Raw genomic sequence first — 53,351 nt, forward strand, 5'->3', positions numbered from 1 at the left:
CAGGGGCTCCCCCCCCCCCCCCCCCCCCCCCCCCCCCCCCCCCACCCCCCCCCACCCCCCCCCCCCCCCCCCCCCCCCCCCCCCCCCCCCCCCCCCCCCCCCCCCCCCCCCCCCCCCCCCCCCCCCCCCCCCGACACGGCTTTCCTCAGCCGTCCTGCCCCAGGGCGTCGTCGTCCATGGACAGGCCGTCCTGGCCGATGGTGTGGTCGACGGCGCCGAGGGTGTCCTTGACGCTCAGATCGCCGAGCCTGTCGTGGTCGGCGGCGTGGGAGGGGCTGACGGCGGCCACGACGAATCCGGTGGCGAGGGAGGCGATGGCGAGCATGCTGCGCTTCTTCATGCCCTGTTCAACTGCCGAAGGGCGCCGGGGTCACGCAACGGCCCCCGGCCGGCTCTCCGCGAACGCGAGCATGCCCGTTCATGCCTGATGTCCGGCCCCGGTCCACCGCCCCGCGGACGCGGGCCCGCGCAGCGCCCGGGGTCGGACCCACGGCACGGGCGGCGGTCCGTCCGGCGGGCGTGGATCGCGACGCCAACCGACGCCGACCACGGTCACGTGAGCCGCGGGGTTGCCTCACCCGGCGACGGCGACGGCGACGCCCACGGACAACGGCGACGGACCACCGCCACGGCCACGGACCACCGCCACGGCGACCGAACACCGGTCGTCCTGTCGGCAGCGCCCCGTCACACCCCGGCAACCGTCGCGTCCGCCCCCTTCGTCAGCGCTGCCGCAGCCGCGCCCACCAGGCCCGCGTCCGTGCCCATCAGCGCCGGCACCACCGTCAGGCGCTGGACGAAGGACAGCGTGGCGTAGTCGGTCAGGGCCTTGCGCAGCGGAGCGAACAGCAGGTCACCGGCACCGGCCACGCCCCCGCCTATGACCGCGATGTCGATCTCCACCAGCGTCGCGGTCGCGGCGATCCCCGCGGCCAGCGCCTGGGCTGCCCGCTCGAAGGAGGCCACGGCCACCGGGTCACCCGCACGGGCGGCCCCGGCCACCGCGGCGGCGGAGGTGTCCCCGTCGGGGCCCGGCCGCCAGCCGCCCTCCAGGGCGCGGCGGGCGATGTTCGGCCCGCTGGCGATGCGCTCCACGCAGCCGCGAGAGCCGCACGGGCACGGATCGCCGTCCAGGTCGACGCTGATGTGACCGATGTGGCCGGCGTTCCCGGTCGGGCCCGGGTGCAGCCGACCGCCCAGGACCAGACCTCCGCCGACACCCGTCGACACCACCATGCACAGCGCGTTGTCGTGGCCGCGGGCCGCGCCCTGCCAGTGCTCGGCGGCCGTGATGGCCACGCCGTCGCCGATCAGCTCGACGGGCAGGCCGCCCGTCACCGACCGGACCCGCTCGACCAGCGGAAAGTCGCGCCAGCCCGGCACGTTGACCGGGCTCACGGTGCCCTGGGAGGCGTCCACCGGGCCCGCGCTGCCGATGCCTACGGCACGCACCCTCCCCCAGTGGGGAGAACCCGTCAGCTCCGCCACGACGTCCTCGACGGCCCCCATCACGGTGTCCCCGTCCTCCTGCGCGGGCGTCGAGCGCTGCGCGCGCAGCAGGATCCTGCCGTGGCCGTCCACCAGCGCCCCGGCGATCTTGGTGCCGCCGATGTCGAGCGCGGCCACGAGGTCGGTGTGCATCAGTGTCAGATCTCCCAATGCGTGAGTGGTACCGGCCCCGGCGCACGGCGTGCGGTCGCCGCGGGTCCGGGTGCCGGGTACGAGCGGGCATGGAGCGCCCTTGGGGGAAGGCGCGGCCGGAGAGTGCGGTGGACAGTGTCTCCCGCGTCTGACAACGTTGTCCAGGCTCTATGCTCGACGCCACATCCTCATACAACCCCATGGAACCCCGGTAGAGCCCATGGACCGACGCATCTCCGTGGACGACAGGACAGGACAGCGCATCGTGCCCGAGACCGCCCGCCGCACCGGCCGCCCCGCAGACCGCCACAACGGGACCCGCTACGGCACCCGCCCGACCATGAAGGACGTCGCGGCGCGCGCGGGGGTGGGCCTGAAGACGGTGTCCCGCGTGGTCAACGGCGAGCCGGGGGTCACCCCGGACACCGAGCGCCGGGTCCAGGAGGCGATAGAGGCGCTGGGGTTCCGGCGCAACGACAGCGCACGGGTGCTGCGCAAGGGCCGCACCGCGAGCATAGGCCTGGTCCTGGAGGACCTCGCGGACCCCTTCTACGGGCCCCTGAGCCGCGCCGTCGAGGAGGTCGCCCGGGCGCACGGGGCCCTGCTGATCAACGGTTCCAGCGCGGAGGACCCGGACCGGGAGCAGGAGCTGGTGCTGGCGCTGTGCGCGCGCCGGGTGGACGGGCTGGTCATCATCCCGGCGGGTGACGACCACCGCTACCTGGAGCCGGAGATCAAGGCGGGCGTCGCCACGGTGTTCGTGGACCGGCCCGCCGGGCGGATCGACGCGGACGTGGTGCTCTCCGACAGCTTCGGCGGCGCCCGGGACGGGGTCGCCCACCTCATCGCGCACGGCCATCGCCGGATCGGCTTCATCGGCGACATGCCGCGCATCCACACCGCGGCCGAGCGGTTGCGCGGCTACCGGGCCGCCATGGAGGACGCGGGCATACCCGTTCAGGACTCCTGGATGTCCCTGGGCGTCACCGACCCCGAGCGGGTGCGCCGGGCCGCCGAGGAGATGCTCGCGGGTCCCGCCCCCGTCACCGCGATCTTCGCGGGCAACAACCGCGTGACCGTCACCGTCATCCGCGTCCTCGCCGCACACAGCCGTCCGGTCGCCCTGGTCGGCTTCGACGACATCGAACTGGCCGACCTGCTGCAACCGGGTGTCACGGTCGTCGCGCAGGACGCCGCCGCCCTCGGCAGCACGGCCGCGGAGCGTCTGTTCCGCCAGCTCGACGGCACGCTCGTCACCCCGGAACGCATCGAGCTCCCCACCCGGCTGATCACCCGGGGTTCGGGCGAACTGCCGCCCGCCGACTGAGACTTCGGCCCGGGACCGCAGCCGTCACACTACCGCGCCGAAGCCGCAGCGCCCTTACCGCGCCGTGAGCTCCCCGCGCCTGGGCGCCGCGAAGCCCTCCAGGTCGGCCCGGGTCAGGCCGGTGGCCCGCGCGACCTCGGCCGGGTCCAGGGCGCCGCAGTCCAGCCCCCGCAGCAGGTGGCCGCTCAGCGCCTTCGCCGTGGCCGGTTCGTCCAGGACGTCTCCGGCGGTGCGGTCGGCATAGCGGGCGAGGCGTGCCGCGGTCTGCTGGAAACCCTCCCGGTAGAAGGCGAAGACGGCCGCGTACCGGGTGGGAAGGTGGCCCGGGTGCATGTCCCAGCCCTGGTAGTAGGCACGGGCCAGTGCCCGGCGGGTGAGCCCGTAGTGCAGCCGCCAGGCCTTGTGGACCTGTTCGGTGGGGCCGACGGGCAGGACGTTGGTGGAGCCGTCGGAGACCCGCACTCCGGTGCCCGCCGCCGCGACCTGCATGACCGCCTTGGCGTGGTCGGCGGCCGGGTGGTCGCTGGCCTGGTGGGCGGCGGACACGCCGAGGCAGGCGCTGTAGTCGAAGGTGCCGTAGTGCAGTCCGGTGGCGCGGCCCTCGGCGGCGTGGATCATGCGCGCGACGGTGGCGGTGCCGTCGGCGGCGAGGACGGCCTGGCTGGTCTCGATCTGGATCTCGAAGCGAAGGCGCCCCGCGTCGAGTCCGTGCGCCTTCTCGAACGCCTCCAGCAGCCGCACCATGGCGGTGACCTGCTCGGGGTACGTCACCTTGGGCAGCGTGAGCACGAGACCGTCCGGGAGCCCGCCGGCCTCCATCAGACCGGTGAGGAAGACATCGAGCGTGCGGATGCCCCGGTCGCGTACCGGCGCCTCCAGGCACTTCATGCGGATGCCCGTGTACGGGGGCGCCGTTCCCTCCCGGCAGGCCTGGGCGATCAGCCGTGCCGCGCGCGCGGCCGCCTGGTCCTCTTCGGCGTCGGGGCGCGGCCCGTAACCGTCCTCGAAGTCGACGCGCAGGTCTTCGATCGGCTCCCGCTCGAGTTTGGCGCGGACGCGGTCGTGAACCGGCGCCGCGAGTTCGTCGCCGAGACCGAGGACCGAGGCGAACGAGGAGGCGTCCGGGGCGTGTTCGTCGAGGGCGGCGAGGGCCTTCTCGCCCCAGGAACGCACCGTGTCGGCGGCGAAGACGTCACCGGGGACGTAGACCGTGTGAACGGGCTGGCGCGTGCCGGGGTCGCCCGGGTAGCGGCGGGCCAACTCGGCGTCCACCGGGGCGAGGGAGGCACTGATCTCCTCACTGACGGCACCCGCGAGGCTCGTCGACACCCGCTCCTGCCCGCCCTGGCCCATCCCGCACCCTCCCGCATTCCGCAGCACGGAATCAACAATCCGTAGAGCGAAGCTATCCACCGGCCTCACCGCCGGTCAACACCGTCTCGCGCGGAACCCGCCCCTGCAGCGGTGGCCCTCGGACGCACGAAGGCCCCCGTCACCGCGCACCGGCGGTGACGGGGGCCTCGCAGCCGTGGAGTCGCTCAGCCCTTGCGGGTCTTGATCTCCTCGGTGAGCTGCGGGACGACCTCGAACAGGTCGCCCACCACGCCGTAGTCGACCAGGTCGAAGATCGGCGCCTCGGCGTCCTTGTTGATCGCCACGATCGTCTTGGAGGTCTGCATACCGGCGCGGTGCTGGATGGCACCGGAGATCCCGGTCGCGATGTACAGCTGCGGGGAGACGCTCTTGCCGGTCTGGCCGACCTGGTTGGTGTGCGGGTACCAGCCCGCGTCCACCGCCGCACGCGACGCGCCCACGGCCGCGCCGAGGGAGTCGGCGAGGGTCTCGATGAGCGAGAAGTTCTCCGCACCGCCGACACCGCGGCCGCCGGAGACCACGATCGCGGCCTCGGTCAGCTCCGGACGGCCCGTCGACTCGCGCGCCGTACGGCCGGTGACCTTCGTACCGGTCGCCTTCTCGGAGAAGGACACGGCGAGGGCCTCGACCGTGCCCGCGGCCGGGGCGGCCTCCACGGCCGCGCTGTTCGGCTTCACCGTGATGACCGGGGTGCCCTTCGACACGCGGGACTTGGTGGTGAAGGAGGCGGCGAACACGGACTGCGTGGCCACCGGGCCCTCGTCGCCGGCCTCCAGGTCGACGGCGTCGGTGATGATGCCCGAGCCGATGCGCAGCGCCAGACGCGCGGCGATCTCCTTGCCCTCGGCGGAGGACGGGACCAGCACGGCGGCCGGGGACACCTGCTCGTAGGCGGCCTGCAGGGCGTCCACCTTCGGCACGACCAGGTAGTCGGCGTACTCGGAGGCGTCGTGCGTGAGGACCTTGACCGCGCCGTGCTCGGCGAGCGCGGCGGCGGTGTTCTCGGCACCCGCGCCGAGGGCGACGGCGACCGGCTCGCCGATGCGGCGGGCCAGGGTCAGCAGCTCCAGCGTGGGCTTGCGGACGGCACCGTCCACGTGGTCGACGTAGACGAGAACTTCAGCCATGGGAACGGATCTCCTTGCGGAATGCGAAGTCTGAGGGACGGTAAGGCTGGAGGAGCCTTAGATGAACTTCTGGCTCGCGAGGAACTCAGCGAGCTGCTTGCCGCCCTCGCCCTCGTCCTTGACGATCGTGCCCGCGGTGCGCGCCGGGCGCTCGGCTGCGGAGTCGACCGTGGTGTAGGCACCCTCGAGACCGACCTCCTCGGCCTCGATCTCCAGGTCGGACAGGTCCCAGGACTCCACGGGCTTCTTCTTGGCCGCCATGATGCCCTTGAAGGACGGGTAACGGGCCTCGCCCGACTGGTCGGTCACCGACACCACGGCCGGCAGGGACGCCTCGAGCTGCTCGGAGGCGGCGTCGCCGTCCCGGCGGCCCTTGACGGTGCCGTCCTCGACCGACACCTCGGACAGCAGGGTCACCTGCGGCACACCCAGGCGCTCGGCCAGCAGTGCGGGTACGACACCCATGGTGCCGTCGGTGGAGGCCATGCCGGAGACCACCAGGTCGAAGCCGGCCTTCTCGATCGCCTTGGCCAGCACCAGCGAGGTGCCGATGGCGTCCGTGCCGTGCAGGTCGTCGTCCTCCACGTGGATCGCCTTGTCGGCACCCATCGACAGCGCCTTGCGCAGCGCGTCCTTGGCGTCCTCCGGGCCCACCGTCAGGACGGTCACCTCGGCGTCGTCCGCGTTCTCCGCGATCTGCAGCGCCTGCTCGACCGCGTACTCGTCGAGCTCGGAGAGCAGACCGTCCACGTCGTCCCGGTCGACGGTCAGGTCATCGGCGAAGTGCCGGTCGCCAGTGGCGTCGGGCACGTACTTCACAGTGACAACGATCCTCAAGCTCACGCCGGCTCTCCTACTGCATCGACATTTCTGGGCTGCCTTCTTGCAGGCAGCATAGGCGCCTGAAGCGGCCGATCCCGGTCGGGGCGACCCCGCGCTCCGAACGAAATATTACTCGCCAGTACATCGAGTGAATGCCCGCTAAGCAAGCGCTTTGAACTGTGACCTTGACAACGCTGTGTAACCGGACCGGCGGCTCAGTCGCGGAGGCCGTTGAACCGGCCCTGGTGGTACAGGAGCGGGCGTCCGGCACCCGAGGGATCGCCGAGGACGACCTCGGCGACGACGATGCGGTGGTCCCCGGCGGGGACGCGGGCCACCACGCGGCACACCAGCCAGGCGAGCACGTCGTCCAGCAGGGGCACGCCCTCCGGACCCTCGTGCCAGCGGGTCGGCGCCCCGAACCGGTCGGCGCCGCTGGTGGCGAAGGTGCCGGCCAGGTCTTCCTGGTGCTCGCCGAGTATGTGCACGCCGACGTGCTCGGCCACCGAGACGACGGGCCAGCTCGAGGAGCCGACGCCGATGCCGAAGGAGACCAGCGGGGGCTCGGCGGAGACGGAGGCGAGGGAGGTGGCGGTGAAGCCGACCGGCCTGCCGCCGCGCTGGGCGGTGATCACGGCGACTCCGGCCGCGTGCCGCCGGAAGACGGAACGGAGCAGGTCCGGGGAGGCGAGCCGATGGGTGCCGAGGTCGGGCGTGGCCCTCATGCAGTCGTCCTTCTGGGAGAGGTGACGTGGGGTCCGTGGATGCTCAACACGCCGGACAGCAGGCGCTCGCGGTGCGGGCCAGATCCACGTGGACACGCTCGAAGAGAAGGAGTTCCGGGGGCATACGGTCAGGCTGACGATAGGTGGTACGCGCAGTCAAGTGCGTCCCGGCATCCGGGAGGCACGCCACCGTCGTGGGCGCGACCGTCAAACCGCCTCTCCCAGCGCTGCGATGACGTCGGCCTTGCGCGGCAGGCCGGTGGCCCGCCGCACGACGTGTCCGCCGGCGTCGAGGACCAGGACGGTGGGCGTCTTGAGGATGTCGAGTTCACGGACGAGGTCCAGGTGCGCCTCGGCGTCGATCTCGATGTGGGTCACGCCCGGAACCATGTCGGCCACCTCGGTGAGGACCCGGCGCGTGGCCCGGCAGGGGGCGCAGAAGGCGCTGGAGAACTGCACGAGCGTCGCCCGCTCGCCGAGCCCCTGGCCCAACTCCGCCGCACCGAGCCGCTTTCCCTCGTCCCGCCCGCGCACGCGCACTCTCCCACTCCGCCGCCGGTGCAGCACTCCGTACGCGCTCGCCAGCACGAGCACGGCCACACACACCACAAGTCCCGTCATCGTCTGCTCCAGCGTTCACCAGACCGCAAAGATTCCCGGCTCCCCGATCCGATTCTCATGCGGAATGCTTGATTCATGGACATCGATGTGAGGGGGCCCCGCTTCGGGGCGGCCGTGACGACCATTGTGCTGGCCGTGGTCCTGGTCACCGGCAGCACCTGGCTGCTGGCCTGGCAGCTGCTGGCGTTCGCGCTGGGCGCGGCCGGGGGCGTGGCGCGTTCACCGTACGGATGGCTGTTCCGGAGGGTCGTACGCCCGCGGCTCGGGCCGGCGACGGAGTTCGAGGCGCCGCAGCCGCCGCAGTTCGCCCAGGCGGTCGGGCTGGTCTTCGCCGTGGTCGGGCTGGTCGGCTACACCGCGGGTCCGCGGTGGCTGGGGCTGGCCGCGACCGGGGCCGCGCTCGCCGCCGCCTTCCTCAACGCCGCGTTCGGCTACTGCCTGGGGTGCGAGGCGTACCTGCTGATGCGCCGTGCGGCGGTCCGCGGGCACTGACCGCGGATCAGACCCGGTGCTGCGAACGGCTGACGTGACGAGGATCTCGCCGTACACGGGCACCAGGACTGGCCCCGCGTCCGTTCTTCGGGCACGATCTGCGGAAGCCGTAAACCTACGGCTGCGTAACTTCCCGCCGGGAGTCCCTTCCCAGGCAAAGAGAAGGGTCCGTTCCCCTACATGGCTGAGCTCGTCTACCGTCCCGTCATCGGTCTCGCCCGCACGATGTTCAAGGCGTGGGACCTGAAGATCGACTGCGAAGGGTCGGAGAACATTCCGCGCGCGGGCGGTGCGGTGCTGGTGAGCAACCACATCAGCTATCTGGACTTCATCTTCAACGGCCTGGCGGCCCTGCCGCAGAAGCGTCTGGTGCGCTTCATGGCCAAGGAGTCCGTTTTCCGGCACCGCATCTCCGGCCCGCTGATGCGCGCCATGAAGCACATCCCCGTGGACCGCAACCAGGGCGAGACGGCCTATGCGCACGCGCTGGACTCGCTGAAGTCGGGGGAGGTGGTCGGCGTCTTCCCGGAGGCGACCATCTCCCAGTCGTTCACCCTGAAGAGCTTCAAGTCGGGTGCCGTACGCCTGGCCCAGGAGGCGGGCGTGCCGCTGATCCCGATGGCTCTGTGGGGCACGCAGCGGCTGTGGACCAAGGGCCACCCGCGCAACTTCGGGCGCAGTCACACCCCGATCACGATCCGGGTCGGCGAGGCGGTCGAGGCCTCCCGTGAGACCTATGCGGGCGTCCTCACCCGTCAGCTGCGCGAGCGGGTCCAGGAGTTGCTGGAGGCCGCGCAGCGCGCCTACCCCGGGCGCCCCAAGGGCCCGGAGGACGCCTGGTGGATGCCGGCCCACCTCGGCGGCACCGCACCGACCCCCGCCGCCCTGCGCGCGGCCGAGGCGCACTGACGCCCGTCAGGCGGGAGCGTGGACGGTGATCCGCGCCCCGGGGCTGAACTTCTCCAGCAGTTCCGCGAGTTCGGCACCGGCCTGCTCGACGTCGGCCACCGGCATGGGGGCCAGGCTCTCGAGCAGGAAGAGCGCCGAGACGGACTCCTCCGTGAGCCGGGTGCGCGGCCCCTGGCGCCAGTTCCAGCGGCGGCAGGTCACACCGGCCTCGTCGCGCCAGACCACCTCGCCCGCGTCCGGGTGCTCGATCGTCTCCTCCCCCGCCATGACGGTCACGAAGTCCTCGTCGCCGGTGGCGCGTACCAGGCGCATGGCGCCCTGGATGCGGTCGAGGTCCTCCCCGCCGACCGGGATGAGGTGGGCGACGCTGATCGCGTTGTAGAGGTCGACGAGCACGTTGATCCTGGGCAGGCCGGCATCCGACAGGGCGCGCTTGGCGAGGGCCTCGGCGGAGTTGCGGGTGCGGGACGGCTTGGCGCCGAAGGCCGTGTACACCTCGCGCCAGGCGGCCATGTGCGGATCCTCGTGCGGCGCGCGTCCGTCCAGACGGGCGGCGAGCCGGCGGGCGCCGTCGTCGAGCAGGGCGGAAGTGGCCTCGGTGCTGGGTCCGTTGTGGAGTCCGTGGGCCTCGATCGCGACGTGCGTGAAGCCGGGCGCGAGGGCACGAACCTCGTCGGACACGGTCAGGGTGGGAGTCATCGCCTGCCTCAGAGTGCGGTGGGGAGCGTCTTCCAGAGGGCCGGCCGGTCGGGCGCGGACTTCAGTGCCCTCACCACCGCCGGATGAGGTGCAGCATACAGGACTGGATAGTCCATCTCATTGGACTTCGCGTCCGGGATCCAGGCGAGGCGCTCACCACCGAGGGAGAACTGGGCGTCAACACCCGACTTGTTGCCGCGGGGGTCCTGCCGGTGCCAGGCGCCGTTGAACCGCACGGCGACCAGACCGTGTACGGCATGACCGCCGCCGTCGTCGTGTGCGAGCCGCTGGTAGCACAGGGCCGTCGGGATGTCCTCGGCCCGCAGCAACGCCGCCAGCGCGTGGGCCTTGGCGTAACAGATGCCGGTGCGCTGATCCAGCACGTCGGAGGCCCGCCAGGCGACCCGGAGGTCACCGCTGTCGGCGGAGTGCGGGATGGCGTCGCGGACGTATTCATAGGCCGCTCGCGCATAGGCATACGAGTCCTGGACACCCGTGGCGAGGCGCGCGGCGGTCTCCCGCACCAGCGGATGGTCATGGTCGATGACCTCGTCGGCGGCCAAGTACGCGGACAGGTCGGGCGTTTCCTGGATCAGCTCCATGCCCGCAGAGCATAGGAATGCGGCCACCCGAGAGTCAATGGAATTTCGAGTGACCGCATAACTATGCGTCTTGTCGCGTGTCTGCGGCTGCTAGCGGGCCATCTCCTCCTTGAGGGCCGCCACGAACCGGTCCACATCGTCCTCGGTGGTGTCGAAGGAGCACATCCAGCGCACGTCGCCCGCGGCCTCGTTCCAAAAGTAGAAGCGGAAGCGCTTCTGCAGGCGCTCGCTCACGTCGTGCGGCAGGCGCGCGAAGACCGCGTTGGCCTGGACCGGGTGGAGGATCTCCACCCCGTGGACCGCACGCACGCCCTCCGCGAGGCGCTGGGCCATCTCGTTGGCGTGGCGGGCGTTGCGCAGCCAGAGGTCCCTGGCGAGCAGGGCCTCCAACTGCACCGATACGAAGCGCATCTTGGAGGCGAGCTGCATGGACAGCTTGCGCAGGTGCTTCATGCGGCTGACCGCGTCCTGGTTGATGACGACGACGGCCTCGCCGAACAGCGCGCCGTTCTTCGTCCCGCCCAGGGAGAGGATGTCCACTCCGACCGCGTTGGTGAACGTGCGCATCGGCACGTCCAGGGAGGCGGCCGCGTTGGCTATGCGGGAGCCGTCGAGGTGCACCTTCATGCCGTGCGCGTGGGCGTGCTCGCAGATCGCGCGGATCTCGTCGGGCGTGTAGAGGGTGCCCAGTTCGGTGCTCTGGGTGATCGAGACCACCTGCGGCATCGCGCGGTGCTCGTCCTCCCAGCCGTACGCCTGCCGGTCGATCAGCTCGGGCGTGAGCTTGCCGTCCGGCGTCGGCACCGTGAGCAGCTTCAGGCCGCCCACCCGCTCCGGCGCCCCGCACTCGTCGACGTTGATGTGGGCGGTCTCGGCGCAGATCACCGCGCCCCAGCGGTCGGTGACCGCCTGGAGCGCGACGACGTTGGCGCCGGTGCCGTTGAAGACCGGAAAGGCCTCGGCGGTGGCTCCGAAGTGGCCGCGGACGATCCGCTGGAGGTTCTCGGTGTAGGCGTCCTCGCCGTACGCGACCTGGTGCCCGCCGTTGGCCAGAGCCAGGGCGGCGAGCACCTCCGGGTGGGCTCCGGCGTAGTTGTCGCTGGCGAAACCGCGGACCTCCGGGTCGTGATGACGGCGCGCGTCGGTCTTGGGAGGGTTCACGGCTTCTCGGTCAGCCACAGACGGTTTCCGTTCACTTCGGCGGCGGGCTTCTCCCAGACTCCGACGACGGCCTCGGCCAGGTCGTTGACGTCGGTGAAGCCCGCGAACTTCGCGTTGGGGCGTTCGGCGCGCATCGCGTCGTGCACCAGCGCCTTCACCACCAGGATGGCAGCCGCCGACGTCAGCTCGCCCTCCCCCTTCGCCTTGTTGAAGGCGTCGGCCATGGCCAGCGTCCAGGCCTCGGCGGCGGCCTTCGCGGCCGCGTAGGAGGCGTTGCCCGCGGTGGGCTTGCTCGCGCCCGCGGCGCTGATCAGGACGTACCGGCCGCGTTGGCTGCGCTGCAGGGCGTCGAAGAAGGCCAGCGAGGTGTGCTGCACCGTGCGGATGAGCAGCAGTTCGAGCAGGTCCCAGTCGTCGAGCTTGGTCCTGGTGAAGGTCTCGCTGCCGCGCCAGCCGCCGACGAGGTGGACCAGCCCGTCGACCCGGCCGAATTCCTTCTCGACGTGGGCGGCCCAGTCGCGGGTGGACTGCAGGTCGAGCAGGTCCACGGTGTCCCCGGTGACGGTGGCGCCGCCGTACGCGTATCGGGCCGCGTCCACGGCCTCCGCCAGGCGCTCGGGGTCGTTGTCCGAGCCGACGACGGTGGCTCCCGCCTCGGCGAGCCGGAGCAGCGCCGCCCGGCCGGCGGGTCCGCCCGCGCCGGCCACCGCGATCACCGCGCCGCTCAGTGGCCCGTTCCCGTTCCGCATCTTCGCCTCCTGCCGAGCGGCCGTACCGGTTGCGGGGGCGCTCACGCGGCGACCCGCTCGGCCGCCTGAGCCGTGATGCCCTTGGTCGAGGCGATCACGTTCTTGAGCTTCTTCTGCAACGCCTCATAGAACATGCTCAGCGGAAACTCGTCCGGAAGCACGTCGTCCACGAGCTTACGCGGCGGCTGCGTCAGATCCAGGGCATCGGGGCCCTTGGCCCACTTGGAGCCCGGATGCGGGGCGAGGTAGGTGGAGACCAGCTCGTATCCGGCGAACCAGTGCACGAGCTTGGGGCGGTCGATGCCGTCCCGGTACAGCTTCTCGATCTCGGCGCACAGCTGGTTGGTGACCTGCGGGGCGCGCTCCCAGTCGATGGAGAGCCTGTTGTCGGTCCAGCGGACGACGTCGTGCTTGTGCAGGTAGGCGAAGAGCAGCTGACCGCCGAGGCCGTCGTAGTTGCGGACGCGCTCGCCGGTGACCGGGAAGCGGAACATACGGTCGAACAGCACCGCGTACTGGACGTCGCGCGCCTGCGGCACGCCGTCGGCCTGGAGCTTCACGGCCTCCTTGAAGGCGGTGAGGTCACAGCGCAGCTCCTCGAGCCCGTACATCCAGAACGGCTGGCGCTGCTTGATCATGAACGGGTCGAACGGCAGGTCGCCGTGGCTGTGGGTGCGGTCGTGGACCATGTCCCACAGCACGAAGGCCTCTTCGCAGCGCTTCTGGTCGTGGACCATCGCGGCGATGTCCTCGGGCAGCTCCAGGCCCAGGATGTCGACGGCGGACGCGGTCACCCGGCGGAAGCGGGCGGCCTCGCGGTCGCAGAAGATGCCGCCCCAGGAGAACCGTTCCGGCGCCTGGCGCACGGCGATGGTCTCGGGGAAGAGGACGGCGGAGTTCGTGTCGTAGCCGGAGGTGAAGTCCTCGAACTTGATGCCGCAGAACAGCGGGTTGTCGTAGCGGGTGCGCTCCAGCTCGGCCAGCCAGTCCGGCCAGACCATGCGCAGCACGACCGCTTCGAGGTTGCGGTCCGGGTTGCCGTTCTGCGTGTACATCGGGAAGACGACCAGGTGCTGGAGGCCGTCCTCGCGCAGCGCGGCGGGCTGGAAGGCCAGCAGCGAGTCCAGGAAGTCGGGCACCTGGAAGCCCTCGTCGGCCCACCGGCGCAGGTCCTTCACGAGCGCCTCGTGGTAGGCGGCGTCGTGCGGCAGCAGCGGGGAGAGCCGCTCCACGGCCTCCACCACACGCCGCACGGCGGCCTGCACCTCCGCGCGCTCCGGCGCGCCCTCGCCGTCGAAGTCGATCGAACCGTCCTTGGCCTGCCATGGCCGGATCTGCTCCACGGCATCCTTGAGCACGGGCCAAGCCGGGTGGTCCACCACCCTGTCCTGCGGAGGAACCTGCTCCTCCGAACCCACCTGCACAAGAATTTCCGTCATGACCCATCCTTCACGGGAGAACCTCGGGTGACCACACCGTATGCATACGAGCTTTCTCCCAGCAAGAGGGCAGTCGAAAAATCGTCCCGCCGACCCCCCGCCTTCACCGCTCTTTTTCCTGTGTGACACGGGAAAGGCAACGACTTCCACTGAACGTCTGTTCGGTCTCCGTGCGGGGGCCGGACAGGCGACTTCAGGCCATCCGGCGCATGACACCGCAGGGTCAACATGGGCGGGACGCGCCCACCCAGGGGTGACACCGAACCGGCCGCACAGTCCGGTTTCGCGCCGCCCCGTGCGCCCCCGGGGCCCGTCACGAGCGGGTCCGGTGGCCCGCCGGGCCATTAGGCTGCGGCCGAGCCGCGCCGGTCCGGGACCGCCGCGCGGCTGCCCGAGCCGCCGTCGACGGAAGCGAGCCGAACCTTGAACTTCCTCACCATCGGTCACCGCGGAGTGATGGGTGTCGAACCCGAGAACACCCTTCGGTCCTTCGTCGCCGCCGAACGGGCGGGCCTCGATCTGGTCGAGCTCGATCTGCATCTGAGCAAGGACGGGGCCCTCGTGGTCATGCACGATGACCAGGTCGACCGTACGACCGACGGTAAGGGGCCGATCGCGGAGAAGACCCTCGCCGAGCTGCGCGCCCTCGACGCGGGCCGTGGTGAGCGCGTCCCGGTCTTCGAGGAGGTCCTGGACGCGGTGAGGACACCGATCCAGGCGGAGGTCAAGGATGTGGCGGCGGCGCGGGCGCTGGCCGAGGTGATGCACCGCCGGGACCTGGTCGGCCGGGTCGAGGTGTCGTCGTTCCACGACGAGGCGGTCGCGGAGATCGCCCGGCTCGTGCCGGGCGTCCGCACGGCGCTGGTCGCGAGCCGCTATGGCATCGATGTCGTCGAACGGGCCGTCGAGGCCGGCGCGGCGACCGTGTGCCTCGACATCCGCCGGCTGACCCTGGAGGTCGTCGAGCACGCGCGGGAGGCGGGCCTGAGGGTCATCGGCTGGGTGGTCAACACCCCCGAGCACCTGCGCCTCGTCCGCGCGCTGGAGCTGGACGGCGCGATCACCGACCACCCGGAGATCAAGCGCACCGGCCGCTTCACGGCGTGACCCCGCCGCGCGGTCACACCAGCGGCTTGACCAGCAGCTCGAACTGGAGGTCGTCGCGCTGGGGGATGCCGAAGCGCTCGTCGCCGTACGGGAACGGGCTCATCCGCCCCGTACGGCGGTAGCCGCGCCGTTCGTACCAGGCGATGAGGTCGTCCCGGACGGAGATGACGGTCATCTGCATCTCCTTGACACCCCAGGTCTCGCGGGCCGTGCGCTCCGCCTCGGCGATGACCGCCTTGCCGAGGCCGCCGCCCTGCAGTGCGGGACTGACCGCGAACATGCCGAAGTAGGCGTGGTCGCCGCGGTGTTGGAGCTGGCAGCACGCGATGATCGCCCCGTCGCGTTCCACGGTCAGCAGCCGGCTGTCGGGCGACTTGATGACCTCCAGCACGCCTTCGGCGTCGGTCCGCCGGCCCTCGAGGATGTCCGCCTCGGTGGTCCAGCCGACCCGGCTGGCGTCGCCGCGGTACGCCGACTCGACCAGCACGACCAGCGCGTCGACGTCGGCGTCCGTGGCGTCGCGGAAGGTCAGACCGGTCGTGGCGGTGTCAGCGGCGGCGGGGCTGTCCATGGGGAAGCTTCTCCGTTTCCGTGGCGCGGCGTGGGCATCGACGAGGGTATCCCGCCCATTAGGCTCCGTATGTATGGTCCACGTACTGAGCAGCCGCACCCTCCTGCGCCCGACCGACCCGGAGCGCTCCCGGGCCTTCTACGGCGGGAAACTCGGGCTCCCGGTCTACCGGGAGTTCGGCACGGGTCCCGACCGCGGCGTCGTGTACTTCCTCGGCGGCGGCTTCCTCGAGGTGGCGGGCCGCAGTGAGATCCCGCCCTCGCCCGCCCTGAAGCTGTGGCTGCAGGTGCAGGACGTGGCCGCGGCGCACACGGAGCTGGCCGACGCCGGGGTCCCGATCGTACGGCCGCCGGTGAAGGAGCCGTGGGGTCTGGTCGAGATGTGGATCGAGGACCCGGACGGCACCGAGATCGTGCTCGTGGAGATCCCGGCCGACCATCCCCTGCGGTACCGCCCGGGGACCTGATGCCGCATGCCGGCGGCGGGCTTAGCGTGGTGAGGGTGACCGAGGTGGCCGGAGGTGGCCCATGAAGCTCGACGCGCCGGTGACCGGCGGCCCCTGCTGGACTGAGCTGGGCACCAGCGATCTGGACGCCGCCAAGCGGTTCTACACCGGGCTGTTCGGCTGGCGGCCGGAGACCGATCCGCGGCCGGAGGCGGGCGGCTACACGATCGCCCATCTCGGCGACGCGGCGGTCGCGGCGCTCGCCCCGCTGTTCCAGGAGTCGCAGCCGGTCGCCTGGAACGTGACGTTCTCGGTGGCGGACGCGGACGCGGCGGCCGAGGCGGTGCGCGCGGCCGGCGGCACGGTGCTCCTGGGGCCGATGGACGTCTTCGACGCGGGCCGTTTCACCGTCGCCACCGACCCGGGCGGCGCCGTCTTCCAGATGTGGCAGCCGCGGGACTTCACCGGGGCCGGGCTGCTCAACGCGCCGGGCTCGCTCGGCTGGGTGGAGCTGATGACCCGCGCCCGGGAGCGGGTCACCGACTTCTACACGACCGTCTTCGGCTGGAGCGTGAACCCCTCCGAGCAGTACACGCAGTGGGGTATCGGCGGTGCCGACTTCGGCGGCATGGTGACGATGGGCGACCGGTTCCCGCCCGAGGTGCCCTCGCACTGGCTGCCGTACTTCGCGGTGGCGGACGTGGACGCCACGGCCCAGGTCGCGACAGAGTCGGGCGCGGGTGTCCTCATGGAACCGACCTCGGTCCCGGACGGCCCGCGCATCGCCGTCCTGAAGGACCCGCAGGGCGCGGTGTTCGGCATTTACGTCGCCGGTCAGGAGGGCTGATCCCGAGGCCTCCGCTCCTCAGCGGTCGGTCCGGGATCGAGGAGTTGCGGCCGGCGGCGTGACCGTCACCCGGTCGGGGACCGGCGCGTACGCCGAGCGCTGGCGTAGGGGTTGTGGGTGTCGCCGTCGAAGTCGGAAGGTTCCTCGGCGGTGAACGTCAGCGTGTTCGCCGCCTCGGCCGGCGTCACCGGGACGGTGAGGTCCCGGAAGGCGTTGATGGTCAACGGGTTCGACGTCAGGTTCGACCTATCGAACGTTGATCGGATTGCCGGACTGACCGTAGGAGTGCCGCCCGACCGATGTCAACGGGCCGTGATCGCGGAGTTTCCGGTGGGTGCCGTCAGCCGCGTGGCGCGCCCAGCCGGCCTTCCAGTTGGACGAGCAACTCGCCGAGCAGCGCCGCCAGTGCGTGCCGGTCGCCGGTGTCCAGTCCGGACAGCACGGCGGTCTCGTAGGAGAGTTGCTCGGGCAGGACGGCGTCGACCAGGTCGCGGCCGGCCTCCGTCAGGTGGACATGGGCCACGCGGCGGTCACGGGAGTCACCGCGCCGCTCGACCAGGCCGCGCTCGGCGAGCTGCTTGATCCGTTTGGTGACCGCCGCTCCGGAGGAGAACGTCTCCCGGGCGAGCTCTCCGGGCGTCAGCTCGTGTCCCGTGCGGCGCAGCGTGCCGAGGACGTCGAACTCGGGCCGGGTGAGTCCCGCGCGGCGCAGCGGGGCGTCCTCGGCCTGCTGGAGCAGGGCGGCGCAGCGGTTGACCCGGCCGATGATCTCCATGGGCCCGGTGTCGATGTCGGGGCGGACGGCCCGCCACTGGCGCACGACGGCGGCGACGATGTCGCCCGCGGCCGGTGCCGCTCCGGCCGCACCGCCCTGCGCCCACGTCGTCGCTCCGTTCGCTGCCGTCATGTCCGTGCGCCTCCCGAGGTGTGCAGTCCCTGCCGTCGTACCGTCGCGGCGAGCGTACGGTGTCCGGCCTGTTCGGCGCGCAGCACCCGCTCCTCGGGCAGGGCGCGCTGCCACCACTCGCCGGCCGCGGCGTCGGCCGTGGCGCGCAGCTCCACGAGGGTTCCGGCGAGATCGCGGCGCGCGGCCCGAAGGGCTCCGGGCCCGGGGTCCTCGGCGGCCAGGACCCGGGCCGCACGCTCGCGGGCGCGGTCCACGGCAGCGAGGGCCTGGTCGAGGCGGTCGCCGGCGCGCCGGTTGGTGACGACGACGGCGGCGACGAAGCCGACCAGCGCTCCGACGAGGGTGTCCAGGGCCCGGTCGGTGATCAGCCCGGCGGGCTGCTGGTGGCGGGGGAACTCGGTGATGAGCAGGGCCATCGGGGTCACGCAGACGCTGCCGAGCCAGTAGTTGCGGCTGATCAGCGCCTCGGCCCCGAAGTTGAGGACGAGGCCGCACAGCACCAGGGCGAGCTGACTGAGGTGGGCGAGCGGCGCGATGGCCGCGAAGAGCAGGACGCCGACGAGGTTGCCGATCACGCGCTGGATGCCGCGGCGCCAGGTGAGGGTGACGTTGGCCTGGTAGAGCGAGGCGGCGGTGACCAGCGCCCAGTACGGGCGCCCGATGCCGAGCGCGAGGGAGACGTACCCGGCCAGGGCACAGCCGAGGGCGGTGCGCAGGGCGATGGGAGCGAGCGGGCCGAGCCTGCGGCGCAGGGGGCGCGGCGGGCTCGCGAGTTCGGCCTCCACGCCGAGGAGTTCGTCGTCGGTCCCGCCGGGGTCGTCGGGGGTCGGGACGGGCCCGGTGTCCCGCAGGGCGCGCGCCCAGGCCCGCAGCCGCTCCGGGTCGGTGTCGGCGGGCGCGGCCAGGGCGACCTCGGTGCGGACGACGAGCCGTTCCAGGGCGCGCCGGGGCGCGGAGCGGGCACCGGTGGACAGCAGCGACTGCCAGGCGGTGTGCACGGCGGCAGCGGCTGCTGCCCGAGCGGTCGCCGTCCCGGTCTCGGCGAACACGGCGGCGGCGCTCAGGGCGTGGGCGGTGGCGCGGCGCTCGGGGCCGTGCGGCCGCAGCAGCCCGGGGGCCATGCCGACGATCCAGGCCCAGGCGCCCGCCGCGGCGGCGAGGGAGAGGTGGCCGGGGACCTGACCGAGGGTCTGTGGGGCGAACAGGGACGCCGAGCTGACGAAAGCGAAGATCACGTTGCCGGGCGGCCCGATACGGGTCGCGTCGCACAGCGCCTTCTGCACGGCCGCGAGCAGGGCGCCCACGGCCACCAGGACGACGGCGTTCCGGGTGAGGGACGCGGCGAGCAGGGCGACGGCGAGGCCGCCGAGCATGCCGAGGACGACCCGGACGAGGGTCAGTGCGCGGGCCGCGTACGGGCGGTGGTGCGCGTAGAGCGCGCACAGCGAGCCCGCCATGGTGTAGACGGCCAGGTCGAGGCGGCCGAGGGCGAGCAGCGTCAGGTTCGGCGGGGCGACGGCCGTGACCACGCTCAGCGCCGGCTTGAACCAGATCTCCGAGGGCCTGCCGAGGCGCAGATGCCCCGAGAGGGGCAGCGGGCGCACGCGGGAGGTTCGGGGGGCGCGGGGTGTGGCACGGTTCATGACCCATAAGTTTAGCAGATGTTTTATTAGTAAATGATTTGGCGGTCCGCGTCCCGACCTGCGGTGCCGTCCCCGCGCCCCCCTGTACCCCTGTGCGCTTGCGTGCGCACCCTGCGTGACGGGCATGCCCCCGGTGACCGTGCGAGACCGTCGAGCGGGGAGGTGCGCGGTGCACGGACCGGCTTCGCCCGGCTGGCTGCTCGTCGCGCTGTGCGCGGCGACCGGGGCCTACTGCCTGCTGCGGATGCGCAGCGCCGTCGAGGAGCAGCGCCTGGCCGCGGGCGGCGAGGCGCTGATGGGGTTCGGCATGGCGGTGATGGCCGTGCCCCCGGCGGTCGCCGTGCCGCCGCGCGCGGTGTGGATCGCCTACGCCGTCGTCTTCGGCGGGGCGGCCGTGCGGGCCCTGTGGGAGGCCCGGCGCGGCGCCCACCATCTGCACCATCTGATAGGCGCGTGCGCGATGGTCTACATGGCGGCGGCGATGGCCGCATCGCCCGGACACCACGCGCACGGCGGCGTATCGCTGCTCACCGGGGCCCTCCTGCTGTACTTCACGGTCTACGTGCTGTGGTCCGGAGTACGCCTGGTGCCGACGGTGGCGGTGGTCACGGCCGGGGGCGCGCGCGGCACGGGCTGGGGCGACCGGCCCGAACTCGCGCGTGCGTGCCGCCTGTCCATGGCGATCGGGATGCTGGCGATGCTCCTGACCCTGTGACACCGGCGCCGGTCCGAGCCGCCATCAGGGCCGCCTCGGCACAAGGACATACGAAACCGTGGCGTGCGTCACTTTGCCGCCACCGTACGTATCCCGTGGCGCCGCCCGGCTCATAGGCTTCGGCCCATGATGGTCCCCGCGGCACTGCTGCTGCTCGGCGCCCTGACCGCCGTCCTGGCTCCGCGGCTGCTCGCCCGGGCGGACTGGCCGGACCGCGAACCGGTGGTCGCCCTGTGGGTGTGGCAGTGCGTGGTGGCGGCGGTCCTGGTGTGCTGTGTGTTGTCGATGACGCTGAGCGCGGCCGCCGCGTGGGCGGCCGTGCGGGGACATGTGTTCGCTCCCGCCCCGCGCTCGGTCGTGGCCGCGTACGCGTTGAGCACGGGAAGCCCGTGGGCCGCGACGACCGCCGTGGCGCTGGCGTGCGGCGGCGTGTGGAGCGCCGCGATGCTGGTCCGGGAGGTCGCCCGGGCGCGGGCACGCCTTCGGCACAGCCGCGCCGAACTGCTGGTGCGGGCCCCGCTGTTGCCCGGCGAGGAACTGCGCGGCGACCGGCTGGTGGTGCTGGAGGCGGAACGTCCGGACGCCTGGTGGCTGCCCGGGCCTGTGCCCCAACTGGTCGTCACCACCGCCGCGTTGCGCCGGCTCAAGGGCAGCCGGTTGGACGCCGTGCTCGCCCACGAGCAGGGGCACGCCCGGGCCCGGCACCACTGGCTGCTGCACTCCTCGGCCGCCCTGGCCAACGGGTTTCCCCAGGTGCCCGTCTTCGCCGCGTTCCGCGACGAGATGCACCGGCTGGTCGAACTCGCCGCCGACGACATGGCCTCGCGCCGCCACGGCCGCCTCACCACCGCGCTGGCGCTGGTGGAACTCAACCAGGACCGGGGCGTGTTCGGGCCCTGCCCCACCCCGCACGCCCATGTCCCGCAGCGTGTGCACCGCCTCCTGACTCCCCCGGACCGGCTTCCGGCGGCGCAGCGGCTGCGGCTGACGGCGACCGCGGCGCTGGTTCCGGTGGTTCCCGTGCTGGTTGCGTTCGTACCGGGACTGCGCGCACTCGGGTAGACACGGCGGGCGCCCGGCCTTCCCGGCTTGACCCATGGCCGCACGTGTGGGCGAGGATCTCGGTATGCGCCCCGCGTCCGTCGACTCACCGCCCCGCCCTCCGGCGTCGCGGGCCGCGGCGCTCGCCGCCGGCCTCGCCGCCCCGTCGATGCTGCTCCTGGTGCTGGTCGCCGTCTCCTGGCGTCCCCTGATGACGCTGGACGGCGACATCGCGACCACCACGCACCGCTGGGCGGTCGAACACCGGGGGATCACGCACGTGTCCCGTGTCCTCACGGACTGGGTGTGGGACCCCCAGACCATGCGCGTCCTGTGCGCGGCCGCCGTGTTCTGGCTGCTGTGGCGACGCGCAGCGCGGTGGCTCGCCCTGTGGGTGGCGGCCACGTGCGTGCTCGCGGCGCTGGCGCAGAACGTCCTCAAGGCGGCCGTCGGACGCCCCCGCCCGGTGTGGCCGAATCCCGTCGACTCCGCCCACTACGCGGCCTTCCCCTCCGGTCACGCCATGACGGCCACCGTGGTGTGCGGGCTGCTGTTGTGGCTCCTGCACCGCTACGGCGCCGGGCGCCTGCTGTGGCGCACCGCGCTCACGGTGGCCGTGCTCTCGGTGGTGGGCGTCGGGCTGACCCGCGTCTGGCTGGGCGTGCACTGGCCGTCGGACGTGCTGGGCGGCTGGCTGCTGGGGGCTCTGCTGGTCGCGCTCGCGGTGGCGTCGTACGAGCGCTGGTGCCCCGGGGACAAAGAGCCGCTCCGGCGCGAACGGCGTCCTTGACCGTGAGGAGCCTGACGCGAAGGATCGGCGCCATGACGATCAAAGGCGTGCTCTTCGACTTCTCCGGGACCCTCTTCCGCATCGAGTCGGCCGAGTCATGGCTGCGCGCGGTACTCGCGGAGGCCGACGTGGCGCTGCCCGAGGCCGAGTTGCTGCGGATGGCGGGGCAACTGGAGGCCGCGGGCGCGCTGGCGGGCGGTTCCCTCCCCACGGGGCCGCTGCCGGACGACCTGGCCGCGCTGTGGGCGGTCCGGGACCGCAGCGCCGAGGCGCACCGGGCCGCCTACACCGGGCTGTCCCGCCGGGTGGAGTTGCCGGATGCGCGGCTGCACGACGCGCTGTACGACCGCCATATGACGCCCGCCGCCTGGCGGCCCTACCCCGACACGGTGGAGGTGCTGGCGGCACTGCGCGAGCGCGGGGTGGCCGTCGGCGTGGTCAGCAACATCGGCTGGGACCTGCGGCCGGTCTTCCGCGAGCACGGCGCCGACCGGTATGTGGACGCGTACGTGCTGTCGTACGAACACGGCGTCCAGAAGCCGGACACGCGGCTGTTCGCGCTCGCCTGCGACGCGCTCGGCGTCGCCCCGCAGGACACGCTGATGGTCGGCGACGACCGCCGCGCCGACGGCGGCGCGGCCGACCTGGGCTGCGCGGTGCACTTCGTCGAGCACCGCACGGTGACCGAACGCCCGGACGGTCTCCGTCCGGTGCTGGAACTGATCGGCTGAGCCGGGCGCGCCCTCCCCGGCCCTCAGCTCTCGTAGCCCTCGACCTGCGACGCCGGGCGGACCTGTGCCTCGTCCGGGTTCTCACCGAACTCCGCTTTGGCGCGGCGCTGGCGCAGCAGGTCCCAGCACTGGTCCAGGGCGCGTTCCAGCTCGCCGAGGCGCTCCTGCTCCGTCGCGCTGTCGATGCGGCCGGACGACACCGCCTCCCGCAGGGCGCGCTCCTCCTCCACCATCGCCGAAATCCTGCCCAGGATCTGGTCCTGATCCATGTCTGTCCGCCTCCTCGGTGACTGGTGCCCACTCTAGAGACGGTTCACTTGCGGTGCGACACCGGTGGCGGGAGACGTGGAGTGCGCGCCTGCCCTGGACCATCCCCCGCGTGGCCCGGGGCAGGCGCCGTCCTGAACCGGCCTGCGGCGCGGTTCAGGAACGTGCTGAGTATAGTTGGCTGGCAGCCAGTCAACGCAGGAGTCCAGGATGTCGCCGCGCAGCGCCTCGGTCAACGAAGAATTGCGGCGGCGTTCCCGCGAGCGGCTGTTGTACGCGGCCGTCGAACTGGTCAGCGAGCGCGGATACGACGCGACGACGCTCGGCGACATCGCGGATCGCGCCGGCTCCGCGCGGGGCCTCGTGTCGTACTACTTTCCCGGCAAGCGGCAACTCCTGCAGTCGGCCGTGCACCGGCTGATGCACCGCACCCTCGAGGAGGCGCTGGAGCGCGAGCCGCGCACGGAGGACGGCCGGGAGCGGATGGCGCGGGCCATCGACGCGATCCTCGGCCTGACCGTGCATCACCCCGTGCTGATGCGCCATCACATGGCGGGCATCCTGCAGGCCGAGGGATTCGTGCAGTGCCCGGAGCAGCAGCGCCTCGCGGAGCTGCTGCGGGACACGGTCGCCCGGCACGGCGGGGCGGACCCCGACACCGGCTACCCGATGCTGCGGGCCCTGCTGATGGGCGCGGTCTACGCGGCGCTGGTGCCGGGCGTTCCGATGCCGCTGCCGGTCCTGCGGGCCGAGTTGTTCGAGCGGTACGGCCTCGCGTGGGAGATGGGCGCCCCGCCGGCCCCCGAGGGGACCGGCGAGGCGTACGACCCGGATCTGTCGCGGTTCTTCGCGACGGAGAGCCGTCCCCCCTCACACGAGTGACCGGCCGACTCACACGAGTGACCGGCCGAAGCAGTCCGGCTGCGCCCGGGCGTCGAGCTCGCCGAGCCGGATCCGCTGTGCGGGATCGGTGCGGCGGTCGGTCGGCCTATGGACGTCGAAGCCCTCGGCGAGGCCGTCGGCGTGGACGCACCCGACCTTCACCCCGTCCCAGGACGGCCTCTCGGCCGGGGGCCGGGCGGTCGCGCGCGGCCCGCCGCGGTCAGCTCCGGGCATGTCGTGGGGTCAGAAACCCGGCGTCGCGCGCACCGGCGATCAGCTTCAGCGAGCGACGCCGACTGCGCCCTGTCGCACACATGACCGCGTACACCGGGTCGACACCCTTCCCCTGGGCCGTGCGGTACTCCTCGGCGACCCGCCGCCAGCCCTCCAGGCCGTGCGGCCAGGCGGGACGGGGCCGGTCCGCCGGTGCCCCCAGGGGCTCGCAGGGCGACCCGTCGTCCACACCGCACGCCTGCAGCAACGGTTCCTCGATCCAGTCGACGAGGGCCGTCAGATCGCCGAGCGACAGGGGCGGCTGGGCCCGCACCTCCTCGATCGACACGCCGTCGGCCGCCACCACGGCGAGAACGTCGACCCGCCCCCCGTCCGGCAGGTCGAGCCGGACCGCGTACCACGACGTGACACTTCCGTGCTCCCGCACTTCCCACGCGGGACACACGGCCACCGGCACATCCGACCTGGGTCGGTCGGAAAAATCCTGAAAGGACACCTCCAGCACATACGGAACGTAAGTGAATGATCACATACCATGCGGAGAGCCACGCACAGAAGGAGCGCGCACCGCACCCCGTCGGCCCAGCGGCACGCCCCCTCCCCTCCCGCCGTGCGCGGTGCAATGCTGGAGCCACCAGCGATCTCCTCCACGAGGGAGTTCCGCCGTGCTGCATGTCGCCGTCGTCGGCTCGGGTCCGAGCGGGGTCTACACCGCGCAGAGCCTGGTCCAGCAGGATCCACGGGTACGCGTCGACGTACTCGACCGCCTGCCGTGCCCGTACGGGCTGGTGCGGTACGGGGTGGCACCCGACCACGAGAAGATCAAGTCCCTGCAGAACAGTCTGCGCACGGTCCTGGAGCACGAGCGGATCCGTTTCCTGGGCGGCGTCCAGGTGGGCGCGGGCGGGGTGCCGCCCGCCCGGCTGCGGGAGCTGTACCACGCGGTGGTCTACTGCGTGGGCGCCGCGACCGACCGGCATCTCGGCATCCCGGGCGAGGACCTGCCCGGCAGTTGGTCGGCCACCGAGTTCGTGTCCTGGTACAGCGCACACCCGGACTCCGTCGAGGAGGGCTTCCTGCACGACGCGCGGGCGGCCGTGGTGATCGGCGTCGGGAACGTCGCTGTCGACGTGACCCGGATGCTGGCCCGCGAGGTGGCGGACCTGAGCCCCACCGACATGCCGCAGGCGGCGCTCACCGCGCTGGGCGCGGGAAAGGTCGCGGAGATCCACATGGTGGGCCGGCGCGGCCCCTCCCAGGCCCGGTTCACCACCAAGGAGCTGCGCGAGCTGGGCGCCCTGCCGGACACCGACGTGGTCGTGGACGAGTCCGAACTGGCGCTGGACCCGGCGTACGCCGATCCGTCCGGGCTGCCTGCCACCCAGCGGCGCAACGTGGAGGTGCTGCGCGGCTGGGCCGCGGCACCACCGAGCGGTGCGGTGCGGCGGATCCGGCTGCGGTTCTTCCTGCGCCCGGTCGAACTGCTGGCCGAAGGGGGCCGGGTGGGCGCGGTGCGGTTCGAGCGGACCCTGCCCGACGGGCGGGGCGGGGTCACGGGCAGCGGGCGGTACGAGGACATCGAGGCGCAGCTCGTGCTGCGTTCGGTGGGCTACCGCGGAGTGCCGCTGGAGGGGCTGCCGTTCGACTCCGAGACCGGCACCGTGCCGCACCGGGCGGGACGGGTGCTGCGCGAGGGCGAGATCTGCCCCGGTGAGTACGTGGCGGGGTGGATCAAGAGGGGCCCGACGGGCGTCATCGGCACCAACCGCCCCTGCGCCAAGGAGACGGTGACCTCATTGCTCCAGGACGCGGCCGGCCTCGCCGCCCGCGAGGTCGTGGAGGACGCGCTCGCGGCCCTGCGGGCGGACGGAGTGCGGCCGGTCGAGTGGCCGGGATGGCTGGCGATCGAACGGGCGGAGGCGGAGCTCGGGGCGTCGCTGGGCCGGAGAGTGGTGAAGCTCCCGGACTGGCAGTCGCTGATGGCCGCCGCGCACGACACGATCCCGCAACACCTCTGAAATCAACAAACTGTTCAAGCGGCCTACCTTCTCCCCCATGCCCACCGTGCACCCCGTGGACGAAGTCCCCCCGATACGCCGACTCTGCGCCTACGCCCTCCAGCACGTCCTCGCCATGTACGCCGGCACCGTGGCGGTACCGCTGATCGTCGGCGGCGCCATGAAACTGTCGGCCGCCGACCTGGCCTACCTCATCACCGCCGACCTGCTGGTGTGCGGCGTCGCGACCCTCATCCAGTGCGTCGGCTTCTGGCGCTTCGGCGCACGGCTGCCGATCATGCAGGGCTGCACCTTCGCCGCCGTGTCCCCGATGGTGCTCATCGGGACGACGGGCGGCGGACTCTCCGCCGTCTACGGCTCGGTGATCGTCGCAGGCCTCGCGATCGTGCTGCTGGCGCCCGTGTTCGGCAGACTCCTGCGCTTCCTCCCACCCCTCGTCACGGGCACCGTCATCCTGATCATCGGCCTGTCGCTGCTGCCGGTGGCCGGCACCTGGGCCGCCGGTGGCCAGGGTTCGAAGGACTTCGGGAAGCCGGGGAACCTGGCCCTCGCGGCCTTCGTCCTGCTGGTGGTGCTCGCGGTGCAGCGCTTCGCGCCGGCGTTCCTGAGCCGGATCGCGGTGCTGATCGGCATCGTGGTGGGGCTGGCGGTCGCGGTGCCGTTCGGCTTCACGGACTTCGGCGGGGTGGGCGGCGCCGACTGGGTCGGGATCAGCACGCCGTTCCACTTCGGTACGCCCGTCTTCCACGCCTCGGCGATCGCGTCCATGCTGGTGGTCGCGGTGGTGACGATGACCGAGACCACCGGTGACCTGATCGCGGTCGGTGAGATGACCGGTCGCAGGGCGGAACCGCGCTCCCTCGCCGACGGCCTGCGGGCCGACGGACTCTCCACCATCCTCGGCGGCGTGTTCAACACCTTCCCGTACACGGCGTACGCCCAGAACGTCGGCCTGGTCGGCATGACCCGGGTGCGCAGCCGCTGGGTCGTGGCCGCGTCCGGCGGCATGCTCGTACTGCTGGGTCTGCTGCCCAAGCTGGGCGCGGTGGTCGCGGCGATTCCGGCGCCGGTGCTCGGCGGGGCGGGCCTGGTGATGTTCGGGACGGTCGCCGCGAGCGGGCTGCGGACGCTGGCCGGTGTGGACTTCCGGGGCAACCACAACCTGACGGTGGTGGCCGTCTCGGTGGCGGTCGGCATGCTGCCGGTCGGGGTGCCGGCGGTCTACGAGAGGTTCCCCGCCTGGTTCCAGACGGTGATGAACAGCGGGATCAGCGCCGGATGCCTGACCGCGATCGTGTTGAACCTGCTCTTCAACCACCTGCCCTCGAAGGCCGGTTCAGCCGTCCCCGAGGCGGGCGGCCTGACGCGCGGCGGCGGCGAGCAGGGCGTCTAGGAGCCCTGGGAAGAGATCCTCCAGTTCGTCCCTGCGCAGGCCGTTCATCTTGGCCGTGCCCCGGTAGACCTGCCGGATCACCCCGCTCTCGCGCAGCACCCGGAAGTGGTGCGTGGTGGTGGACTTGGTGACGGGCAGGTCGAAGTGCGAACAGGAGAGCTCGTCGCTGCCGGCGGCGAGCTCCCGCACGATCCGCAGCCGCATGGGGTCGGACAACGCGTGCAGCACCGCCTCCAGACGGATCTCCTCACGCGCCGGGTGCGGAAGGTCACGGCTGCCGAGAGCGGGGGCGGCGGGGGTCACAACGGCTCCAGTTCGTCCGGGGGCCATCCGGCGCGGCGTCCGGTTGATCCCTTCCATCGTACGAGAACCATCGTAGTTTGACATCTGACGTACTACGACGTCTATCGTACGAGTGTCGTTGTCGGCACCGCACCGAATGGAGTCCGCCGTGAGCGCGCTCTTCGAACCCTTCACCCTGCGCGATGTGACGGTCCCGAACCGCCTCTGGATGCCTCCGATGTGCCAGTACTCGGCGGCACCCGAGGGGCCCGCCACGGGCGCCCCCGCCGACTGGCACTTCGCGCACTACGCGGCGCGCGCGGCCGGCGGCACGGGGCTGATCGTCGTCGAGGCGACCGCCGTCTTGCCCGAGGGCCGCATCACCCCCTACGACCTGGGCCTGTGGAACGACACGCAGGTCGAGGCGTTCCAGCGGATCACGCGCTTCCTCAAGGAGCAGGGCACGGTCCCCGCGGTCCAGCTCGCGCACGCGGGCCGCAAGGCGTCGACCGACCGCACCTGGAAGGGCGGCGCGCCGCTCGGCCCCGAAGCGTACGGCTGGCAGCCGCTCGCGCCGAGCGCGGTGCCGTTCGACGCACGTCACCCCGTGCCGACCGAACTGACCGTGGCCGGGATCCGGGAGATCGTGGGACGGTTCGCGGACGCGGCCCGCCGCGCCCTGGTCGCAGGTTTCGAGGTCGTGGAGATCCACGGCGCGCACGGCTACCTGATCAACGAGTTCCTCTCCCCGCACTCCAACCACCGCACGGACGCCTACGGCGGCTCCTACGAGAACCGCACCCGCTTCGCGCTCGAGGTCGTCGACGCGGTGCGGCAGGTGTGGCCGCAGGACAAGCCGCTGTTCTTCCGCGTCTCGGCCACCGACTGGCTGGACGAGGGCGGCTGGACGGCCGACGACACGGTCCGCTTCGCGGCCGACCTCAGGGCGCACGGCGTGGACCTGCTGGACGTCTCGACCGGCGGCAACGCGGCGGGCGTCCGCATCCCGACGAGCCCCGGCTACCAGGTGCCCTTCGCCGCCCGGGTGAAGGCGGAGACCTCCCTGCCGGTGGCCGCGGTCGGCCTCATCACCGAGCCCGAGCAGGCCGAGAAGATCCTGGTCAACGGGGAGGCGGACGCCGTCCTGCTGGGTCGCGAACTGCTCCGCAACCCGTCCTTCGCCCGCCTCGCGGCCCGGGAACTGGGCGGCGAGGTGCGGATCCCGGACCCGTACCACCGGTCCGTCTGATCCCTCCGCCTCCGCTCGTCCGGCCCCTGTCGTCGGGGTGAGCGGAGGCAGAAGGGCCGGCCTGCCCGGCGGGCGCCCCCGAGGCTCGGCCGCGTCAGCAGCGCGAAGCGCTTGTCGCCCCCGGGGACGCTCATCGGAGCCGGTCACCGGCTCCGGTACGGCGAGGGGACACCGCCGTCCTCGCATGCCGTTCACCCGCCGCCAGGGGGGCCGTGCGGCACTCGGAGATCCGAACGCCTCGGCCCCCTCACGGACATGCGGCCGGTCAGCCCGCCGTCCGGCCCCACAGCGGCCCGAATCGCGCCCAGGCCTCGTCCCACTGCGCCATGCGCCGGCGTTCGAGGCGTTCGCGCCAGACGCGTCCCCCCACGAACGGGACCGCCGCCGCTCCGGCCCCCACCAGCACCCCGACCATCGCCGCACGGACCTGCGCCTGGGACTCGGTGGCCGGCTGGGTCACGAGGGAGCCCTCGGGATCCGTCCACACGGTGACGGCCGTGCCCGTGGGGCTGCCGGCGGCCACCCGGGCCTGTCCGGCGTGCGACGAACCGTCCCTGTCCGTCCAGCGCACCTTCGCCCACACTCGCTGATCCCCCGCGCCGGCGCCCCCCTTCGGGGCGTCCTGGGTGAGCAGGGCCACCACCGGATGCCACTGCGCCCGCTCCTCGGCCAGTCCTCGCTCCACCGAGTGCGTCGCCGCCACCCCCGTCAGCACTCCACCGACCACGGTCACAGCCCAGACCGCCAGCACCACCCAGGCCTCCAGCGCATCGCTGCGGCGCCGCAGCGGATTGCGCCGCCACCGCCACAGCCACACCCTGCCACCGCGGAACGTCAACGACGACAGCCACCTCATCGCCGGCATCCTCCTCACCCGTGCACGGACACCCCCCGACCTCCCTCCCATACGCGAACGGACCCGCCGCTGCTCACCCGATGTCGGCCGGCTCGCGGGTTCACGGCGTCCGCGCGCAGCCCCCAGGCCCGCTGCCGGCCCGGCGCCCTGCCCTCCTCTCCGTCCGGAAACACGGCTCTGACCTGTGCTGATTCCATCCACGGGGGTGAGTGTCAGTGCCGGGGTGCAGACTGGCCCCTGTCTGGGACAACGGCGTTTCGGAGGTGGTCGGCATGGCCGACGTACTGCTCACCGTGGGCACACGCAAGGGCCTGTTCATCGCGCGGCGACGGGGCGGCGCGTGGGAGTTCGACGAAAGCCCGTACTTCAACGCGCAGGCCGTCTACTCGGTGGCCATCGACACCCGCGGCGGCACCCCGCGCCTGCTGGCCGGAGGCGACAGCTCACACTGGGGGCCCTCCGTCTTCCACTCCGACGACCTGGGCCGCACCTGGACCGAGCCCGCGCGACCCGCCGTGAAGTTCCCCAAGGACACCGGCGCCTCGCTGGAGCGCGTGTGGCAGCTCCACCCGGCCGCCGCGGAGCCGGACGTGGTGTACGCCGGGACGGAACCGGCCGCGCTGTACCGCTCGGAGGACCGGGGCGAGAGCTTCGAGCTGGTGCGCCCTCTGTGGGAGCACCCGACCCGCGCCAAGTGGGTGCCGGGCGGCGGTGGCGAGGGCCTGCACACCGTGGTCACCGACAGGCGGGACCCGAAGGCGGTGACGGTCGCCGTGTCGACGGCCGGTGTCTTCCGCACCCGGGACGGCGGTGCGAGCTGGGAGCCGTCCAACTCCGGCGTCTCCGCGGTGTTCCTGCCCGACCCCAACCCGGAGTTCGGCCAGTGCGTGCACAAGATCGCACAGGACGCGGCGGACGCGGACCGGCTGTATCTGCAGAACCACTGGGGGGTCTACAGAACCGATGACGCGGGCGCCCACTGGACGGACATCGGCGAGGGCCTGCCGTCGACGTTCGGGTTCTCCGTGGCCGCCCACCCGCACCGCGGGGACACGGCGTACGTCTTCCCGATCAACGCGGACGCCGACCGGGTTCCGGCCGGTCGCCGGTGTCGTGTGTACCGCACGGCGGACGCGGGCCGTAGCTGGGAGCCGCTCACGGCGGGCCTGCCGTCCGAGGACCACTACGGCACGGTCCTGCGGGACGCCCTGTGCACGGACGACGCGGACCCCGCGGGCGTGTACTTCGGCAACCGCAACGGCGAGGTGTACGCGTCGGCGGACGACGGTGAGAGCTGGCAGCAGCTCGCCTCCCACCTGCCGGACGTGCTGTGCGTACGGGCGGCGGTGATCGCCTGATCGGGCATCAATCGGTCGGCGTGGCGCCTGGTTCGCCCACCGCGCGAGCATTCCCGGTCACCCCTGGGGCACCGGTTGATCGTCGGTGTGCGCGCGGCAGTAGGGTGACGCCGTGGCACCACGACCGTTGCATGAAATCGTCGAAGCAGGCTGGGCGAAGGCCCTGGAACCGGTGGCCGAACGGATCGCCGCGATGGGTGACTTCCTGCGCGCGGAGATCGCCGCGGGGCGCACCTACCTCCCGGCGGGGCCGAACGTCCTGCGGGCCTTCCAGCAGCCCTTCGACGAGGTCCGCGTCCTGATCGTCGGCCAGGACCCGTACCCCACCCCCGGACATGCGGTGGGGTTGTCGTTCTCGGTCGCTGCGGATGTACGGCCGCTGCCCGGCAGCCTGATCAACATCTTTCGGGAGCTGAACGCCGATCTGGGCCTGCCCCAGCCGTCGAACGGCGACCTCACCCCGTGGACCAGGCAAGGCGTGCTGTTGCTCAACAGGGCGCTCACCACGGCCCCGCGCCGTCCTGCGGCCCACCGCGGCAAGGGGTGGGAGGAGGTCACCGAGCAGGCGATAAGGGCGCTTGCCGCGCGCGGCAAGCCGCTGGTGTCCATCCTGTGGGGCCGCGACGCGCGCAACCTGCGGCCGCTGCTGGACGATCTCCCGGCGATCGAGTCCGCACACCCGTCCCCGATGTCGGCGGACCGTGGCTTCTTCGGCTCACGGCCCTTCAGCCGGGCCAACGACCTGTTGATCCGTCAGGGCGGGCAGCCGGTGGACTGGCGCCTGCCGTGACACCTCCCGCGCCGGGTCGTGTTCCGTCGGCGGCCGTACCCGGCGCGGTGCCGGAGGTTGTGCTCGCCGTGGACTCCGGGGGTTCCGGCCTGCGGGTCGCCCTCGCTCCCCGGGGCGGCCCGGCCTCGGCGGCGACGGCCCCGCTGACGTCCCAGGAGCCGGTGCGCACCGCTGCCCGGGGGATCGATGCCGGGCACCTGCTGGAGCAACTCCTGCCGATGGCACGGAGGTTGCTCGCGGCTGCCGGTGGTGCCGAAGTGCGGGCGGTCGCGATCGGGGCGGCCGGTCTGGCCACCCTGGGCGACGGCCTGCGCGCCGAGCTTCCCGGTGCGCTGACCCGTGAGCTCGGTGTCCGCAGGGTGGCGCTGGTCGCGGACGCCGTCACCGCGTACGCGGGTGCGCTCGGCGCTGGCCCCGGCGCCGTGGTGGCGGCCGGCACCGGGCTGATAGCACTCGGGACGGATCTGACGAGCTGGCGCCGGGCGGACGGCTGGGGTCACCTGCTGGGCGACTGCGGCGGCGGCGCATGGATCGGGCGGGCCGGGCTGGAGGCAGCGCTGCGCGCGCATGACGGGCGGCCCGGCGGTTCCGAGCGTCTGCTGGCCCGGGCCGAGGCGGTGTTCGGCCCGGTCACCGGGCTGCCGGGCAAGGTCTACCCGCGTACCGACCGGGCCGCGGTGCTGGCGTCGTTCGCTCCCCAAGTGGCCGCGTGCGCCGCGGACGACCCGGTCGCCGTCGGCATCCTGGAGGCGGCCGCCCGGCACACGGCCGAGTCCGCGGCCGCCGTGTGCCCTGCCTCCGGGGAGCCCCGGGTAGCCCTCACAGGGGGCCTGTTCGGGGTGGGTGAGCCCCTTCTCCAACCGCTGCGGCGGGAGTTGGCACGCCAGGTTCCACAGGCACGCCTGGTCCCTGCGGAGGGCGACCCCCTGCACGGTGCCGTACGCATCGCGCTCGCACTCGCAAACGATTCGCTCACGCTCCCGTACGACGAACATCTGTTGCATGTGGTGACCGAAAAGAGCGAGTGATTCCCCTTGCCGGAAGAGGGGAGTTACGTCCTCATGCGCGACGGAAAAGTCACACCGTAACGATCACTTCTCATCTGTACGTAACTCATCAGACAAAACCGGACGGATACCGCTCACCTGCACCCTCCCCGAACAGGGGAGCCCACAAAGCCAGTAGCATGCGGCGCCATGAGCTCCCCGACTGGGCCCGTATCCGGGCTGCCTGTACGAATGCCGCGCCCCCGCCAGCCCGGGCGGCACCGCCGCCCGGAACCCCTGGTGGCTCCCGAGGGCGCGCCCGCGCTCGTCCTCGCGGTGCCGGGTACGCCCAGTGCCGCCACGCGCAGCCTCGCCGAGGAGGTCGTGAGCATCGCGCGGTCCGAGCTGCCCGGCCTGGACGCGCGCATCGGTTACCTGGACGGGGACGACGCGGAGTTCCCCGCGCTGAAGTCCGTGCTCACGCGTACCGCCGAGGAGCGCACCGCGCGCTACGAGCAGGCGGTCGCCGCAGGCCTGGAGGCCAAGGAGCCCGACGGCCCGGTAGCCGTGGTGGTGCCGCTGCTGGCCGGTCCGGACAGCGCGCTGCTGCGCCGGGTCCGCCAGGCCGTCATGGACAGCCGGGTCGCGGCCGATCTGACCGACGCCCTCGGCCCGCACCCGCTGCTCGCCGAGGCGCTGCACGTGCGGCTGTCCGAGGCCGGCCTGGCCCGCGCCGACCGTGCCCGCCTGTTCACGGTCGCGACGGCCGCGGACGGCATCATCCTCGCCTCCGTCGGCGGCGACGAGGCCGTGCAGGCGGCCGGGATCACGGGCATGCTGCTGGCCGCGAGGCTCGCCGTCCCGGTGATGGCGGCGGCGCTGGACCAGGAGGGTTCGATCGCTTCCGTCGCCGAGCAGTTGCGCTCCTCCGGCTCGCAGCAGCTTGCACTCGCGCCGTACCTGATCGGCCCGGAGCTCGAGCCGGGGCTGCTGGAGGCAGCCGCCGAGGAAGCGGGCTGCCCCGCCGCCGAGGCCCTCGGCGCATACCCGGCGATCGGCAAGCTGGCGCTCGCCAAGTACACGACGGCGCTGGGCATCGCCCCGCAGCAGCCGCAGGGCACGCCGGTCCGCTGACCCCGCCGGACACCCGTACGGCCAAGGGCCCGCTCCCCTCCGGGGGCGGGCCCTTGGCCGTGTCATGGGAGCCGGCAGCCGAGCCCCGTTGCAGGGAGACCGGCGTACGGACGTCAGGCCCGCACCGGGGAGGAGCCGTGCAGCGGTCCGGCCAGGGCGATCAGGGCGCGTTCCAGGCCGTGGAGGTGGCTGAGGGCCTGTTCGGCCCCGGGGTGGTGGCCCGGGACGTCGGCGGGAGGCGTCAGGGCGCGTTCGGGGACCGCTCCCAGCAGCGCCTCCACCGCGGTCTCGACACGTCGGCACGCATCCGTGAGGCGGGCGTCGTGCGAGGCGTCCGGGTCGGCGGCGACGGCGACGAGGCCGCGGGTCCGGCGGGCGCACTCGTCGAGCAGTGCCAGCACCTGGCGGGCCCGAGCCTTGCGCGCCCTCAGCGGGTTCAGCGGATGCACCAGCGGCGCGAGCGCCTGCCGTACGCGCCCCAGCAGCGCCTCGAGCTCCGCCGCGCGCGACGCGGGGTCCGCCTCCGGGTCGCCCGCGAGTCGCCGTGCCGCCGCCGCGGTACAGCCGTGCACCGCGTGCACGGCGCGGCGCACCCACTGGTCGGTGACCGCGTGGGTGGTGACCGGCAGGACGAACGCGACGGCGAGCGCCGCCCCCAGGGCCCCGACGCCGGTCTCGGCGAGTCGCAGAGCGAGCAGCCCCGGGTGCAGCACCCCCAGCAGGCCGTAGAGCAGACCCGCCATCACGGTGACGAAGAACATCATCCAGCTGTAGGACGGCGCCGCCGTGTAGAAGACGCCGAACACGCAGACGGCGACGAGCACGGCGGTGGGCACCGGGGCGCCGTGCAGCGGCACCGCGACCAGGAGCCCGGCGACGATGCCGGTGACCGTGCCGACGACCCGCCGGAAGCCGCGTACCAGCGTCTCGCCGCGCGAGGCGGTGTTCACGAAGATCCACCAGGCGGTGCCGACCGCCCAGTACCAGCGCTCGTGGGACAGCACCTGACCGGCGGCGATGGCGAAGGCGCAGGCCGCGGTCGCCTGGAAGGCCTGGCGCGTGGCGGGCCGGGCGAGGCCGCGGCCGCCGAGCGGCGCGGGCGTGGCGGGCAGCGGCGTGCGGCGTTCGACGCACCAGGCCCCGAACCGCACCGCCGAGGCGGCGGCGAGCGAGAGCGCCACGGCCGCGTACAGGTCGGGCAGTTCGCCGGGGACGGCGTGCAGGAACTGCGCGACGAAGAAGGTCATGAAGGCGAAGATGCCGAGCGCATGCCCGCGCGGTCCCCAGCGGCGGGCGTACACACCCGCGAAGACCACCGCGAGCCAGACCCCGTCCCGCACCGCCGGCACACCGTGCAGGACGGTCGCGACCGTGAGGACCGGAAGACCGACGACGGGCAGCAGCGCGGTGCTGACCGCCTGGCCGCGCACGGTCGGGTCGGCGACGGTGAACAACGCCAGCAGGGCCGCGAGCCCACCGGTGACCGAGGCGGGCAGCGGCAGCCCGGCCGCCTCGCACACGGTCACGGCGAGGCCGATCCCGAGCACCGCGCGCAGCGAGACACGCAGCCGGAAGAGCCCCGGGTCCGGAGCCGTGAACATCTGCTTGAACTTCTTCAGAGTCGGGTTGACCACCGTCGTCCGTCCGCCCCCACTTCTCATGTCGTCTCCGCCGGGACATGGGAATGGCGCCGCGGGCACGGATCCCGGCTTCGTCACCGGTCCTGCGCTGCGCGGCGCCATTGATACCCATAAGGAAAGCATCAGGACCGCAATGGCTCAACCGGCGCCTTGTTCACTGGGCCATTGGTACAGTCGAAGAAGATCCACTCCTACCACCGGAAGGCCAACGGACCATGGCCGTGGACGGACTCGACACCCGCATCCTGCGGCTGCTGCTCGAACAGCCGCGCACCAGCGTGCGCGAGTACGCGCGCATCCTGGGCATCGCCCGGGGCACCGTGCAGGCCCGCCTCGACCGCCTGGAGCGCGACGGGGTGATCACCGGCACGGCTCCGTCCCTGTCCCCCGCCGCGCTCGGACATCCGGTGCTGGCGTTCGTGCACATCGAGGTCACGCAGGGACATCTGGACGACGTGGGCGACGCGCTCGCGGCGGTGCCGGAGATCGTGGAGGCGTTCTCCATCACCGGTGGCGGTGACCTGCTGACCCGGGTGGTCGCGCGCGACAACGCGCACCTGGAGGACGTCATCCAGAAGCTGATCAGCCTGCCGGGGGTGGTCCGCACCCGCACGGAGGTGGCACTGCGCGAACGCGTCCCGCACCGGCTGCTGCCGCTGGTGGAGTCGATCGGCCGCGCGGCGGCGAACTGACCCGGCGGCCGGCCCCGGGCGTCCTCCTCGAGAACGCACGCCGCCGGGATGCGATGCATCGCGGTCCCGTACGCCGCCGCCCGGGCCGACGACCCGGCGTCCGTCGCGGCGGGGCCGCTGCTGCGCTGACCGCGGCTCCGTGGCGGGCGCGGCGGTGCGGTACCGCCACCGGCCTACCCGCGGCGGGGACGTCGGCTACGACCGCCGACGGGGCTTGCCGCGACGGGCGGCCTTGGAGCCGCCGGAACCGCTGCGGGGAGTGCGGCCGGCCGACTTACCCGGCGCGGGCTTGCGCCGGGCCCCTGCCGCGTCGGTGCTTCGGCGCTTGGGGTCGGCGGGGGTCTGGGCGGGGGTGCGGCCCCGGGTGCTGTTGACCGTCCGTCCGCGCACGATCCCGATGAAGTCCTCCACCAGCTCGGTGGTCGCGTCCTCGGGCCAGGACAGGGCGACGCTCGACTGGGGCGCGTCCACGACCGGGCGGTAGGTGAGGTCGCGGCGGTGGTACAGCCGCGCCAGCGACTGGGGGACGACGAGCAGGCCCACGCCCGCCGCCACCAGCTCGATGGCGTCCTCGGTGGTGGCGGGGCGTTCGAAGGCGGGCTCTCCCGGCGGCCGCTCCCAGCCCAGGACGTCGTCGAGCGGGTGGAAGACGACCTCGTCGGCGAGGTCGTCGCAGGACACCTCGTCGACGGCCGTCACCACGTGGTCCTTGGGAACGACGACCACGGTGGTCTCGGTGTACAGCGGGATCGCGCTGAACGCCGTGCGGTCGACCGGCAGCCGTAGGATCCCCGCGTCCGCCTCGCCGCCGCGCAGTACCTCGGGCGCTTCGGCCGCCGGCACCTGGAGGAGGGTGAGGGGGACGTCGGGCAGGCGCTCGTTCCAGATCCGCACCCACTTGGCGGGCGTCACCCCGGGGACGTACGCGAGCCGGAACGAGGGGGATGCTTCCGAGCCTGTCACCCCGCCAGGTTACCGGGCGTGGTCTCGGGGCCCTGAATCCGGCCGATAGTCTGGACAGCATGAAGTCGCAGCAGACCACCCAGACGATGAAGCCCGCCACCGCGGCGAAGAAGCTGGGTGTGTACCTCCCCGCCACCCCCGCCGAGTTCCAGGAGGGGGTCGTCTCCCGGGCGGAGCTCAACGAGCTCCAGGCCAACCCGCCCGAGTGGCTGCGGGAGCTGCGACGCAATGGCCCGCACCCGCGCCCGGTGGTCGCGGCGAAGCTCGGCGTCTCCATCGCGGGCCTCGCGCGCGCCGGTGTCATCGAAGCGCTCACCACGGAGCAGATCGAGGCGCTGAAGAGGGACCGTCCCGAGTGGCTGGAGAAGGAGCGCGCCACTCAGGCCGAGGTCCGCAAGGAGACCGAGCGCATCAAGCAGCGGAACGCCGAGCGCGCCGAACAGGCCGGTCGTCCGCGGCCCTGAAGTCGGCCCGTCCCACCGCGGGCCCGGGCGCGGCGCCGGGGCCGGGCTGATGCCCGGCCCCGGATTCTTTCGAATGCGCGGTCCTAGACGTTCGGCTCGGCCGCGCTGATGTCGCCGAGCGCCGACTCCGGCTGGCGCTCCACGGCCAGGTCGCCGAGGGAGATGATCCCCACCGGCTCTCCGCCCTCGACGACGGGGACACGGCGGATGTGGTGCTCACGCATCACCTGCACCGCACGGTCGATGTCCTCGTCGGGAGTCAGGGTGACCAGGTCCTCGCTGCAGGCGCGAGCCACCGTGGTCTCCTGCGGGTCCGATCCCTCCGCGAGTGCGCGCACCACGAGGTCGCGGTCGGTGACGAGTCCGCGCAACTGGTCGCCCTCGGTCACGAGGACGGCCCCGATGTCCTGATCGCGCATCATCCGCGCCACCGTCGCCAGCGACGTCTGCGGTTCCACCTTGACGGGTTCGGCGGTCATGATGTCGCGTACGTGCTGGGCCATCACTTGTCCCTTCTCCACAGATCTCCGCAGGGCGGCGGTTCCGCTCCCCGCCGCTCAGGCGCCGAGTACCCGACGGGCGCGGTCCTGCACGGCCGCGGCGCGGGAGACCCGCGCCGCGGTGGTCCGCCCGGACCGGTCGTCTCCGGTCAGGTGGCGCCGGATCCTCCACTGCCGAAGGAGCCGCTGGAGCCGGGGCTCCAGCGCGGCCGTTTCTGGTCCCCGCTGCGCCGGGTGCCGGAGGCGTGGACCTGGTGCGGGGTGAGCCGCTCGCTCTCGTCCTGGGCACGCGGAACCTCGTTCGGCTCCCTGACCTCCCGGGACTCCATGACGGGTCCTGAGGCCGGCCGGGTCGGCTGCTCGGAGGGGTGTGGCGGCGTGGGTTCCCGGCGCCGCACCCTGATGCCGAGCCGGACGGCCCACACCAGGGCTCCCGCGATGAGGAGACCGCCGACGAAGGCGCCGAGCACGCCCCAGGCGGCATCAGAAGCGGCCATTTGAAGAGAGATCGTCAGCATTGCCTCCGGGTACCCGCTTCCCGGAAATAAACCCTCCGGTCACGGGCGTCGGTGACGGCGCCGGAGCCGACGGACCTGCTGGAAGGCCGGGCGGCGCGGTGGTCCCTTCTCCCTCCCGACCGGTTTTCACCACCCGAACGGGGGCACCCGCGATGCGCCCGCGTGCCGTCCGGCCCGTGCGACGGGTGACGCCGCGGGAGACGGCGCGTGGAGGAGGACGATGACAGAGCTGTCGGAATACACCGCGGATCTCCGGCGGAAGGCCACCGCCCCGTCCCCTTTCGGCCGGGCGGCGCTGAACTGGATCACGACGACCGACCACAAGGTGATCGGTCGTCTCTACATGGTCACGGCGTTCTGCTTCTTCCTCTTCGCCGGTCTGCTGGCGATGGCGATGCGGGCCGAGCTGGCCCGTCCGGGCCTGCAGTTCATGTCCGAGGACTTCTACAACCAGCTGTTCACGGTGCACGGCACGGTGATGATGCTGCTCTTCGCGACGCCCATGTTCGCCGGGTTCGCGAACGCGGTGATGCCGCTGCAGATCGGTGCCCCGGACGTGGCGTTCCCCCGCCTGAACGCCCTGTCGTACTGGATGTACCTGTTCGGCGGCCTGATGGTGGTGTCCGGGTTCCTGACGCCCTCCGGGGCCGCCTCGTTCGGCTGGTTCGCCTACGCCCCGCTGAACAGCGCCTATCGCACACCCGGGGCCGGCGGCGATCTGTGGACGATGGGCCTGGTGGTGACGGGTGTGTCGACGACGCTGGGCGCGGTCAACTTCATCGCCACGATCATGTGTCTGCGGGCTCCCGGCATGACGATGTTCCGAATGCCGATCTTCACCTGGAACGTGCTGTTCACCTCGATCTTGGTGCTGCCCGCGTTCCCCGTGCTCACGGCCGCGCTGCTGGCGCTGGAAGCCGACCGGAAGTTCGGGGCCCACATCTTCGACGCGGCCAACGGCGGCGCCATTCTGTGGCAGCACCTGTTCTGGTTCTTCGGGCACCCGGAGGTGTACATCGTCGCGCTGCCGTTCTTCGGGGTGATCTCGGAGATCCTCCCGGTGTTCTCACGCAAACCGTTGTTCGGCTATGTGCCGATGATCGGCGCCACGACCGCCATCACCATGTTGTCGGCGGTGGTGTGGGCGCACCACATGTTCACCACGGGTGCCGTGCTGCTGCCGTTCTTCTCCCTGATGTCCTTCCTGATCGCGGTGCCGACGGGGATCAAGTTCTTCGCGTGGATCGGCACGATGCACCGCGGGTCGCTGTCGTTCGAGTCACCGATGCTGTGGTCGCTCGGCTTCCTGGTGACGTTCCTGCTGGGCGGCCTGAGCGGGGTGCTCCTGGCGTCGCCGCCGATCGACTTCCACGTCACCGACTCGTACTTCGTCGTGGCGCACCTGCACTACGTGCTCTTCGGCACCGTGGTGTTCGCGATGTTCGCGGGCTTCTACTTCTGGTGGCCGAAGTTCACCGGGAAGATGCTGGACGAGCGGCTCGGCAAACTGCACTTCTGGCTGCTGTTCCCCTCCTTCCAGCTCACCTTCCTGGTGCAGCACTGGCTCGGCACGGAGGGCATGCCCCGCCGCTACGCCGACTATCTGCCGGCCGACGGCTTCACCCTGCTGAACACGCTCTCGTCCGTGGGCGCGTTCCTGCTGGGCATCTCCACGCTGCCGTTCCTGTACAACGTCTGGCACACCTGGCGCTACGGCGAACGGGTCACCGAAGACGACCCCTGGGGTTACGCCCGCTCGCTGGAGTGGGCGACGTCGTGCCCGCCGCCGCGCCACAACTTCGTGGCGCTGCCCCGGGTGCGGTCCGACTCGCCCGCCTTCGAGCTGCACCATCCACAGGCCCTGCGACAGTCTCTCCCGGAGGAAACGCGGTGAAGATCGAGGCAGTGCTCTTCGGCGGCGTCGCCGTGTTCTTCGCGGGCTCCGCCGTCCTCTACGGCGTCTGGTCGAGGGATCCGGCCGGTACGGCCTGCCTGGTCATCGCCTTCGGGATGGCCGCCCTGGTCGCCTTCTTCTGCGCCGTCCAGTACCGGCGCAAGGGGCGGCGGCCCCAGGACCGCAAGGACGCCGAGGTGATGGACGCGGCCGGTCCGTTGGAGTTCTTCCCGGCCCACAGCCCGTGGCCCGTGGTCACGGCGCTCGGCTTCGCGCTCGCCGCGACCGGTGTGGTCTTCGGGCTGTGGCTGTTCCTCATCGGGCTCGGGGTGCTGGCTCGGGGTGTTCTCGGGATGGTGCTGCAGTACGCGACTCGAGGGAGCTGAGCGGCTTCCTCGGCGCTCCCGGCCGGAAGTCGGTCACCGGTTCGTGGCCGCTCTCGTACCCGCCTTCCACGGTCTGCCGCACCTCCCCGGTCTCCTCGCCCTCGGCCAGGCGCTTCTGCTCCGCCTCCAGCAGGGCGTGGCACAGCCGGCGGGTGAGCGTGAAGGCGAGGACCGGGGCCACCACCAGGGCGATGCGCAGGGTCCAGGTGAGGGTGTTCAGCGAGATCTGGAAGGTGTCGGCCACGACGTCGTTGCCGCCGGCCAGCAGCAGGACGCCGTAGAAGGTGATCCCGGCGACGCCGAGCCCGGTGCGCACCGGGCGTTCCCGCGGCCGGTCGCACAGGTGCTGTTCCCGGTGCCTTTCCCCCGTCAGCCGTTGCTCGACGAACGGGTAGGCGTACAGGACGGCGAACAGCAGCAGCGGCAGGACGACCCCCGGCAGCAGCACGTTCCACATGATCGTGTGACCGGCCACGGTCGTCTCCCAGCGCGGCATGAGTCGCAGTGATCCCTCCAGGAAGCCGACGTACCAGTCGGGCTGGGAGCCGGTCGACGCCTGGTCCGGCCGATAGGGGCCGTACGTCCACACCGGGTTGATCTGGGCGACTCCGCCAAGCAGCGCGATCACGCCGAAGACCATGAGGGACAGCCCGGTGGAGGACGCGGCGAACTGCGGGAACAGCGGCTTGCCGATGACGTTCCGGTTGGTCGCGCGCGGGCCGCGCCACTGGGTGTGCTTGAGGTGGAAGACCAGGATCAGATGCAGGGTGACCAGGGCGAGCAGCGCTCCCGGCAGCAGCAGGACGTGCACGGGGTACAGGCGGGAGACGATGTCCTCGCCGGGGTACTGGGACCCGAACACGAACATGCTGACGTAGGTGCCCACGACCGGCAGGGACAGCATGATGCCCTGGGCGATGCGCAGGCCCGTGCCGGAGAGCAGGTCGTCGGGGAGCGAGTAGCCCGCGAAGCCCTCGGCGAGGGCGATCAGGAACAGCGTGACCCCGATGACCCAGTTGATCTCCCGGGGCCTGCGGAAGGCACCGGTGAAGAAGATCCGCAACAGGTGCAGCCCGATCGCGAAGAGGAACACCAGGGCGGCCCAGTGGTGCATCTGCCGGATGAGAAGGCCACCGCGCACCTCGAAGCTGATGTGCAGGGTCGAGTCGAACGCCTCCGAGACGAGCGTGCCCTCCAGCGGCACGTACGGCCCGTGGTAGACGACCTCGTGCATCGTCGGCTTGAAGAAGAGCGTCAGCCACACACCGGTCACGATCAGCACGATCAGGCTGTACAGCGCGAGCTCGCCGAGGAGGAAGGACCAGTGCTCGGGGAAGGCCTTGCGCAGCAGTCGTCCGCCGCCGTCCAGCACGGGCAGCCGGCCGTCCGCGGCGTCGACGAACCGCTCCCCCGGGCGGCGGGCCCCGGATTCGGCGGACGGGGCCGGTGGCCGGTGCCCCGCCGTCACCGTGCCTCCTCCGCGTGGTCGGCGGGCCTCTCACACCGCTCCTGGTCCACGGAACGCCTCCTTCTTCCGCCTCTCGCTGTCCGATCCATCCGTCGCACGACCCGCCCGCCGGGCCCTCGGGCCGCCGAGGGCCGCACCGGCGTTCATCCGGCCCTTCTCAGGGGAAGAGGGCGATACCGAGGACGACCAGCAGGACGATCACGACGACGATCGCCACCGTGGTCCACGACGCGCGGTACTTCGCCGGCGCCTTGGCCTTGCCTCCGCGGGGCCGGTCCTCCTCCAGGGTCGGGTGGGCCGGGCGGTCACGCTGGTAGAACTCTTCGTCATCTCGGTGATCGGTCATGACGACTCCTTCCCGATGTGTCCCTGTGCTTGTTGTGTCCCTGCCCTTGTCGCGGAGCGGGTTCCCCGTCCGGGCGCCGGGAATCCGGGCGCGTCATGCGACCAGGACCCCCGTGCGCAGCGCCGTGTCCCCACCGCGCCATGCCTCGAGGAGGTGGGCGCCGAGCCGGTCCTCGAGGAAGCCGGTGGCCCGGATGCCGAACACGACGTCCGCCTCCAGACCGGGCTCGCTCTCCAGCAGCCCGCCGACCACCTCATGGCGCACGACCTGTTCGTGCACGGCGTCCGCCACCACGTGCTCGTCGTAGAAGCGGGCGGCGGCCTCCCCGGCGCCCACCCGGCGCATGGCCTCGGCCAGGCGGCGGGACCCGGGGGACGAGGTGACCTCGACGGCCGCGAAATGGCCGGTCAGTGCGCCGCGCAGGCTGCGGTGCAGCCCGAAGAGGGACATCAGGTTGACCGTGGCGAGCATGTCCGCGGGCGCGGCCTCCACGTAGTAGCCGTAGGTCGTGTTGAGCTCCAGGTCCTCCATGAGGTCCGCGAAGAGGCCCGCGTGGATCTCGTCGGCCCGTCCCGCACCGAACTCGTCGAACTCGACGGCCACCATGGCCGCCTTGGCCCTGCCGTGCAGCCGGGGGATCACCCAGGCGTGCGGGTCCGCCTCCTTGAGGTGGTACAGCGAGCGCAGCGCCGCGTACTCCCTGAGGTGCCGCAGTTCGCCCTCGTTCCGCAGGAAGTGGGTGACGCTCCTGCCGTCGTCGCCGACGGGCTCGACCTGGAGTTCGTCCAGTGCCTCCTGCGCGCCGACGTCGACGGGGACGTCGGTGCGCAGGGCGTCCAGGAAACGGTCCTCCAGGGCGCGGCGGAAGGTCAGGAGGGCGGGATCCCACTCGTGGTCGTCGTCGACGCCGTCGAACCCCTGGTAGTGCAGTTCGTACAGCACGTACAACGCCAACTGCAGATCCTCGCCGTACGGGTCGCTGTCCGCCAGGGAGGCGAGCGACAGCGGGCTGCCCCGCTCGCGCAGCGCGCTGACCGCGGCGTGTGAGAGAGGGCCCCTGGGCACCGGCAGCGGCGGGCTGAACTGGCGTGGTTCACGTCGGCCGGTCGTCACGCGCGCGGCTCCTTTCCTTTCGGGGCATGGGCATGATCTGGTTCCGGGGCCCGCCCCCGGTCCTGTGTCTGATCGTCCGGGGGTTCAGGGGCCTGACCGTCCGGGGGTTCAGGGGTCTGATCGACCGGGGTCCTTCCACACCCCGCTCGCCGCTCGTCCGGCGGCTCCTTTCCCCCGGTTTCTTGGTCGTCCGGCGGTTTCCCACGGCGGCGGTGGCTGGTGTCGCACCAGGGGTAGGTGCGACTGCGCCGGCAGGTGCAGATCGCCACCACGAACCGCCGGCTGACGACGGTGTCCCCGTCGGGTCCTGTGACCTCCACCGGGCCCTCTACCAGCAGCGGGCCGTCGCGGTCGGCGCGGATGCGGACAACGCGTTCACTCTCGTACGGCACGGACGACCACCAGCTCTTCCACCATGTCGTCGGCGGGCAGACCCCGCTGCCGCAGCCAGGCCAGCCGGGAACGCAGCACCCGGCCGAAGGGGATGGGCACGCGGTCCGTGACCCGGGCGCTGAGTCCCGCGGCGCAGAGACGGTCCAGGGTCTCCTCCGCTCCGGACAGCGCGGAGTGCACCATCAGAAGCACGCCGTGAGGGCGCAGGTACCCGGGCGCGGCGTCACAGATGCGGTCCAGCAGCAGCCGCCCGTCCCAGCCCGCGTCCCAGGCGCGGGCGGCGCCCCGGGGAGTCCCGGCATCGGGTGAGGGCACGTACGGCGGGTTGCTGACCACCAGGTCGAAACGGCGCCCCGGCACACCCGCCACGAGGTCGCCGCGGCGCACGCTGATGCGCTGCCCGCTCAGCAGCGCGTTGACCCGGGCGGCGAGCACCGCCCGCCAGGAGATGTCGATGGCGGTGACGCGCGCGCCGAGCCGTGCGGCCTCCAGGGCGAGTGCTCCCGTGCCGGTGCCCAGGTCGAGGACGTCCGTCCCGGAGGTGATCTCCTCCCGGCGCAGGGCGCGGGTCAGCAGCCAGGTGTCCTCCTGCGGCTGGTACACACCCGGTGGTGTCCACGCGGGGGCGGGAAGGGGCGGACTGGGGGTTTCGACGGTCATCGGCTCCTCCGTGCGGCGACAGACAGGCGCCCGCCTCGGCCCACCGTGGCCGGTGCGGATCTTCTGCCTGCGCACCCCGAGTCCCCCACTGCACGTTCTCGACACGTGTCCTTCTCGCCCCGGGCGCATACCGCGATCAGCCGGGCGCGGGACCGGCGGCCGCGCCGCCATGACCGATCCGCGCCGGGTCTGGGGACTGCTGACCATGGAGGGCCCGCCGGGGATCCGGCCCGCCGCGGCAGATCTCACCGCGCAGCGTCGATCGACGACACCGTGCGCGTTCATCGCGAGCTTCGCCGGTGTGGGCGAAGCACCCCCCGGTGTTATTCAATGAGGTGTGCGGTCGGGGATCTCGGGGCCCCGTCGCACGGGTCCGAGTACGGCCCCGGCGCTGCGCCGGGGATTGCTGAGAGAGCCGCATGGACTCCACCCCGTCGCCCTCGTCCTCTTCGCCGTTCGACCTGGTCAGCAGCGCTCTCGCGCGCTACATCCCACGCGGCGGAGCGGCAGCGGCCGCCGGTGCCGCCGACGCGCAGGACGACCGCACCACCCGCCAACGCGGACCCGACAACCCGGCAGCCGGCCATCAGGATCAGATTCTCGGCGCGGTCAACCTGGACAGGGACCTGAGAATCACCCGCTGCAATCTGGACGCCCCCGTGTTCGCGGGTCTGGACGCCGTGGCCGGGAGCCCCTTCGTCGATCTCCTGCCCCCCGGCGACGTACCGACGGTCACCCGGCGGTTGCGGCAGGTCCTGGAGACCGGTGAGGCGCACGTCGCCCGGATCCAGCGCCTGCGGCGCGCCGACGGGTCGGAGCTGGTGGTCTCGCTGAGCATCCTGCCCGCCGCGGTGCCTCAGGAGGGTCTGACCGTCTCGCTGATCGCCATGGCCAAGAGGCTGCACCTGTACGCCGCCGAGACTGCGATCGGCACCTCGCTGGACATCGACGAGACCGCGCAGTCGCTGGCGCAGTCCCTGCTGGCTTGGGGGGATGTGGCCGCCGTCGACCTCGACTGCGCCGTGTGGACGGGCGAGGGAGTGACCGGGCAGGCGCAGGGGCGCATCCGACTCCGGCGGGCGGCCCTGGTGCCGGACCGGGCGTGGCCCGACGGCTACGTGACTCCGGGCGACGATCTTCCCAGCGACGCGAGTCGCCTGCTGGCGCAGGCGGTGCGGCCGGACGACGCCCCGCAGGCCATAGTCATACCCGACCGGGAGGCGATCGAGCGGGTCCTGGGCAGTCCGCGGTTGATGCGTGCCCTGGTGCCCGGTGACCGGTCAGCGGGTGTGGCGTGCATACCGCTGGTCCCGCACGGCGCGCCGCCCGTCGTGCTGGGCGCGGCGGAGGTCTGGCGGCGGGCGGACTGTCCCTTCCGCGACAGCGAGCTGTTCGACCTGCAGGAGCTGGTCGCCAGGACCGCCCATCACGTCGACCTGGCTCGTCAGCACCAGCGCGAGCACACCCAGGTACTGGCGTTGCAGCGCCGGCTGCAGCCCCGGACCGGCGGCGACACCATCGAGATCGCCAGCGTCTACCAGCCCGCCACGCCCGACAGTGCGGGCGTCGGCGGCGACTGGGTGAACAGCTTTCCGCTGCCGGACGGCCGTACCGCGCTGGTGGTCGGCGACGTCGTCGGGCACGGCCTGGGGGCCTCGGCAACCATGGGCCAGCTGAGCATGGAGGCCCGCGCGCTGCTGTCCGCGGGGCTCGGGCCCGACGAGGTACTGGAGCATCTGGACGAAACCGTGATGCTGCTGGACGACGCGGACCCCGGGCTGACGGCCGGATACAGCGCCCTCGGGTCGACCTGCTGCATCGCCCTCTACGACCCGGTCAGCCACCATGTGGCGCTGTCCAGCGCCGGCCACCTCCCCCCGGTCCTGGTCTCCCCGGACGGGCACGCGGGCCCGCTCGCGGTCCACCCTCACCCCGGACTGGGCGCCGAGTTCGCGCTGCGGGAGCCGTTCGACGTGCACACGTTCGGAGCACCCCCGGGCTCGCTGCTCGCCCTCTACACCGACGGCCTGGTGGAGGATCCGGCGGTGTCGATCGACGAGGGCATCGACAGGCTGGCCGAGGCCGTGTCCAGGGTGCACCCCTGGGACGCCCTGCAGCAGGCCGCACGGCACGTCGTCTCGGCGCTGGCACCCGTGCGCCAGCGCGACGACGTGGCTCTGCTGCTCGCGCGGATGATCGGCTACCGCAAGGGGGACACCGCGACCTGGCTGCTGCCCGCCCGCGACGACGCCCCAGCTCGTGCCCGCGCGCAGGTCTCCGCGCTGCTGCGGCGATGGCGCACCAGGGACGACACCCGGGACAACGTGCTGCTGCTGGTCAGCGAACTGGTCACGAACGCGGTGCGCTTCGCCACCGGTCCCATCACGGTACGGCTGATCAGGGGCGGTCAGGGCCTGCTGTGCGAAGTGGGCGACACCGGCAACGGCAGGCCACGTCTGGCCCGGGGCGCCCTCCTCGACGACGGCGGTCGCGGCCTGCACATCGTGCACAGGCTCACCACCCGGTGGGGGGTGCGGTGGGCGGACACCGGCAAAGTGGTCTGGGCCGAGGTCGCGAGGTGACGCGACTGCGGGGCGGGAGCGGCCGGCATGTGGGAGCGCGGCGAGGGTACGGACGGAGTTCTTCAGCAGGAACCTGGCGTGACCCAGTGACGATCTTGCTCAGCCCAAGAAGCTCAGTCGGACCTGACGGTTGGCATTGTCTTTGTTGGTGTCCACCAAGCACACCGACTGCCACGTCCCCAGTTCCAGCCGGCCGCCGATCACCGGCAGGGTCGCGTGGGGTGGTACGAGGGCCGGGAGGACGTGGTCGCGACCGTGGCCGGGGCTGCCGTGACGGTGCTGCCAGCGGTCGTCGGCGGGGAGCAGGGTGTGCAGGGCGGCCAGGAGGTCGTCGTCGCTTCCGGCGCCCGTCTCGATGATCGCCACACCGGCCGTGGCGTGCGGCACGAAGATGTTCAGGAGGCCGTCCCGCCCCGCTGACACGTCGCGGAGGAAGGTCTCGCATTCTCGGGTGAGGTCGTAGACCGTCTCCGAGGATCCGGTGGCGATGTGCAGGACGCGGGTGCTGAAGACATCGGACATACCTTCATCCTCACCCACACGACTCTGCCCACACTCGGCAGGTCGTCTGCCGGGAGCGGACGCCGCCTCGCCGGGAAGATCCACGCCTGCCCCACAGTTGGTGGAAGCGTGAACAACACACATGAGGTCGAGGTGGTCGTCACAGGCGCTGGGCAGGCCGGTCTGTCCAGCGCCTATCACCTGCGGCGCACCGGGTTCGAGCCGGAGCGCGACTTCGTGGTCCTCGACCACTCCCCCGCTCCGGGTGGTGCCTGGCAGTTCCGCTGGCCCTCGCTGACCTACGGCAAGGTGCACGGGATGCACGCGCTACCGGGGATGGAGCTGACGGGCGCGGATCCGGCGCGGCCGTCGTCGGAGGTCGTCAGCGCGTACTTCGACACCTATGAGCGCACCTTCGACCTGCGCGTACGGCGGCCGGTGCATGTACGCGCCGTACGCGAGGGCGTGGAGGGCCGGCTGCTCGTCGAGACGTCGGCCGGGACTTGGTCGACGCGGGCGCTGATCAATGCCACGGGAACCTGGGACCGGCCCTTCTGGCCACGCTATCCCGGCCAGGAGACCTTCCGCGGGCGGCAGATGCACACGGCCCAGTACCCCGGGCCCGAGGAGTTCGCCGGGCAGCGGGTGGTCGTCGTCGGAGGCGGCGCGTCCGGTACCCAGCATCTGATGGAGATCGCCCCCTACGCCGCCGCGACCACATGGGTGACCCGGCGTCCGCCGGTGTTCCGCGAAGGGCCGTTCACCGAGGAGGTGGGACGGGCCGCCGTGTCGCTCGTGGAGGAGCGGGTGCGGCAGGGGCTGCCGCCGAGGAGCGTGGTGTCGGTGACCGGGCTGCCGCTCAACGACGCGGTCCGGCAGGGGATCGCCGACGGTGTGCTGGACCGGCAGCCGATGTTCGACCGGATCGTGCCGGACGGCGTGGAGTGGGAGGACGGGCGGCATGTGGAGGCGGACGTGATCCTGTGGGCGACCGGATTCCGCGCCGCGATCGACCACCTCGCGCCACTGCGGCTGCGCGAGGCGGGCGGCGGGATCCGGGTGGAGGGCACGCGGGTGGTCTCGGACCCGCGCATCCACCTGGTCGGCTACGGCCCGTCGGCCAGCACGATCGGCGCCAACCGGGCGGGACGCACGGCCGTGCGGGACATCAGGCGTCTGCTCGCGGGGGAACCGGTCGCCGCGGCGTGAGGCCGGTGGCCGTCGGCCCTCAGCTCGAGGTCTCCAGTTGTGCGTCCCGCCGGACCAGGGCCGCGTAGCGCCCGTCCAGTTCCAACAGGTCCTCGTGTGTGCCGCGCTCGACCGCTCGTCCGGAGTCCAGGACGACGATCTGGTCGGCGCTGCGGATGGTGGACAGCCGGTGCGCGATGGTGAGCGTCGTCCGGTTCGCCGACAGGGCGTCGATGGCCTCCTGGACCGCGTGCTCGGTCCGCGTGTCGAGCGCGCTGGTCGCCTCGTCGAGGATGAGGACCGGCGGGTCGCGCAGGATGGTGCGGGCGATGGCGAGCCGCTGTTTCTCGCCGCCCGAGAAGCGGTGACCGCGCTCGCCGACGACCGTGTCGTACCCGTCGGGCAGCGACATGATGTGCTCGTGGATCTGGGCCGCCCTGGCTGCCGCGTGCAGTTCCTCGTCGGTGGCGTCCGGCTTGGCGAAGCGCAGGTTGTCGGCGACCGAGGCGTGGAAGAGGTACGTCTCCTGGGACACGACGCCGACGGCGCGGGCGAGCGTGTCGAAGTCCAGGTCGCGTACGTCGACGCCGTCGAGCGTGACCCGCCCGTTCGTCACGTCGTAGAGCCGGGGCACCAGGTAGCCGAGGGTGGACTTCCCGGAGCCGGTGGGGCCCACCACGGCGAGGCTGGCGCCCGCCGGGACGGTGATGTCGATGTCCTGGAGGACCGGACCGCTCTTGTCGTCGTAGTGGAACTCGACGTGTTCGAAACGGAGCTCGCCCTTGACCTGGTCGAGGTGGACCGGCTCGTCGGGCTCGGTGATGTCGATGGGCAGGTCCAGGTATTCGAAGATGCGCTGGAAGAGCGCCAGCGAGGTCTGGATCTGGACACCCGTGGACAACAGGCTGACCGTCGGCCGGAACAGCCCCTGCTGGAGCGAGACGAACGCGACGAGGGTGCCTATGGAGATGGACGGGCCGCCGAGTTGGAGTGCCAGCCCCGCGGTCCAGTAGATGACGGCGGGCATGGCGGCCATGACGATGGTGATCACGGCCATGCGCCAGCGGCCCGCCATGTTGGACTTCACCTCGAGGTCGACGAGGCTCTCCGACTCGCGCTCGAAGGACCGGGTGAGCGAGTCGGCGCGGCCCATCGTGCGGCCCAGCAGGATGCCGCTGACGGAGAGCGACTCGGTGACCGTGGCGGCCATCGCGGCCATCTGCTTCTGGCGCTGGGTGGCTATCTTCTTGCGTTCGTTGCCGACGCGTCGGCTGATCCACACGAACAGTGGCAGCAGGAGCAGCGACACGACGGTGAGGCGCCAGTCGAGGGCGACCATGGCGACGATGGTGGCGACCACGCTGGTCAGGTTGGAGACCAGGGAGGTCGCGGTGGAGGTGACCGTCGCCTGCATGCCGCCGATGTCGTTGGCGATGCGGGACTGCACCTCGCCCGTGCGGGTGCGGGTGAAGAAGGCGAGCGACATGCGCTGCAGCCGGCCGTAGACCGCGGTACGCAGGTCGTGCATGACGCGCTGGCCGACCGTGGTGGAGATCAGGGTCTGCAGCACGCCGAAGACGCTGGTGACGACGGCGCTGAGGATCATGCCGAGGGCGAGCAGGGTCAGCAGGCCGGTGCGGCCCTGCGGGATCGCTACGTCCAGGGTCTCCTTCAGCAGGAAGGGTGTGGCCACGGAGACCAGCGAGGAGGCGCCGACCAGCAGGCCGACGATCGCGAGCCGGCCGCCGTACGGCTTGAAGAGTCTCAGGATGCGGCGGACCTGCCGCGGCTGCTCGGGTGAGCCGCCGGGTGACGGTGTCCAGGTGGGTTGGTCGGGGTGCATGGGCTCCTACGGAGGTGAGGCGTCGGCACGCGTCGTTACGCGTCGCAACGGACATCGGGATCCTAGCTCATTGTTACCTATGTTCACAATGAACGGCGTCCTGATATTGTTCCCGCATGACGACCCCGGATCCGGACAGCCTGCTCGCCGAGCAGCTGCTGCGGCTCACCCGTCGGGTCCACCGCATCCAGAAGCGTCATCTGGAGCGGTGCGACCTGGGCATCACGCCGGCCCAGTCCCGGCTGTTGCGCACCCTCGCCCACTTCGGCTCGCCGCCGCGCATGGCAGATCTGGCCGAGCGCCTGGAGGTGGTGCCTCGGGCGGTGACGACACTGGTCGACGGCCTGGAGGCGAGCGGCAACGTGCGCCGGGTACCGGATCCGACCAACCGGCGGGTGATCCGGATAGAGGTCACGGACGAGGGACGCAAGGCGTTGCGCGCGTTGCGCGGCGCGCGCCGTTCCGCGGCCGAGGAGATCCTCGCTCCGTTGACGGACCGGCAGCGGGAGGTCCTCGGCGATCTGCTCACCACACTGATCGATGGCGAGGACGTCGCACTGCCGGCCGCGCGGGACCTCGCAGCCGAAGGGGAGCGCCGGTGCTGATACCGCGTGCCTGAACCGCCCGCCACAGGGCGCGACGTCCCGTTCCGCGGCAGCCGCCCCCTCGCCACGACAGGCTCGTGCGCGGCGGAACCGCCCGGCAGGTGCATGCGGCTCACTGGGCGTCAGGCGGTTCCTGCGGTTGCTCCCAGGTCTCCAGGTGCGCTCTGTCGCCCATCACCACCACGGGCTCCTGGTCCGGGTCGAGTGCGCGCAGCAGGTGCCTCATACCGGATTCGGGCAGGGTGACACAGGCCAACGTGCCGTCCGCGTGGTCCACGTGCAGCCAGATGCCGCCGCCTTTCGCCTCGCCCTGGGGGCGGGTCGGATCGTGGGGCGGGGTGCCCCTGAGCCGGTTGTAGTCGATGGCGATGACGTAGTCGAAGTCGTTCCGGTGTGACTCGCCCCAGTCCTGCGGCACCTCGTAGGACTTCCCCTGGCTGTAGGAGAGCCTGGTCCCCGGATCGTCGAGGAGCCCCCCGGCGTCACTGAGCGTGAACACGCCGACCGGGCTGCGCAGATCACCCAGGTAGTGGTCGGTCGTCCAGCCCGCCTTCCCGTTGTGCCCACGCCAGCGCCCCGACTCCCTCCAGGCCGCGCCCTCCTTCAGGTAGAGCACGATCGTGGAGTCCGGCGAGTCCGCGTCGTCGCCGTAGACCACCACCACCTGGCGCGATCCATCAGGGATCCGCCGGTACAGCCCGTCACCGACCCCCGGAATGGGCCTCGGCGCGGAGGCAGGCGTCCTCCCGGCCCCGTTCCCCGGAGCGCCGCGCAGAGTCCGCCCGTCCCGTGTCGGATCGGGACCTCTCGCCGGATGGCTCTTCCCGGTCGAACCGCCGCACCCCGACACGGACATCAGCAGCAGACCGCAGGCCACCGCCACCGCCCGCCCGTCCACTGCCACACCCCGCACACCATCTGTTCGCATATGTCATATCGTCACATCACTTTGCAGGGCATTCCCTCCGGATGTCTGCCATTCGGCCGCGCGCGACGGCAGGGCCAGTTCTCGCCGCCGAGCCGGAAAACCGTTTGCTTTTGAGGCTGTTCCGACGCGAGGCTGTCACGGCTTGTCACGGGCAGGCGCGGATCCGCAGACACCGCCCCGGCCTGCCCCGCCACCCGTTCCCCTGACACCAGCCACTGGGACGTCATGCAGATTCACGACCTTCCGTACCCCGACCCGGGTGTGCCCGACGCACGCTCGGGTCCCCGATTCCTGTGGTGGCTCGGCCGGAACCAACTGGGCGGGCAACTGAAGTCCCTGGCGTGGGGGCTGCTGCACTTCCTGTCCGTCTGCGGGCTGCCGTTCTGCGTCGGTCTCGCCGTCCAGGCCGTCGTCGACCGGTCGGGTGCGCGGCTGGCGCTGACGGGCGGACTGCTCCTGCTGTGCGGGGCCGGCATCGCGCTCGGCGACACCATGCTGCACCGCGCCGCGGTCACCAACTGGATCACAGCCGCCGCGCGGGTCCAGCAGCTCCTGGCACGCAGAACGGCCCTGCTCGGCTCCGCCCTGACCCGGCGGGTGGCGGCCGGAGAGGTCGTCGCGGTCTCCACCGGTGACGTCGAGAAGATCGGCTGGTTCGTGGAGGCCGTCTCGCGGTTCAGTGCGGCCGCGCTCACCGTGATCGCCGTCTGCGTCGCGCTCGTCGTCTACCAGC

Annotated in this window: 60 protein-coding genes (1 of these 60 running past the window's edge); 26 read left to right on the plus strand and 34 right to left on the minus strand. The window is 72.1% G+C overall.

Annotated elements, in window-relative coordinates:
• Positions 1-145: 145 nt before the first annotated feature.
• Together ACZ4SW_RS10970 and ACZ4SW_RS10975 are read right to left on the minus strand one after the other, a co-directional pair.
• Entirely contained in the window at positions 146-340 is a 195-nt protein-coding gene (locus ACZ4SW_RS10970) for a hypothetical protein (protein ID WP_468240831.1), read from the minus strand.
• A 347-nt stretch (positions 341-687) separates the two neighbouring features.
• Complete coding sequence (locus ACZ4SW_RS10975; RefSeq protein ID WP_468240833.1) at positions 688-1,641, minus strand: ROK family protein; 954 nt, start codon at positions 1,639-1,641, stop codon at positions 688-690.
• A 220-nt stretch (positions 1,642-1,861) separates the two neighbouring features.
• Between ACZ4SW_RS10975 and ACZ4SW_RS10980 the strand changes: the two genes are divergently transcribed.
• Entirely contained in the window at positions 1,862-2,968 is a 1,107-nt protein-coding gene (locus ACZ4SW_RS10980; protein WP_468240836.1) for a LacI family DNA-binding transcriptional regulator, read from the plus strand.
• Between the two features lie 54 nt (positions 2,969-3,022).
• On the opposite strand, the gene ACZ4SW_RS10985 is transcribed toward ACZ4SW_RS10980, so the two are convergent.
• The 6 genes from ACZ4SW_RS10985 to ACZ4SW_RS11010 form a co-directional block, all read right to left on the minus strand.
• Entirely contained in the window at positions 3,023-4,321 is a 1,299-nt protein-coding gene (locus tag ACZ4SW_RS10985) for a DUF6986 family protein (RefSeq protein WP_468240838.1), read from the minus strand.
• Positions 4,322-4,506: 185 nt separating this feature from the next.
• Positions 4,507-5,469 carry an electron transfer flavoprotein subunit alpha/FixB family protein gene (locus tag ACZ4SW_RS10990; protein ID WP_468240841.1) on the minus strand — a complete coding sequence of 321 codons (963 nt, stop codon included), beginning with the start codon at positions 5,467-5,469 and terminating at the stop codon, positions 4,507-4,509.
• 57 nt (positions 5,470-5,526) lie between these two features.
• A complete protein-coding gene (locus tag ACZ4SW_RS10995) occupies positions 5,527-6,312 on the minus strand; it encodes an electron transfer flavoprotein subunit beta/FixA family protein (RefSeq protein WP_468240844.1) in 786 nt (261 codons plus the stop codon).
• Between the two features lie 194 nt (positions 6,313-6,506).
• The gene (locus ACZ4SW_RS11000; protein ID WP_468240847.1) at positions 6,507-7,016 is read right to left on the minus strand and encodes a flavin reductase family protein; all 510 of its coding nucleotides are present in this window, start codon (positions 7,014-7,016) and stop codon (positions 6,507-6,509) included.
• A gap of 43 nt (positions 7,017-7,059) precedes the next feature.
• A complete protein-coding gene (locus ACZ4SW_RS11005) occupies positions 7,060-7,140 on the minus strand; it encodes a putative leader peptide (protein WP_446794637.1) in 81 nt (26 codons plus the stop codon).
• Between the two features lie 83 nt (positions 7,141-7,223).
• Complete coding sequence (locus ACZ4SW_RS11010) at positions 7,224-7,637, minus strand: thioredoxin family protein (protein ID WP_468240850.1); 414 nt, start codon at positions 7,635-7,637, stop codon at positions 7,224-7,226.
• A gap of 75 nt (positions 7,638-7,712) precedes the next feature.
• On the opposite strand from ACZ4SW_RS11010, the gene ACZ4SW_RS11015 reads away from it, so the two are divergent.
• Complete coding sequence (locus ACZ4SW_RS11015) at positions 7,713-8,129, plus strand: DUF4395 domain-containing protein (RefSeq protein ID WP_468240852.1); 417 nt, start codon at positions 7,713-7,715, stop codon at positions 8,127-8,129.
• Positions 8,130-8,309: 180 nt separating this feature from the next.
• The gene (locus ACZ4SW_RS11020) at positions 8,310-9,038 is read left to right on the plus strand and encodes a lysophospholipid acyltransferase family protein (protein WP_468240855.1); all 729 of its coding nucleotides are present in this window, start codon (positions 8,310-8,312) and stop codon (positions 9,036-9,038) included.
• A gap of 6 nt (positions 9,039-9,044) precedes the next feature.
• Here the strand turns inward: ACZ4SW_RS11020 and ACZ4SW_RS11025 are convergent, their stop codons facing one another.
• The 5 genes from ACZ4SW_RS11025 to ACZ4SW_RS11045 form a co-directional block, all read right to left on the minus strand.
• The gene (locus ACZ4SW_RS11025) at positions 9,045-9,737 is read right to left on the minus strand and encodes a B3/B4 domain-containing protein (protein WP_468240857.1); all 693 of its coding nucleotides are present in this window, start codon (positions 9,735-9,737) and stop codon (positions 9,045-9,047) included.
• Between the two features lie 8 nt (positions 9,738-9,745).
• Positions 9,746-10,339, minus strand: coding sequence for a transglutaminase domain-containing protein (locus tag ACZ4SW_RS11030; protein ID WP_468240860.1), 594 nt, complete (start codon positions 10,337-10,339; stop codon positions 9,746-9,748).
• 90 nt (positions 10,340-10,429) lie between these two features.
• Positions 10,430-11,500 (minus strand): threonine aldolase family protein, encoded by a 1,071-nt coding sequence (locus tag ACZ4SW_RS11035; RefSeq protein ID WP_468240862.1) that lies wholly within the window; start codon positions 11,498-11,500, stop codon positions 10,430-10,432.
• Positions 11,497-12,249 (minus strand): SDR family NAD(P)-dependent oxidoreductase, encoded by a 753-nt coding sequence (locus ACZ4SW_RS11040; protein ID WP_468240865.1) that lies wholly within the window; start codon positions 12,247-12,249, stop codon positions 11,497-11,499. The genes ACZ4SW_RS11035 and ACZ4SW_RS11040 overlap by 4 nt, the downstream gene beginning before the upstream one ends.
• Before the next feature lie 41 nt (positions 12,250-12,290).
• Positions 12,291-13,688, minus strand: a complete 1,398-nt coding sequence (locus tag ACZ4SW_RS11045; protein WP_468240867.1) for a DUF6421 family protein — start codon at positions 13,686-13,688, stop codon at positions 12,291-12,293.
• A 423-nt stretch (positions 13,689-14,111) separates the two neighbouring features.
• Between ACZ4SW_RS11045 and ACZ4SW_RS11050 the strand changes: the two genes are divergently transcribed.
• Positions 14,112-14,795 carry a glycerophosphodiester phosphodiesterase gene (locus tag ACZ4SW_RS11050; RefSeq protein WP_468240870.1) on the plus strand — a complete coding sequence of 228 codons (684 nt, stop codon included), beginning with the start codon at positions 14,112-14,114 and terminating at the stop codon, positions 14,793-14,795.
• Positions 14,796-14,808: 13 nt separating this feature from the next.
• Here the strand turns inward: ACZ4SW_RS11050 and ACZ4SW_RS11055 are convergent, their stop codons facing one another.
• Positions 14,809-15,366, minus strand: coding sequence for a GNAT family N-acetyltransferase (locus ACZ4SW_RS11055; RefSeq protein ID WP_468240872.1), 558 nt, complete (start codon positions 15,364-15,366; stop codon positions 14,809-14,811).
• A gap of 73 nt (positions 15,367-15,439) precedes the next feature.
• On the opposite strand from ACZ4SW_RS11055, the gene ACZ4SW_RS11060 reads away from it, so the two are divergent.
• Both ACZ4SW_RS11060 and ACZ4SW_RS11065 read left to right on the plus strand, forming a co-directional pair.
• Positions 15,440-15,832 (plus strand): VOC family protein, encoded by a 393-nt coding sequence (locus tag ACZ4SW_RS11060; protein WP_468240875.1) that lies wholly within the window; start codon positions 15,440-15,442, stop codon positions 15,830-15,832.
• Between the two features lie 61 nt (positions 15,833-15,893).
• A complete protein-coding gene (locus tag ACZ4SW_RS11065; RefSeq protein ID WP_468240878.1) occupies positions 15,894-16,658 on the plus strand; it encodes a VOC family protein in 765 nt (254 codons plus the stop codon).
• A 65-nt stretch (positions 16,659-16,723) separates the two neighbouring features.
• On the opposite strand, the gene ACZ4SW_RS11070 is transcribed toward ACZ4SW_RS11065, so the two are convergent.
• From ACZ4SW_RS11070 to ACZ4SW_RS11080, 3 genes are all read right to left on the minus strand, one after another.
• Positions 16,724-16,882, minus strand: a complete 159-nt coding sequence (locus tag ACZ4SW_RS11070) for a hypothetical protein (protein WP_468240880.1) — start codon at positions 16,880-16,882, stop codon at positions 16,724-16,726.
• Between the two features lie 116 nt (positions 16,883-16,998).
• Positions 16,999-17,565, minus strand: a complete 567-nt coding sequence (locus tag ACZ4SW_RS11075) for a MarR family winged helix-turn-helix transcriptional regulator (protein ID WP_468240883.1) — start codon at positions 17,563-17,565, stop codon at positions 16,999-17,001.
• Positions 17,562-19,208 carry an FUSC family protein gene (locus tag ACZ4SW_RS11080; RefSeq protein WP_468240886.1) on the minus strand — a complete coding sequence of 549 codons (1,647 nt, stop codon included), beginning with the start codon at positions 19,206-19,208 and terminating at the stop codon, positions 17,562-17,564. Before ACZ4SW_RS11080 ends, ACZ4SW_RS11075 begins: the two co-directional genes overlap by 4 nt.
• Positions 19,209-19,377: 169 nt before the next feature.
• Here ACZ4SW_RS11080 and ACZ4SW_RS11085 point away from each other — a divergent pair, with 169 nt between their 5' ends.
• The 4 genes from ACZ4SW_RS11085 to ACZ4SW_RS11100 all read left to right on the plus strand — a co-directional run bounded on the left by ACZ4SW_RS11085 (position 19,378) and on the right by ACZ4SW_RS11100 (position 22,485).
• Positions 19,378-19,923, plus strand: coding sequence for a DUF5134 domain-containing protein (locus tag ACZ4SW_RS11085; protein WP_468240889.1), 546 nt, complete (start codon positions 19,378-19,380; stop codon positions 19,921-19,923).
• A gap of 126 nt (positions 19,924-20,049) precedes the next feature.
• Positions 20,050-20,985, plus strand: a complete 936-nt coding sequence (locus tag ACZ4SW_RS11090) for a M56 family metallopeptidase (RefSeq protein WP_468240891.1) — start codon at positions 20,050-20,052, stop codon at positions 20,983-20,985.
• Between the two features lie 64 nt (positions 20,986-21,049).
• Positions 21,050-21,754: a phosphatase PAP2 family protein gene (locus tag ACZ4SW_RS11095; RefSeq protein WP_468241258.1), complete on the plus strand. Its 705-nt coding sequence runs from the start codon at positions 21,050-21,052 to the stop codon at positions 21,752-21,754.
• 32 nt (positions 21,755-21,786) lie between these two features.
• Complete coding sequence (locus ACZ4SW_RS11100; RefSeq protein ID WP_468240894.1) at positions 21,787-22,485, plus strand: HAD family hydrolase; 699 nt, start codon at positions 21,787-21,789, stop codon at positions 22,483-22,485.
• A 23-nt stretch (positions 22,486-22,508) separates the two neighbouring features.
• Here the strand turns inward: ACZ4SW_RS11100 and ACZ4SW_RS11105 are convergent, their stop codons facing one another.
• Positions 22,509-22,754 (minus strand): DUF2630 family protein, encoded by a 246-nt coding sequence (locus ACZ4SW_RS11105; RefSeq protein WP_468240896.1) that lies wholly within the window; start codon positions 22,752-22,754, stop codon positions 22,509-22,511.
• A gap of 208 nt (positions 22,755-22,962) precedes the next feature.
• Between ACZ4SW_RS11105 and ACZ4SW_RS11110 the strand changes: the two genes are divergently transcribed.
• Positions 22,963-23,634 carry a TetR/AcrR family transcriptional regulator gene (locus tag ACZ4SW_RS11110; RefSeq protein ID WP_468240898.1) on the plus strand — a complete coding sequence of 224 codons (672 nt, stop codon included), beginning with the start codon at positions 22,963-22,965 and terminating at the stop codon, positions 23,632-23,634.
• A gap of 9 nt (positions 23,635-23,643) precedes the next feature.
• Here ACZ4SW_RS11110 and ACZ4SW_RS11115 read toward each other — a convergent pair whose 3' ends face one another.
• Together ACZ4SW_RS11115 and ACZ4SW_RS11120 are read right to left on the minus strand one after the other, a co-directional pair.
• Entirely contained in the window at positions 23,644-23,868 is a 225-nt protein-coding gene (locus tag ACZ4SW_RS11115) for a hypothetical protein (RefSeq protein ID WP_468240901.1), read from the minus strand.
• Entirely contained in the window at positions 23,855-24,319 is a 465-nt protein-coding gene (locus ACZ4SW_RS11120; protein WP_468240903.1) for a DUF6214 family protein, read from the minus strand. The genes ACZ4SW_RS11115 and ACZ4SW_RS11120 overlap by 14 nt, the downstream gene beginning before the upstream one ends.
• Before the next feature lie 214 nt (positions 24,320-24,533).
• Here ACZ4SW_RS11120 and ACZ4SW_RS11125 point away from each other — a divergent pair, with 214 nt between their 5' ends.
• Together ACZ4SW_RS11125 and ACZ4SW_RS11130 are read left to right on the plus strand one after the other, a co-directional pair.
• Positions 24,534-25,886, plus strand: coding sequence for an FAD-dependent oxidoreductase (locus tag ACZ4SW_RS11125; RefSeq protein WP_468240906.1), 1,353 nt, complete (start codon positions 24,534-24,536; stop codon positions 25,884-25,886).
• A gap of 37 nt (positions 25,887-25,923) precedes the next feature.
• Positions 25,924-27,279 carry a nucleobase:cation symporter-2 family protein gene (locus tag ACZ4SW_RS11130; protein ID WP_468240908.1) on the plus strand — a complete coding sequence of 452 codons (1,356 nt, stop codon included), beginning with the start codon at positions 25,924-25,926 and terminating at the stop codon, positions 27,277-27,279.
• On the opposite strand, the gene ACZ4SW_RS11135 is transcribed toward ACZ4SW_RS11130, so the two are convergent.
• Positions 27,223-27,582, minus strand: coding sequence for an ArsR/SmtB family transcription factor (locus ACZ4SW_RS11135; RefSeq protein WP_468240910.1), 360 nt, complete (start codon positions 27,580-27,582; stop codon positions 27,223-27,225). The genes ACZ4SW_RS11130 and ACZ4SW_RS11135 overlap by 57 nt on opposite strands.
• 148 nt (positions 27,583-27,730) lie before the next feature.
• On the opposite strand from ACZ4SW_RS11135, the gene ACZ4SW_RS11140 reads away from it, so the two are divergent.
• Positions 27,731-28,810 (plus strand): NADH:flavin oxidoreductase/NADH oxidase, encoded by a 1,080-nt coding sequence (locus ACZ4SW_RS11140; protein ID WP_468240913.1) that lies wholly within the window; start codon positions 27,731-27,733, stop codon positions 28,808-28,810.
• A 265-nt stretch (positions 28,811-29,075) separates the two neighbouring features.
• Here ACZ4SW_RS11140 and ACZ4SW_RS11145 read toward each other — a convergent pair whose 3' ends face one another.
• Positions 29,076-29,666: an Rv1733c family protein gene (locus ACZ4SW_RS11145; protein WP_468240915.1), complete on the minus strand. Its 591-nt coding sequence runs from the start codon at positions 29,664-29,666 to the stop codon at positions 29,076-29,078.
• A gap of 215 nt (positions 29,667-29,881) precedes the next feature.
• Here ACZ4SW_RS11145 and ACZ4SW_RS11150 point away from each other — a divergent pair, with 215 nt between their 5' ends.
• From ACZ4SW_RS11150 to ACZ4SW_RS11165, 4 genes are all read left to right on the plus strand, one after another.
• Positions 29,882-31,024: a WD40/YVTN/BNR-like repeat-containing protein gene (locus tag ACZ4SW_RS11150; protein ID WP_468240918.1), complete on the plus strand. Its 1,143-nt coding sequence runs from the start codon at positions 29,882-29,884 to the stop codon at positions 31,022-31,024.
• Positions 31,025-31,136: 112 nt separating this feature from the next.
• Entirely contained in the window at positions 31,137-31,814 is a 678-nt protein-coding gene (locus ACZ4SW_RS11155) for a uracil-DNA glycosylase (RefSeq protein WP_468240920.1), read from the plus strand.
• Between the two features lie 68 nt (positions 31,815-31,882).
• Entirely contained in the window at positions 31,883-32,842 is a 960-nt protein-coding gene (locus ACZ4SW_RS11160; RefSeq protein ID WP_468240923.1) for an N-acetylglucosamine kinase, read from the plus strand.
• A 168-nt stretch (positions 32,843-33,010) separates the two neighbouring features.
• A complete protein-coding gene (locus ACZ4SW_RS11165) occupies positions 33,011-33,934 on the plus strand; it encodes a sirohydrochlorin chelatase (RefSeq protein ID WP_468240925.1) in 924 nt (307 codons plus the stop codon).
• A gap of 113 nt (positions 33,935-34,047) precedes the next feature.
• Here ACZ4SW_RS11165 and ACZ4SW_RS11170 read toward each other — a convergent pair whose 3' ends face one another.
• Positions 34,048-35,535 carry an FUSC family protein gene (locus ACZ4SW_RS11170; protein WP_468241260.1) on the minus strand — a complete coding sequence of 496 codons (1,488 nt, stop codon included), beginning with the start codon at positions 35,533-35,535 and terminating at the stop codon, positions 34,048-34,050.
• A gap of 254 nt (positions 35,536-35,789) precedes the next feature.
• Here ACZ4SW_RS11170 and ACZ4SW_RS11175 point away from each other — a divergent pair, with 254 nt between their 5' ends.
• Positions 35,790-36,266: an Lrp/AsnC family transcriptional regulator gene (locus ACZ4SW_RS11175; protein ID WP_468240927.1), complete on the plus strand. Its 477-nt coding sequence runs from the start codon at positions 35,790-35,792 to the stop codon at positions 36,264-36,266.
• Between the two features lie 195 nt (positions 36,267-36,461).
• Here the strand turns inward: ACZ4SW_RS11175 and ACZ4SW_RS11180 are convergent, their stop codons facing one another.
• Positions 36,462-37,229: a LysR substrate-binding domain-containing protein gene (locus ACZ4SW_RS11180; RefSeq protein ID WP_468240929.1), complete on the minus strand. Its 768-nt coding sequence runs from the start codon at positions 37,227-37,229 to the stop codon at positions 36,462-36,464.
• A gap of 59 nt (positions 37,230-37,288) precedes the next feature.
• Between ACZ4SW_RS11180 and ACZ4SW_RS11185 the strand changes: the two genes are divergently transcribed.
• Entirely contained in the window at positions 37,289-37,693 is a 405-nt protein-coding gene (locus ACZ4SW_RS11185) for a DUF5997 family protein (RefSeq protein WP_468240932.1), read from the plus strand.
• Positions 37,694-37,776: 83 nt separating this feature from the next.
• Here the strand turns inward: ACZ4SW_RS11185 and ACZ4SW_RS11190 are convergent, their stop codons facing one another.
• Both ACZ4SW_RS11190 and ACZ4SW_RS11195 read right to left on the minus strand, forming a co-directional pair.
• On the minus strand, positions 37,777-38,196 hold the full coding sequence (locus ACZ4SW_RS11190) for a CBS domain-containing protein (protein ID WP_468240934.1): 420 nt from the start codon (positions 38,194-38,196) through the stop codon (positions 37,777-37,779).
• Positions 38,197-38,342: 146 nt separating this feature from the next.
• A complete protein-coding gene (locus tag ACZ4SW_RS11195) occupies positions 38,343-38,690 on the minus strand; it encodes a DUF6479 family protein (protein ID WP_468240936.1) in 348 nt (115 codons plus the stop codon).
• Between the two features lie 241 nt (positions 38,691-38,931).
• Here ACZ4SW_RS11195 and ctaD point away from each other — a divergent pair, with 241 nt between their 5' ends.
• Both ctaD and ctaF read left to right on the plus strand, forming a co-directional pair.
• Positions 38,932-40,605: an aa3-type cytochrome oxidase subunit I gene (ctaD, locus tag ACZ4SW_RS11200; protein ID WP_468240939.1), complete on the plus strand. Its 1,674-nt coding sequence runs from the start codon at positions 38,932-38,934 to the stop codon at positions 40,603-40,605.
• The gene (ctaF, locus tag ACZ4SW_RS11205; protein ID WP_468240941.1) at positions 40,602-40,991 is read left to right on the plus strand and encodes an aa3-type cytochrome oxidase subunit IV; all 390 of its coding nucleotides are present in this window, start codon (positions 40,602-40,604) and stop codon (positions 40,989-40,991) included. Before ctaD ends, ctaF begins: the two co-directional genes overlap by 4 nt.
• On the opposite strand, the gene qcrB is transcribed toward ctaF, so the two are convergent.
• From qcrB to ACZ4SW_RS11230, 5 genes are all read right to left on the minus strand, one after another.
• Complete coding sequence (gene qcrB / locus ACZ4SW_RS11210) at positions 40,921-42,459, minus strand: cytochrome bc1 complex cytochrome b subunit (RefSeq protein ID WP_468240943.1); 1,539 nt, start codon at positions 42,457-42,459, stop codon at positions 40,921-40,923. The genes ctaF and qcrB overlap by 71 nt on opposite strands.
• A gap of 157 nt (positions 42,460-42,616) precedes the next feature.
• Positions 42,617-42,805, minus strand: coding sequence for a hypothetical protein (locus tag ACZ4SW_RS11215; RefSeq protein ID WP_468240946.1), 189 nt, complete (start codon positions 42,803-42,805; stop codon positions 42,617-42,619).
• A 93-nt stretch (positions 42,806-42,898) separates the two neighbouring features.
• A complete protein-coding gene (locus tag ACZ4SW_RS11220) occupies positions 42,899-43,918 on the minus strand; it encodes an iron-containing redox enzyme family protein (protein WP_468240948.1) in 1,020 nt (339 codons plus the stop codon).
• On the minus strand, positions 43,915-44,310 hold the full coding sequence (locus ACZ4SW_RS11225; protein ID WP_468240951.1) for a CDGSH iron-sulfur domain-containing protein: 396 nt from the start codon (positions 44,308-44,310) through the stop codon (positions 43,915-43,917). Before ACZ4SW_RS11225 ends, ACZ4SW_RS11220 begins: the two co-directional genes overlap by 4 nt.
• The gene (locus tag ACZ4SW_RS11230; RefSeq protein WP_468240954.1) at positions 44,294-44,971 is read right to left on the minus strand and encodes a HemK2/MTQ2 family protein methyltransferase; all 678 of its coding nucleotides are present in this window, start codon (positions 44,969-44,971) and stop codon (positions 44,294-44,296) included. Before ACZ4SW_RS11230 ends, ACZ4SW_RS11225 begins: the two co-directional genes overlap by 17 nt.
• A 419-nt stretch (positions 44,972-45,390) precedes the next feature.
• Here ACZ4SW_RS11230 and ACZ4SW_RS11235 point away from each other — a divergent pair, with 419 nt between their 5' ends.
• Positions 45,391-47,553, plus strand: a complete 2,163-nt coding sequence (locus ACZ4SW_RS11235) for an ATP-binding SpoIIE family protein phosphatase (RefSeq protein WP_468240956.1) — start codon at positions 45,391-45,393, stop codon at positions 47,551-47,553.
• A 99-nt stretch (positions 47,554-47,652) separates the two neighbouring features.
• On the opposite strand, the gene ACZ4SW_RS11240 is transcribed toward ACZ4SW_RS11235, so the two are convergent.
• The gene (locus ACZ4SW_RS11240; protein ID WP_468240958.1) at positions 47,653-48,075 is read right to left on the minus strand and encodes a secondary thiamine-phosphate synthase enzyme YjbQ; all 423 of its coding nucleotides are present in this window, start codon (positions 48,073-48,075) and stop codon (positions 47,653-47,655) included.
• Positions 48,076-48,183: 108 nt separating this feature from the next.
• Here ACZ4SW_RS11240 and ACZ4SW_RS11245 point away from each other — a divergent pair, with 108 nt between their 5' ends.
• Entirely contained in the window at positions 48,184-49,263 is a 1,080-nt protein-coding gene (locus ACZ4SW_RS11245) for an NAD(P)-binding domain-containing protein (RefSeq protein WP_468240961.1), read from the plus strand.
• A 19-nt stretch (positions 49,264-49,282) separates the two neighbouring features.
• Here ACZ4SW_RS11245 and ACZ4SW_RS11250 read toward each other — a convergent pair whose 3' ends face one another.
• A complete protein-coding gene (locus ACZ4SW_RS11250) occupies positions 49,283-51,085 on the minus strand; it encodes an ABC transporter ATP-binding protein (protein ID WP_468240964.1) in 1,803 nt (600 codons plus the stop codon).
• Between the two features lie 116 nt (positions 51,086-51,201).
• Between ACZ4SW_RS11250 and ACZ4SW_RS11255 the strand changes: the two genes are divergently transcribed.
• Positions 51,202-51,690 carry a MarR family winged helix-turn-helix transcriptional regulator gene (locus ACZ4SW_RS11255; protein WP_468240967.1) on the plus strand — a complete coding sequence of 163 codons (489 nt, stop codon included), beginning with the start codon at positions 51,202-51,204 and terminating at the stop codon, positions 51,688-51,690.
• A 112-nt stretch (positions 51,691-51,802) separates the two neighbouring features.
• Here the strand turns inward: ACZ4SW_RS11255 and ACZ4SW_RS11260 are convergent, their stop codons facing one another.
• A complete protein-coding gene (locus tag ACZ4SW_RS11260) occupies positions 51,803-52,618 on the minus strand; it encodes a hypothetical protein (RefSeq protein WP_468240969.1) in 816 nt (271 codons plus the stop codon).
• A 225-nt stretch (positions 52,619-52,843) separates the two neighbouring features.
• Here ACZ4SW_RS11260 and ACZ4SW_RS11265 point away from each other — a divergent pair, with 225 nt between their 5' ends.
• Positions 52,844-53,351 carry the start of an ABC transporter transmembrane domain-containing protein gene (locus ACZ4SW_RS11265; protein ID WP_468240972.1) on the plus strand. The gene runs 1,301 nt beyond the window's last position, so only the first 508 of its 1,809 coding nucleotides appear in the window; it begins with the start codon at positions 52,844-52,846; its stop codon lies beyond the right edge, outside the window.

Source organism: Streptomyces sp. NPDC028331 (assembly GCF_055565775.1).

What these genes read in the sequence shown, in the direction of transcription:
- ACZ4SW_RS10970 (WP_468240831.1), bottom strand. Translation starts at nt 340, where the DNA reads ATGAAGAAGCGCAGCATGCTCGCCATCGCCTCCCTCGCCACCGGATTC.
- ACZ4SW_RS10975 (WP_468240833.1), bottom strand. Translation starts at nt 1,641, where the DNA reads ATGCACACCGACCTCGTGGCCGCGCTCGACATCGGCGGCACCAAGATC.
- ACZ4SW_RS10980 (WP_468240836.1), top strand. Translation starts at nt 1,862, where the DNA reads ATGGACCGACGCATCTCCGTGGACGACAGGACAGGACAGCGCATCGTG.
- ACZ4SW_RS10985 (WP_468240838.1), bottom strand. Translation starts at nt 4,321, where the DNA reads ATGGGCCAGGGCGGGCAGGAGCGGGTGTCGACGAGCCTCGCGGGTGCC.
- ACZ4SW_RS10990 (WP_468240841.1), bottom strand. Translation starts at nt 5,469, where the DNA reads ATGGCTGAAGTTCTCGTCTACGTCGACCACGTGGACGGTGCCGTCCGC.
- ACZ4SW_RS11000 (WP_468240847.1), bottom strand. Translation starts at nt 7,016, where the DNA reads ATGAGGGCCACGCCCGACCTCGGCACCCATCGGCTCGCCTCCCCGGAC.
- ACZ4SW_RS11005 (WP_446794637.1), bottom strand. Translation starts at nt 7,140, where the DNA reads ATGCCCCCGGAACTCCTTCTCTTCGAGCGTGTCCACGTGGATCTGGCC.
- ACZ4SW_RS11010 (WP_468240850.1), bottom strand. Translation starts at nt 7,637, where the DNA reads ATGACGGGACTTGTGGTGTGTGTGGCCGTGCTCGTGCTGGCGAGCGCG.
- ACZ4SW_RS11015 (WP_468240852.1), top strand. Translation starts at nt 7,713, where the DNA reads ATGGACATCGATGTGAGGGGGCCCCGCTTCGGGGCGGCCGTGACGACC.
- ACZ4SW_RS11020 (WP_468240855.1), top strand. Translation starts at nt 8,310, where the DNA reads ATGGCTGAGCTCGTCTACCGTCCCGTCATCGGTCTCGCCCGCACGATG.
- ACZ4SW_RS11025 (WP_468240857.1), bottom strand. Translation starts at nt 9,737, where the DNA reads ATGACTCCCACCCTGACCGTGTCCGACGAGGTTCGTGCCCTCGCGCCC.
- ACZ4SW_RS11030 (WP_468240860.1), bottom strand. Translation starts at nt 10,339, where the DNA reads ATGGAGCTGATCCAGGAAACGCCCGACCTGTCCGCGTACTTGGCCGCC.
- ACZ4SW_RS11040 (WP_468240865.1), bottom strand. Translation starts at nt 12,249, where the DNA reads ATGCGGAACGGGAACGGGCCACTGAGCGGCGCGGTGATCGCGGTGGCC.
- ACZ4SW_RS11045 (WP_468240867.1), bottom strand. Translation starts at nt 13,688, where the DNA reads ATGACGGAAATTCTTGTGCAGGTGGGTTCGGAGGAGCAGGTTCCTCCG.
- ACZ4SW_RS11055 (WP_468240872.1), bottom strand. Translation starts at nt 15,366, where the DNA reads ATGGACAGCCCCGCCGCCGCTGACACCGCCACGACCGGTCTGACCTTC.
- ACZ4SW_RS11060 (WP_468240875.1), top strand. Translation starts at nt 15,440, where the DNA reads ATGGTCCACGTACTGAGCAGCCGCACCCTCCTGCGCCCGACCGACCCG.
- ACZ4SW_RS11065 (WP_468240878.1), top strand. Translation starts at nt 15,894, where the DNA reads ATGAAGCTCGACGCGCCGGTGACCGGCGGCCCCTGCTGGACTGAGCTG.
- ACZ4SW_RS11075 (WP_468240883.1), bottom strand. Translation starts at nt 17,565, where the DNA reads ATGACGGCAGCGAACGGAGCGACGACGTGGGCGCAGGGCGGTGCGGCC.
- ACZ4SW_RS11080 (WP_468240886.1), bottom strand. Translation starts at nt 19,208, where the DNA reads ATGAACCGTGCCACACCCCGCGCCCCCCGAACCTCCCGCGTGCGCCCG.
- ACZ4SW_RS11090 (WP_468240891.1), top strand. Translation starts at nt 20,050, where the DNA reads ATGATGGTCCCCGCGGCACTGCTGCTGCTCGGCGCCCTGACCGCCGTC.
- ACZ4SW_RS11095 (WP_468241258.1), top strand. Translation starts at nt 21,050, where the DNA reads ATGCGCCCCGCGTCCGTCGACTCACCGCCCCGCCCTCCGGCGTCGCGG.
- ACZ4SW_RS11100 (WP_468240894.1), top strand. Translation starts at nt 21,787, where the DNA reads ATGACGATCAAAGGCGTGCTCTTCGACTTCTCCGGGACCCTCTTCCGC.
- ACZ4SW_RS11105 (WP_468240896.1), bottom strand. Translation starts at nt 22,754, where the DNA reads ATGGATCAGGACCAGATCCTGGGCAGGATTTCGGCGATGGTGGAGGAG.
- ACZ4SW_RS11110 (WP_468240898.1), top strand. Translation starts at nt 22,963, where the DNA reads ATGTCGCCGCGCAGCGCCTCGGTCAACGAAGAATTGCGGCGGCGTTCC.
- ACZ4SW_RS11115 (WP_468240901.1), bottom strand. Translation starts at nt 23,868, where the DNA reads ATGCCCGGAGCTGACCGCGGCGGGCCGCGCGCGACCGCCCGGCCCCCG.
- ACZ4SW_RS11130 (WP_468240908.1), top strand. Translation starts at nt 25,924, where the DNA reads ATGCCCACCGTGCACCCCGTGGACGAAGTCCCCCCGATACGCCGACTC.
- ACZ4SW_RS11145 (WP_468240915.1), bottom strand. Translation starts at nt 29,666, where the DNA reads ATGAGGTGGCTGTCGTCGTTGACGTTCCGCGGTGGCAGGGTGTGGCTG.
- ACZ4SW_RS11165 (WP_468240925.1), top strand. Translation starts at nt 33,011, where the DNA reads ATGAGCTCCCCGACTGGGCCCGTATCCGGGCTGCCTGTACGAATGCCG.
- ACZ4SW_RS11170 (WP_468241260.1), bottom strand. Translation starts at nt 35,535, where the DNA reads ATGTTCACGGCTCCGGACCCGGGGCTCTTCCGGCTGCGTGTCTCGCTG.
- ACZ4SW_RS11175 (WP_468240927.1), top strand. Translation starts at nt 35,790, where the DNA reads ATGGCCGTGGACGGACTCGACACCCGCATCCTGCGGCTGCTGCTCGAA.
- ACZ4SW_RS11185 (WP_468240932.1), top strand. Translation starts at nt 37,289, where the DNA reads ATGAAGTCGCAGCAGACCACCCAGACGATGAAGCCCGCCACCGCGGCG.
- ACZ4SW_RS11190 (WP_468240934.1), bottom strand. Translation starts at nt 38,196, where the DNA reads ATGGCCCAGCACGTACGCGACATCATGACCGCCGAACCCGTCAAGGTG.
- ACZ4SW_RS11195 (WP_468240936.1), bottom strand. Translation starts at nt 38,690, where the DNA reads ATGGCCGCTTCTGATGCCGCCTGGGGCGTGCTCGGCGCCTTCGTCGGC.
- ctaD (WP_468240939.1), top strand. Translation starts at nt 38,932, where the DNA reads ATGACAGAGCTGTCGGAATACACCGCGGATCTCCGGCGGAAGGCCACC.
- ACZ4SW_RS11215 (WP_468240946.1), bottom strand. Translation starts at nt 42,805, where the DNA reads ATGACCGATCACCGAGATGACGAAGAGTTCTACCAGCGTGACCGCCCG.
- ACZ4SW_RS11230 (WP_468240954.1), bottom strand. Translation starts at nt 44,971, where the DNA reads ATGACCGTCGAAACCCCCAGTCCGCCCCTTCCCGCCCCCGCGTGGACA.
- ACZ4SW_RS11235 (WP_468240956.1), top strand. Translation starts at nt 45,391, where the DNA reads ATGGACTCCACCCCGTCGCCCTCGTCCTCTTCGCCGTTCGACCTGGTC.
- ACZ4SW_RS11240 (WP_468240958.1), bottom strand. Translation starts at nt 48,075, where the DNA reads ATGTCCGATGTCTTCAGCACCCGCGTCCTGCACATCGCCACCGGATCC.
- ACZ4SW_RS11250 (WP_468240964.1), bottom strand. Translation starts at nt 51,085, where the DNA reads ATGCACCCCGACCAACCCACCTGGACACCGTCACCCGGCGGCTCACCC.
- ACZ4SW_RS11255 (WP_468240967.1), top strand. Translation starts at nt 51,202, where the DNA reads ATGACGACCCCGGATCCGGACAGCCTGCTCGCCGAGCAGCTGCTGCGG.
- ACZ4SW_RS11260 (WP_468240969.1), bottom strand. Translation starts at nt 52,618, where the DNA reads ATGCGAACAGATGGTGTGCGGGGTGTGGCAGTGGACGGGCGGGCGGTG.